Source organism: Vitreimonas flagellata, from assembly GCF_004634425.1.
Lineage (GTDB): Bacteria > Pseudomonadota > Alphaproteobacteria > Caulobacterales > Aquidulcibacteraceae > Vitreimonas > Vitreimonas flagellata.
Genome location: NZ_SBJL01000002.1, coordinates 904,155 through 959,338, shown reverse-complemented (window position 1 = coordinate 959,338; position 55,184 = coordinate 904,155). Strand labels below are relative to the sequence as shown.

At 63.2% G+C, this 55,184-nt stretch carries 58 protein-coding genes and 2 pseudogenes (2 of these 60 cut by a window edge); 35 read left to right on the top strand and 25 right to left on the bottom strand.

Annotated elements, in window-relative coordinates:
• On the bottom strand, positions 1–472 hold the beginning of the coding sequence (locus tag EPJ54_RS12620; RefSeq protein ID WP_167755708.1) for a serine hydrolase domain-containing protein. Its footprint begins 833 nt before the window's first position; the window shows 472 of its 1,305 coding nt (coding positions 1–472); it begins with the start codon at positions 470–472; the stop codon falls past the left edge of the window.
• Between the two features lie 134 nt (positions 473–606).
• Between EPJ54_RS12620 and EPJ54_RS12615 the strand changes: the two genes are divergently transcribed.
• The 3 genes from EPJ54_RS12615 (at position 607) to EPJ54_RS12605 (ending at position 1,488) form a co-directional block, all read left to right on the top strand.
• Positions 607–789, top strand: coding sequence for a hypothetical protein (locus EPJ54_RS12615; protein WP_135212058.1), 183 nt, complete (start codon positions 607–609; stop codon positions 787–789).
• A gap of 69 nt (positions 790–858) precedes the next feature.
• Complete coding sequence (locus EPJ54_RS12610) at positions 859–1,224, top strand: PRC-barrel domain-containing protein (protein ID WP_135212057.1); 366 nt, start codon at positions 859–861, stop codon at positions 1,222–1,224.
• Between the two features lie 66 nt (positions 1,225–1,290).
• Positions 1,291–1,488, top strand: a complete 198-nt coding sequence (locus EPJ54_RS12605) for a KTSC domain-containing protein (RefSeq protein WP_135212056.1) — start codon at positions 1,291–1,293, stop codon at positions 1,486–1,488.
• Here the strand turns inward: EPJ54_RS12605 and EPJ54_RS12600 are convergent, their stop codons facing one another.
• The 5 genes from EPJ54_RS12600 to EPJ54_RS12580 form a co-directional block, all read right to left on the bottom strand.
• The gene (locus EPJ54_RS12600) at positions 1,489–1,797 is read right to left on the bottom strand and encodes a hypothetical protein (protein WP_135212055.1); all 309 of its coding nucleotides are present in this window, start codon (positions 1,795–1,797) and stop codon (positions 1,489–1,491) included.
• Positions 1,798–1,802: 5 nt separating this feature from the next.
• The gene (locus tag EPJ54_RS12595) at positions 1,803–3,050 is read right to left on the bottom strand and encodes an argininosuccinate synthase (RefSeq protein ID WP_135212054.1); all 1,248 of its coding nucleotides are present in this window, start codon (positions 3,048–3,050) and stop codon (positions 1,803–1,805) included.
• A 51-nt stretch (positions 3,051–3,101) separates the two neighbouring features.
• Complete coding sequence (locus tag EPJ54_RS12590) at positions 3,102–4,046, bottom strand: 2OG-Fe(II) oxygenase (RefSeq protein WP_135212053.1); 945 nt, start codon at positions 4,044–4,046, stop codon at positions 3,102–3,104.
• A 140-nt stretch (positions 4,047–4,186) separates the two neighbouring features.
• On the bottom strand, positions 4,187–6,190 hold the full coding sequence (locus EPJ54_RS12585) for a potassium transporter Kup (protein WP_135212052.1): 2,004 nt from the start codon (positions 6,188–6,190) through the stop codon (positions 4,187–4,189).
• 149 nt (positions 6,191–6,339) lie between these two features.
• Positions 6,340–6,540 carry a DUF1674 domain-containing protein gene (locus EPJ54_RS12580; RefSeq protein ID WP_239590906.1) on the bottom strand — a complete coding sequence of 67 codons (201 nt, stop codon included), beginning with the start codon at positions 6,538–6,540 and terminating at the stop codon, positions 6,340–6,342.
• Between the two features lie 53 nt (positions 6,541–6,593).
• On the opposite strand from EPJ54_RS12580, the gene htpX reads away from it, so the two are divergent.
• From htpX to EPJ54_RS12510, 15 genes and pseudogenes are all read left to right on the top strand, one after another.
• Entirely contained in the window at positions 6,594–7,520 is a 927-nt protein-coding gene (gene htpX / locus EPJ54_RS12575; protein ID WP_135212051.1) for a zinc metalloprotease HtpX, read from the top strand.
• Positions 7,521–7,655: 135 nt separating this feature from the next.
• Positions 7,656–9,419 carry an autotransporter assembly complex protein TamA gene (locus tag EPJ54_RS12570; protein WP_167755707.1) on the top strand — a complete coding sequence of 588 codons (1,764 nt, stop codon included), beginning with the start codon at positions 7,656–7,658 and terminating at the stop codon, positions 9,417–9,419.
• Positions 9,419–13,504: a translocation/assembly module TamB domain-containing protein gene (locus EPJ54_RS12565; RefSeq protein ID WP_135212049.1), complete on the top strand. Its 4,086-nt coding sequence runs from the start codon at positions 9,419–9,421 to the stop codon at positions 13,502–13,504. Before EPJ54_RS12570 ends, EPJ54_RS12565 begins: the two co-directional genes overlap by 1 nt.
• A 32-nt stretch (positions 13,505–13,536) precedes the next feature.
• Positions 13,537–14,586, top strand: a complete 1,050-nt coding sequence (obgE, locus tag EPJ54_RS12560; RefSeq protein WP_135212048.1) for a GTPase ObgE — start codon at positions 13,537–13,539, stop codon at positions 14,584–14,586.
• Entirely contained in the window at positions 14,574–15,701 is a 1,128-nt protein-coding gene (proB, locus tag EPJ54_RS12555; protein ID WP_135212047.1) for a glutamate 5-kinase, read from the top strand. Before obgE ends, proB begins: the two co-directional genes overlap by 13 nt.
• Positions 15,698–16,966 (top strand): glutamate-5-semialdehyde dehydrogenase, encoded by a 1,269-nt coding sequence (locus tag EPJ54_RS12550; RefSeq protein WP_167755706.1) that lies wholly within the window; start codon positions 15,698–15,700, stop codon positions 16,964–16,966. Before proB ends, EPJ54_RS12550 begins: the two co-directional genes overlap by 4 nt.
• Complete coding sequence (locus EPJ54_RS12545) at positions 16,963–17,514, top strand: nicotinate-nucleotide adenylyltransferase (protein WP_239590903.1); 552 nt, start codon at positions 16,963–16,965, stop codon at positions 17,512–17,514. The genes EPJ54_RS12550 and EPJ54_RS12545 overlap by 4 nt, the downstream gene beginning before the upstream one ends.
• 55 nt (positions 17,515–17,569) lie before the next feature.
• Positions 17,570–17,980 carry a ribosome silencing factor gene (gene rsfS, locus EPJ54_RS12540; RefSeq protein WP_135212046.1) on the top strand — a complete coding sequence of 137 codons (411 nt, stop codon included), beginning with the start codon at positions 17,570–17,572 and terminating at the stop codon, positions 17,978–17,980.
• Positions 17,981–17,983: 3 nt separating this feature from the next.
• A complete protein-coding gene (rlmH, locus tag EPJ54_RS12535) occupies positions 17,984–18,454 on the top strand; it encodes a 23S rRNA (pseudouridine(1915)-N(3))-methyltransferase RlmH (protein ID WP_135212045.1) in 471 nt (156 codons plus the stop codon).
• A gap of 29 nt (positions 18,455–18,483) precedes the next feature.
• Positions 18,484–19,632, top strand: a complete 1,149-nt coding sequence (locus EPJ54_RS12530) for a murein hydrolase activator EnvC family protein (RefSeq protein WP_135212044.1) — start codon at positions 18,484–18,486, stop codon at positions 19,630–19,632.
• A gap of 38 nt (positions 19,633–19,670) precedes the next feature.
• The gene (locus tag EPJ54_RS12525; protein ID WP_135212043.1) at positions 19,671–20,990 is read left to right on the top strand and encodes a S41 family peptidase; all 1,320 of its coding nucleotides are present in this window, start codon (positions 19,671–19,673) and stop codon (positions 20,988–20,990) included.
• 80 nt (positions 20,991–21,070) lie between these two features.
• On the top strand, positions 21,071–22,279 hold the full coding sequence (locus tag EPJ54_RS12520) for a divergent polysaccharide deacetylase family protein (protein ID WP_135212042.1): 1,209 nt from the start codon (positions 21,071–21,073) through the stop codon (positions 22,277–22,279).
• Entirely contained in the window at positions 22,276–22,776 is a 501-nt protein-coding gene (locus EPJ54_RS12515; RefSeq protein ID WP_135212041.1) for an RNA pyrophosphohydrolase, read from the top strand. Before EPJ54_RS12520 ends, EPJ54_RS12515 begins: the two co-directional genes overlap by 4 nt.
• Before the next feature lie 37 nt (positions 22,777–22,813).
• Positions 22,814–22,919 (top strand): annotated as a pseudogene (locus tag EPJ54_RS20425) (alpha/beta hydrolase); the annotation flags it as partial.
• Positions 22,898–23,662 (top strand): annotated as a pseudogene (locus tag EPJ54_RS12510) (alpha/beta hydrolase); the annotation flags it as partial. The pseudogenes EPJ54_RS20425 and EPJ54_RS12510, both read left to right, overlap by 22 nt.
• Here EPJ54_RS12510 and EPJ54_RS12505 read toward each other — a convergent pair.
• From EPJ54_RS12505 to EPJ54_RS12470, 8 genes are read right to left on the bottom strand one after another with little or no spacing between them, the layout of a single operon-like run.
• A complete protein-coding gene (locus EPJ54_RS12505) occupies positions 23,659–24,684 on the bottom strand; it encodes a metallophosphoesterase (RefSeq protein WP_135212039.1) in 1,026 nt (341 codons plus the stop codon). The pseudogene EPJ54_RS12510 and the gene EPJ54_RS12505 sit on opposite strands and share 4 nt — an antisense overlap.
• A 19-nt stretch (positions 24,685–24,703) precedes the next feature.
• Positions 24,704–25,105 carry a F0F1 ATP synthase subunit epsilon gene (locus EPJ54_RS12500; RefSeq protein ID WP_135212038.1) on the bottom strand — a complete coding sequence of 134 codons (402 nt, stop codon included), beginning with the start codon at positions 25,103–25,105 and terminating at the stop codon, positions 24,704–24,706.
• 3 nt (positions 25,106–25,108) lie between these two features.
• Positions 25,109–25,357, bottom strand: a complete 249-nt coding sequence (locus EPJ54_RS12495; RefSeq protein WP_135212037.1) for a hypothetical protein — start codon at positions 25,355–25,357, stop codon at positions 25,109–25,111.
• A gap of 23 nt (positions 25,358–25,380) precedes the next feature.
• Positions 25,381–26,805 carry a F0F1 ATP synthase subunit beta gene (gene atpD, locus EPJ54_RS12490; protein ID WP_135212036.1) on the bottom strand — a complete coding sequence of 475 codons (1,425 nt, stop codon included), beginning with the start codon at positions 26,803–26,805 and terminating at the stop codon, positions 25,381–25,383.
• Positions 26,806–26,856: 51 nt separating this feature from the next.
• The gene (locus EPJ54_RS12485; protein ID WP_135212035.1) at positions 26,857–27,276 is read right to left on the bottom strand and encodes an organic hydroperoxide resistance protein; all 420 of its coding nucleotides are present in this window, start codon (positions 27,274–27,276) and stop codon (positions 26,857–26,859) included.
• A 10-nt stretch (positions 27,277–27,286) separates the two neighbouring features.
• Positions 27,287–28,165: a F0F1 ATP synthase subunit gamma gene (locus EPJ54_RS12480; RefSeq protein WP_135212034.1), complete on the bottom strand. Its 879-nt coding sequence runs from the start codon at positions 28,163–28,165 to the stop codon at positions 27,287–27,289.
• 9 nt (positions 28,166–28,174) lie between these two features.
• Complete coding sequence (gene atpA / locus EPJ54_RS12475; RefSeq protein WP_135212033.1) at positions 28,175–29,710, bottom strand: F0F1 ATP synthase subunit alpha; 1,536 nt, start codon at positions 29,708–29,710, stop codon at positions 28,175–28,177.
• 12 nt (positions 29,711–29,722) lie between these two features.
• The gene (locus tag EPJ54_RS12470) at positions 29,723–30,283 is read right to left on the bottom strand and encodes a F0F1 ATP synthase subunit delta (protein ID WP_167755705.1); all 561 of its coding nucleotides are present in this window, start codon (positions 30,281–30,283) and stop codon (positions 29,723–29,725) included.
• Between the two features lie 250 nt (positions 30,284–30,533).
• Here EPJ54_RS12470 and EPJ54_RS12465 point away from each other — a divergent pair, with 250 nt between their 5' ends.
• On the top strand, positions 30,534–32,243 hold the full coding sequence (locus EPJ54_RS12465; RefSeq protein ID WP_135212031.1) for an MFS transporter: 1,710 nt from the start codon (positions 30,534–30,536) through the stop codon (positions 32,241–32,243).
• 79 nt (positions 32,244–32,322) lie between these two features.
• A complete protein-coding gene (locus tag EPJ54_RS12460) occupies positions 32,323–32,556 on the top strand; it encodes a hypothetical protein (RefSeq protein WP_135212030.1) in 234 nt (77 codons plus the stop codon).
• 3 nt (positions 32,557–32,559) lie between these two features.
• On the opposite strand, the gene EPJ54_RS12455 is transcribed toward EPJ54_RS12460, so the two are convergent.
• A complete protein-coding gene (locus EPJ54_RS12455) occupies positions 32,560–33,024 on the bottom strand; it encodes an SAM-dependent methyltransferase (RefSeq protein ID WP_135212029.1) in 465 nt (154 codons plus the stop codon).
• An 84-nt stretch (positions 33,025–33,108) separates the two neighbouring features.
• Between EPJ54_RS12455 and EPJ54_RS12450 the strand changes: the two genes are divergently transcribed.
• The 3 genes from EPJ54_RS12450 to EPJ54_RS12440 are packed head-to-tail and all read left to right on the top strand — an operon-like array spanning position 33,109 to position 34,766.
• A complete protein-coding gene (locus EPJ54_RS12450; RefSeq protein WP_135212028.1) occupies positions 33,109–33,918 on the top strand; it encodes a TerC family protein in 810 nt (269 codons plus the stop codon).
• A gap of 11 nt (positions 33,919–33,929) precedes the next feature.
• Positions 33,930–34,472 (top strand): hypothetical protein, encoded by a 543-nt coding sequence (locus EPJ54_RS12445; protein ID WP_135212027.1) that lies wholly within the window; start codon positions 33,930–33,932, stop codon positions 34,470–34,472.
• Positions 34,473–34,475: 3 nt separating this feature from the next.
• Positions 34,476–34,766, top strand: coding sequence for a DUF1330 domain-containing protein (locus EPJ54_RS12440; protein ID WP_135212026.1), 291 nt, complete (start codon positions 34,476–34,478; stop codon positions 34,764–34,766).
• A gap of 5 nt (positions 34,767–34,771) precedes the next feature.
• Here EPJ54_RS12440 and EPJ54_RS12435 read toward each other — a convergent pair whose 3' ends face one another.
• On the bottom strand, positions 34,772–35,341 hold the full coding sequence (locus EPJ54_RS12435; protein ID WP_135212025.1) for a hypothetical protein: 570 nt from the start codon (positions 35,339–35,341) through the stop codon (positions 34,772–34,774).
• Positions 35,342–35,386: 45 nt separating this feature from the next.
• On the opposite strand from EPJ54_RS12435, the gene EPJ54_RS12430 reads away from it, so the two are divergent.
• Positions 35,387–35,698, top strand: a complete 312-nt coding sequence (locus EPJ54_RS12430; RefSeq protein ID WP_239590902.1) for a helix-turn-helix domain-containing protein — start codon at positions 35,387–35,389, stop codon at positions 35,696–35,698.
• On the opposite strand, the gene EPJ54_RS12425 is transcribed toward EPJ54_RS12430, so the two are convergent.
• Together EPJ54_RS12425 and EPJ54_RS12420 are read right to left on the bottom strand one after the other, a co-directional pair.
• Positions 35,695–36,477: an SDR family NAD(P)-dependent oxidoreductase gene (locus EPJ54_RS12425; RefSeq protein ID WP_135212024.1), complete on the bottom strand. Its 783-nt coding sequence runs from the start codon at positions 36,475–36,477 to the stop codon at positions 35,695–35,697. The two genes, EPJ54_RS12430 and EPJ54_RS12425, sit on opposite strands and share 4 nt — an antisense overlap.
• Positions 36,478–36,487: 10 nt before the next feature.
• Positions 36,488–38,767 carry a primosomal protein N' gene (locus EPJ54_RS12420; RefSeq protein ID WP_239590901.1) on the bottom strand — a complete coding sequence of 760 codons (2,280 nt, stop codon included), beginning with the start codon at positions 38,765–38,767 and terminating at the stop codon, positions 36,488–36,490.
• 148 nt (positions 38,768–38,915) lie between these two features.
• On the opposite strand from EPJ54_RS12420, the gene EPJ54_RS12415 reads away from it, so the two are divergent.
• The 3 genes from EPJ54_RS12415 to EPJ54_RS20070 all read left to right on the top strand — a co-directional run bounded on the left by EPJ54_RS12415 (position 38,916) and on the right by EPJ54_RS20070 (position 41,245).
• Positions 38,916–39,821, top strand: a complete 906-nt coding sequence (locus EPJ54_RS12415) for a hypothetical protein (RefSeq protein WP_135212023.1) — start codon at positions 38,916–38,918, stop codon at positions 39,819–39,821.
• 35 nt (positions 39,822–39,856) lie between these two features.
• Positions 39,857–40,768: a tyrosine recombinase XerC gene (locus tag EPJ54_RS12410; protein ID WP_135212022.1), complete on the top strand. Its 912-nt coding sequence runs from the start codon at positions 39,857–39,859 to the stop codon at positions 40,766–40,768.
• A 219-nt stretch (positions 40,769–40,987) separates the two neighbouring features.
• Complete coding sequence (locus EPJ54_RS20070; protein WP_239590900.1) at positions 40,988–41,245, top strand: hypothetical protein; 258 nt, start codon at positions 40,988–40,990, stop codon at positions 41,243–41,245.
• 227 nt (positions 41,246–41,472) lie between these two features.
• On the opposite strand, the gene EPJ54_RS12400 is transcribed toward EPJ54_RS20070, so the two are convergent.
• Positions 41,473–42,249 (bottom strand): hypothetical protein, encoded by a 777-nt coding sequence (locus EPJ54_RS12400; RefSeq protein WP_167755704.1) that lies wholly within the window; start codon positions 42,247–42,249, stop codon positions 41,473–41,475.
• 96 nt (positions 42,250–42,345) lie between these two features.
• On the opposite strand from EPJ54_RS12400, the gene EPJ54_RS12395 reads away from it, so the two are divergent.
• Genes EPJ54_RS12395 through EPJ54_RS12385 form a run of 3 tightly spaced genes read left to right on the top strand, consistent with a single transcriptional unit; the run spans position 42,346 to position 43,711 of the window.
• Positions 42,346–42,966, top strand: coding sequence for a hypothetical protein (locus EPJ54_RS12395; RefSeq protein WP_135212020.1), 621 nt, complete (start codon positions 42,346–42,348; stop codon positions 42,964–42,966).
• A gap of 6 nt (positions 42,967–42,972) precedes the next feature.
• On the top strand, positions 42,973–43,275 hold the full coding sequence (locus EPJ54_RS12390) for a winged helix-turn-helix domain-containing protein (RefSeq protein ID WP_135212019.1): 303 nt from the start codon (positions 42,973–42,975) through the stop codon (positions 43,273–43,275).
• Between the two features lie 4 nt (positions 43,276–43,279).
• Entirely contained in the window at positions 43,280–43,711 is a 432-nt protein-coding gene (locus EPJ54_RS12385) for a hypothetical protein (protein ID WP_135212018.1), read from the top strand.
• Here EPJ54_RS12385 and EPJ54_RS12380 read toward each other — a convergent pair.
• The 3 genes from EPJ54_RS12380 to EPJ54_RS12370 all read right to left on the bottom strand — a co-directional run bounded on the left by EPJ54_RS12380 (position 43,708) and on the right by EPJ54_RS12370 (position 46,374).
• Positions 43,708–44,235, bottom strand: coding sequence for a GNAT family N-acetyltransferase (locus EPJ54_RS12380; RefSeq protein WP_135212017.1), 528 nt, complete (start codon positions 44,233–44,235; stop codon positions 43,708–43,710). The two genes, EPJ54_RS12385 and EPJ54_RS12380, sit on opposite strands and share 4 nt — an antisense overlap.
• 105 nt (positions 44,236–44,340) lie before the next feature.
• A complete protein-coding gene (gene lpdA / locus EPJ54_RS12375; protein WP_135212016.1) occupies positions 44,341–45,738 on the bottom strand; it encodes a dihydrolipoyl dehydrogenase in 1,398 nt (465 codons plus the stop codon).
• 114 nt (positions 45,739–45,852) lie between these two features.
• Complete coding sequence (locus EPJ54_RS12370; RefSeq protein WP_135212015.1) at positions 45,853–46,374, bottom strand: hypothetical protein; 522 nt, start codon at positions 46,372–46,374, stop codon at positions 45,853–45,855.
• A 151-nt stretch (positions 46,375–46,525) separates the two neighbouring features.
• Between EPJ54_RS12370 and EPJ54_RS12365 the strand changes: the two genes are divergently transcribed.
• Complete coding sequence (locus EPJ54_RS12365; protein WP_135212014.1) at positions 46,526–46,876, top strand: hypothetical protein; 351 nt, start codon at positions 46,526–46,528, stop codon at positions 46,874–46,876.
• A gap of 86 nt (positions 46,877–46,962) precedes the next feature.
• A complete protein-coding gene (locus tag EPJ54_RS12360) occupies positions 46,963–47,187 on the top strand; it encodes a hypothetical protein (protein ID WP_135212013.1) in 225 nt (74 codons plus the stop codon).
• Positions 47,188–47,190: 3 nt separating this feature from the next.
• Here the strand turns inward: EPJ54_RS12360 and odhB are convergent, their stop codons facing one another.
• The 3 genes from odhB to sucD all read right to left on the bottom strand — a co-directional run bounded on the left by odhB (position 47,191) and on the right by sucD (position 52,444).
• Entirely contained in the window at positions 47,191–48,399 is a 1,209-nt protein-coding gene (gene odhB / locus EPJ54_RS12355; protein WP_135212012.1) for a 2-oxoglutarate dehydrogenase complex dihydrolipoyllysine-residue succinyltransferase, read from the bottom strand.
• A 55-nt stretch (positions 48,400–48,454) separates the two neighbouring features.
• Positions 48,455–51,430, bottom strand: a complete 2,976-nt coding sequence (locus EPJ54_RS12350; RefSeq protein ID WP_135212011.1) for a 2-oxoglutarate dehydrogenase E1 component — start codon at positions 51,428–51,430, stop codon at positions 48,455–48,457.
• A gap of 129 nt (positions 51,431–51,559) precedes the next feature.
• Entirely contained in the window at positions 51,560–52,444 is an 885-nt protein-coding gene (gene sucD, locus EPJ54_RS12345; protein WP_135212010.1) for a succinate--CoA ligase subunit alpha, read from the bottom strand.
• A 245-nt stretch (positions 52,445–52,689) separates the two neighbouring features.
• Here sucD and EPJ54_RS12340 point away from each other — a divergent pair, with 245 nt between their 5' ends.
• The 3 genes in view from EPJ54_RS12340 to EPJ54_RS12330 are tightly spaced (each overlapping or abutting the next) and all read left to right on the top strand, a layout consistent with a single transcriptional unit that may run on beyond the window.
• The gene (locus EPJ54_RS12340; RefSeq protein WP_135212009.1) at positions 52,690–53,388 is read left to right on the top strand and encodes a hypothetical protein; all 699 of its coding nucleotides are present in this window, start codon (positions 52,690–52,692) and stop codon (positions 53,386–53,388) included.
• On the top strand, positions 53,385–54,677 hold the full coding sequence (locus tag EPJ54_RS12335; RefSeq protein WP_135212008.1) for a M48 family metalloprotease: 1,293 nt from the start codon (positions 53,385–53,387) through the stop codon (positions 54,675–54,677). The genes EPJ54_RS12340 and EPJ54_RS12335 overlap by 4 nt, the downstream gene beginning before the upstream one ends.
• On the top strand, positions 54,674–55,184 hold the 5' portion of the coding sequence (locus EPJ54_RS12330) for a hypothetical protein (protein WP_135212007.1). It continues 86 nt past the right edge of the window; 511 of the gene's 597 nt are visible here — the first part of the coding sequence; it begins with the start codon at positions 54,674–54,676; its stop codon lies off the right edge, out of view. The genes EPJ54_RS12335 and EPJ54_RS12330 overlap by 4 nt, the downstream gene beginning before the upstream one ends.

Genomic DNA, 55,184 nt, shown 5'->3' with positions numbered 1-55,184 from the left:
ATTTGGTGGCCGAGAACAAGACATGCGGATCAGCCGGCTGCATGCCATCGATGTAACGCTCATGCACAACGCGGCCGTTGACCAGAATGATGATCGCATCGGTGTGCGTGGCCGCCTCAAACTGCGACCAGCTGATTTCACCTTCGGCCGTACGCAAGCGCACGCGCTCCATGTCCATCGGCGCGTTACGGAAAGTGAGCGAGCGGGCAGCCAATTGGGTGGCGTCGCGCGAGCTGAAAATCTCGCGCATGTGCCGCACCGACCATTTGGCCTGTGGCCAAGTCTGCCAATTGGCGACATCAATGCGTGTGTCCGGCGCGGGCGGAAACCCGTGCATGAAATTGGCGGCGGAATGGTTGCCCGTGTCGGGCTGCGCGGTAACCGAGATCGCCTGCGCCTGTGCATTGTTCGCACTCGACAGCGTCACCGCCGCCGCCACGCCCGCGCCGGCCACGATCGCACGCCGTGTCATGCTCGTCTCGTCCATCTCGCTCCCTCCGCGCCCTCTTTGTTACGGCTTGCCGGCAGAATAGCGCCGACGCGGGCGCCCGCCTTCCCTAAGGCGTCAGTTTTCGGCCCGTTCGTTTTTCTGCTAGGTTCCATCTCATGAGCGGATGGCGGGATACGGGCGGGCGCACAGCGCGTGAGCGGCGCGCGCGGGACGATCAAGCTGCGCGCGCACGCTTCATCGAGACAGCCAAGACCCGGCCTCTGAGCTTGGTGAAGCCAGCGCTCAGCGCGCTCTTCGTGTTGGTGCTGATCATGGCGCTCTTGCTCGCCTTCACCTAACGCACGGAACGAACGCGGCCATCGGCTGTTGTTCAAGCTCCACTTACATTCGAAGAGGAGCGAGTCCCCATGCCTACCCCCACCGGCCACACGACCGCCATCCGCGCCAAGAAAGTTATAGGCACATCCGTGAAGGACACGAGCGGCGAGAAGATCGGCACCATTGAAGACATCGTGCTCGACAAACAATCCAACTCGATCCTGTTCGCCGTCGTCGGCTTTGGCGGCGTGCTGAAGATGGGCGAAAAATTCCATCCACTACCGTGGGCGGCGCTGAACTACGACGAGGACGAAGATTCCTACGTCGTGCCCTACACCAAGGACGAGCTGAAGGCCGCGCCAGCGGACACGATCAGCGAACTGACCAAGAACGACGGCATCGCCTATCGCGATCAGAGCCACGCCTTTTACAAGGTAGATCAATATTGGAGCTAACCGCCTAAGCGCTTAGATGTAGCGCGCCTGCCAGCGATGGCAGGCGCGTTTGCATTGGGAAGCGCCATGAGCTCGTCCTCGGCCATTACGCGCGTGTTGTACGACGCCTCCAAGCGCACGCTCGCCGTGACCTTCACGAGCGGCAAGAAATATATCTACGAAGACGTGCCGCCCGATGTGGCTACAGAGTTTCAAACCGCGCCCTCGCAGGGTGCGTATTTCAACTGGCGCATTCGCGACCAATACACATACCGAGAACTTTGATTAGCCGCCGATCCGCGCACGTAGCTCGCGCACCCACCCGAGCGGAATGACCTCGGGCTCGTTTGGCTTCGTCGCCTCAATGAAAGCACGCGGCCGCATGAAGAGGCCTGCGGCGCACGCGCCCGCGCCCATGAAGAACAGCACCGACAGCGCAGTCACCGGAACAATCAGCAGCAACACGACGAGAAGATTTTCGCGCGCTTGGTAAAGGCCGAACGGAAGGCCCACGGCCAGACCAGCGAGAACAAGCATGCCCACGAACAACATCAACACCCAAAGGGCGCGCTTGATGAATTCGATTGTGCCCATCGCCCCTACTCGTTTTTGCCGCGCTTCTTATCCCGCTCGGCCATGATCCGAAGCCTGAGGGCGTTGAGCTTGATGAAGCCTTCCGCGTCAGCTTGGTTGTAACCGCCTGCCTCATCAAAGCCGACGATCTTCTTCGAGTAAAGTGAATAGGGGCTGGCGCGGCCGACAGTACGGACGCCCCCTTTGTAGAGCTTCAGCTTCACATCGCCGGTAACGCTCTCTTGGCTGGCGTCGATCGCGGCTTGCAGCATCAAACGCTCTGGCGTCCACCAGAAGCCGTTATAGATGAGCGTCGCGTATTTCGGCATCAGCTCGTCTTTGAGATGCATGGCGCCGCGATCGAGCGTGATGCTCTCGATAGCGCGGTGGCCGTACCAAAGGATCGTGCCGCCCGGCGTCTCGTAATAGCCGCGCGATTTCATGCCGACATAACGGTTCTCGACCAGATCAAGACCGCCGATGCCGTGCTTGGCGCCTAGGCGATTAAGTTCGGCCAAAAGCTCGTGCGCCTTCATCGGCTTGCCGTTGATGGCGACAAGGTCGCCACGCTCGAAATTGAGCGTGACCAATTCGGCCTGATCCGGCGCCTCTTCCGGCGTAATGGTGCGGCGATCGCCGCGCTTAGAGACGATGTCCGGCACTTCGACGTCCGGGTCTTCGAGCACGAGCCCTTCGGACGACGTGTGCAGCAGGTTGGCATCGATCGAGAACGGCGCGTCCTGTTCTTTGTTCTTGGCGATCTCGATGCCGTGATTGCGCGCGTAGTCGAGCAGCGCTGGACGGCCTTCGAATTCCCACTCGCGCCATGGTGCGATCACCTTCACGTCCGGCTTCAGCGCGTAATAGCTGACCTCGAAGCGGACTTGGTCATTGCCCTTGCCGGTAGCGCCATGGCTCACGGCGTCGGCGCCGACGAGGTTGGCAATTTCGATTTGGCGCTTGGCGATCAGCGGGCGCGCGATCGAGGTGCCGAGCAGATATTGGCCTTCATAGAGCGTGTTGGCGCGGAACATCGGGAAGACGAAATCGCGGACGAATTCCTCACGCAGATCGTCGATGAAGATGTTCTCTGGCTTCACGCCGGCCTTGATCGCCTTGGCGCGCGCGGGCTCCAGCTCCTCGCCCTGGCCCAGGTCAGCGGTAAAGGTGACGACCTCGCAGCCATAGGTCTCCTGCAGCCATTTCAGGATGATGGAGGTGTCGAGGCCGCCCGAATAGGCGAGCACAACCTTGTTGACCTTGGACTGAGACATGGCGCGCGTTCCCGCATTGAAAAGCGGGGCTTTCCTTTCACAAGCGCGCGCTCAAATCAACGGATGCTGCCGCTCGCGAACCCATTGTGTCAGCACCCATTTCTCGCCCGCCGTCACAGGCGCGCCCGCGTGAAGCGAGTCTCGCTCGAGCTCGCCGGCTTGCGAGACGTTCCAGAAAATGAGCGCGTCGCCCGCTTTGCCCTTGAACGCCAGATTGAGGCGCGGGAATACGGTTTCACCGCCCTCATATCCATCGTTCAGATAAATGAGCACGGTCACCGCGCGCTGCCCCATTTCAGCGAGCTCGGCTGCGTAGCCCTGCGCTTCGGGCTCCCACGGTCGGATGAAGTCGTAGTGCGGCTTGTATTCCTGACCTGGCTCGTAGCGGAGCACATTCATGCGTTCTTGATTGACGAGGGGCAGGCCGGTGGCGATCGCCATGCGTCGACACACCAATTGTTGGATGAGATCACCGTCGATTAGATGAAAGCCTGCGGCGGAATTTGTGCGCGCGGGATCGCGTATGCTGCCGCCATCAGGATTGAACACCATGCATGGCTGAAGCTTGGACGATGCGGCTTCGATGATCCAATCGCACACAGACTTCGGGATGAATTTTTCAACGCTGAAAACCCGGGGCGCATCCGCCATCGGCTTGACTTCAATAGGCTTGAACCAGGGCGCACGATCGAACTCGTGCAGGCCAAGAATGGTAAGCTGGCGTTGCGCGTGGCTGTGCCCAAGCGCCGCCGCCTGTTTCACGAGCCCATATGCTGCATCGAGGTCCATCTCGCAGCCAATGCCTCGCGCAGCGAGCGCCGCACGCAACAACATCGCATTCGCACTGCCTTGCGCGCACGCGGCTTGCACTTGCTCGAACGCTTGCGGCACTGAGCGCGCAACGCCGTTTCCGGTGAGAAGCTGATAAGCGAACTGAACACGGGCTTGCGCGTCCCCTTGCGCCGCCCGCTCCCGAATCGAAGTCGGGTCACCCATCTACGCTCCCCCAATGAGCGCAGCCGTCACGGGCCTATCGAAATCGATGGGCCGTCGCCGTTGAGTTCCACGCTAGCGCAGCCGCCGGATGCGCCGCCACGGGGCGCCGTTACGGCCGCAGCTTTTTAGCGAAAGCGGTATTACACCATCACCTGATTGCCCAATTCCACGGCACGCCCCGAGGGGATGTGGAAGAAGTCTGTGGCGTTCGTGGCGTTACGGGCGAGGAAGATGAACAGGTGATCCTGCCAGAGCGGCATGCCGCTCTTCTCGCTCGGCACGATGGTGCGGCGGGAGAGGAAGAAGCTCGTCTTCATGATGTCGAACTTGAGGCCGTGCTTGCGCGCTTCCGTGAGCGCTTTGACGACGTTCGGTGTTTCCATGAAGCCGAAGGTGAGCTGGACGCGCTTCACGTCCGGCATGAAATCTTCGATCTTCACACGCTCGCTCTCAGGCGCACGGGGCGCGTTGATCGTGCGCACGGTGAGGATAATGATCTGCTCGTGCAGCACCTGATTGTGCTTGAGATTATGCATGAGCGCGGCGGGCGCTACATCGGGATCGCCCGTGAGGAAGATGGCGGCGCCGCGCACGCGATGCGGCGGGTGGTGGGAGAGGGTTTCGAACAGCTTCGCCAGCGGCTCGTCACGGCGCACGGTTTCGGCGAGCAAGCGCGAGCCGCGCACCCACGTCCACATCATGATGATTAGGCCAACCGCCAGCAGAAGCGGAACAAAGCCTCCGGACCACACGCGCTGGAGGTTCGATGACAGGAAGATCAATTCGATGATCAAGAAGGGCGTCACAATCGCCGCCGCGAGCGCAACCGGGCGCTTCCAGAGCTTCCAGATCACGATGAACACCATGATTGTGCTCATCAGCATCTCGCCCGTGATGGAAATGCCGTAAGCGGCGGCGAGGCGCGTGGATGAACCGAAGGCCAGCGTCAGCACGAGCACGCCAGCAAGCAGCAGCCAATTCACCTGCGGCATATAGATTTGACCTGCCTGCGTTTCCGACGTGCGGCGGATTTCCATGCGCGGCAACAGGCCCAGCTGAATAGCTTGCTGAGTTAACGAAAACGCGCCGGAGATCACGGCTTGGCTGGCGATGACTGTGGCCGCCGTAGCCAGGATAACGAGCGGCAGGCGCAACATTTCCGGCGCCATCTCGAAGAATGGGCTGAATTCGAACGCCACAGTATCAGCGCCGACTGCGCGCGCCGCTTCGCGAGCAATGGAATATTCCGCGTTGATCACATCGAGCTGACCCAACACGAACGCGCCTTGACCCAGATAATTGAGCGTCAGCGCCGGCAACACGAGGCCAACCCATGCGACACGGATCGGGCGACGACCGAAATGGCCCATGTCAGCGTAAAGGGCCTCGGCGCCCGTGACGGCGAGAAACACGGAACCGAGCACTACGAACGTCAGAAACCTGTGCTCGATCATGAAGCTGATGGCGTGCAGGGGCGAAAGCGCCGCGAACACGCCGGGGTTCGACATGATCTGGTAGGCGCCCAACGCGCCCATTGTAATGAACCATATCGCGGTGATCGGTCCGAAGTAGCGACCCATGACTCCGGTGCCGCGCGACTGGATCGCAAACAGGCCGACAAGGATGCCGATACCAATCGGTAGGATGAAAGGATCGATAGAATCCTCAAGCGCAGGCACAGCGCGGAGACCTTCAACCGCCGAGAGCACCGAGATCGCCGGCGTAATCAGCGCGTCGCCGTAAAACATCGATGCGCCGGCGACGCCGACGAGAAACAGGAGCGGCGTACGTTTGCCGAGCGCGCGCTGCGCAAGCGCCATCAGGGAGAGCGTGCCGCCCTCGCCCTTGTTATCCATCTGCATGACGATGACGATGTATTTCAGCGTCACGACGATCATCAGCGCCCAGAAGATCAGCGAGATGATGCCAAGCACCTCTTCAGCCTGGGCGACGCCGCGGCCTTCGGTAAGCAGGTGCGCAAAAGATTCCTTGAACGCGTAGAGCGGGCTGGTGCCGATGTCGCCATACACGACGCCGATCGAACCGATTACAAGCGCCCAAAATCCGGCATGCGCGGCGGGGCCATGGCCACCGCTTCCTGCGTTCTTGTCCGGCTTGGGCGCGTCGGCGGACGCCTGCGCCATATCGTGATCCCCTTCGGGCGGACGATGCGGCCCGATCCCGGGGCGCGCGTTTACGCCTTTTCACCTAGAGGGGCAAATGATTGCGACCAGAGAGCTTGTGGTTTGGTTAGCGGCGCGGCGTTCGGCGCCGGCGCCGCGTTAACCATTGGTCAGAAGTCCGAGACGATGCCCTTGCGCTCCCAATCGCCATAGCGCGTCGGCTCCGGGCCGCTGGGGCCACCGTGTTCCTTGGCGAGCTTTTGGGCCTCGCGGCGGCGCTCAGCCGCCTCCGCAAGCGCGCGCTGCGCTTCGGGAGTCAGCACCTTTGGCTCCGCTGCCGGTTCCGCCATATCGCGTTTCGCATCATCCATATTGAACCTCACCTGCGCGCACTCAATATCATTGTCGCTACGTGAGGAGAAAGATGAACCATCTCAAGACCTACATCCTGCTCGCCGCGATGACCGCGCTGTTTGGCGGCGTCGGCTATCTGGTGGGCGGCACGGGCGGCATGCTGATCGCACTGGTCGTCGCGGGCGCGATGAACCTCTTTGCGTATTGGAATGCCGACAAAATGGTGTTGCGCCATTTCAAGGCGCAGCCGCTTGAGCCGGGGCACCCTGATCCGCGCGTGCGCGCCTATTACGAAGATACGATGGCGTTGGCGCAACGCGCCGACCTGCCGCCGCCGAAAGTCTATATTATTGACAACCCGCAGCCGAACGCGTTCGCCACCGGCCGCGATCCGCAAAACGCAGCGGTGGCGGCGACCAGCGGTTTGCTTGGGCTTTTGTCCCGCGATGAAATTCGCGGCGTGATGGCGCACGAACTCGCGCACGTGAAAAACCGCGATACGCTGACGATGACTGTGACCGCGACGATCGCGGGCGCCGTGGCGATGCTGGCCAATTTCGCGCTTTTCTTCGGCGATCGTGACCGCAATCCGCTTGTGGGCTTGGCGATCATGTTCCTGGCGCCGATCGCGGCGTCGCTGGTGCAGATGGCGATCAGCCGCGCCCGCGAATACGAAGCCGATCGCCTCGGCGCAGAGATCGGCGGCGAGCCTGAAGCGCTCGCGCGTGCGCTGGAGAAGATCGAAGCGTACGCACGTCAGCGTGTGAACGTAGATGCAGAGCGCAATCCGGCGATGGCGCACCTCTTCATCATCAACCCGCTCTCGGGCCGCGGCGCAGACAACCTATTCTCGACCCACCCGAATACGCGCAACCGCATCGCTCAACTGAGCGAGATCGCGCGCCGTTTCGGACGACCAACGATGAGCGCCCAGCAAGCCTCCAATACCGGCCCCTGGGGCGCACGCGGCGGTAGGCCGAAAGGGCCTTGGGGTTAAAGCACCACAAGGTGGTGTTTCGCCTTCCTTACGTCTTGATTTTGTGAGTATTTTGGCCCGGCCGCAGAACGCAGGCCGGGCCTTATGGTTAATGATGCGCTAACCGTCGCCGCGCGAGCATTGCTGAAGCTCGCGATGCGTCTTTTTCCTGTCCTTCCAGCCGCCCTGGCCGCGGCGATCGGCTTTGCCGCCGAGGCGCCGTCCGCCTGGGCGGATTCGCCTGTCATCATGGAAGGCGCCGACGAGGAAACGCGCGAAGCCATCCTCGATCTGCTGCCCGATCGCGAAACGCCGACGAGCTTGTTCGAAGCCGAGCGCATTGCGGAGGAAGCCGCGTCGCGCGCGCTCGCGTGGTTGCGCTCAGAAGGATACTACGCGGCGACTGTAACGCCGGAAGCGACGGAAGAGCCAGTGGCCGCGCGTCTCGTCATCGCGCCTGGCCCGCGCTTTCGCTTCGAAGCGCCGCAAATCACCTTCACAGGCGCCGCGCCTGATCAAGCCAGCGCCGATGCAGCGCGCAGCGCGCTTGAGCCCGTACGCGCAGGAGATGCTGCACGGTCCGAAGCCGTGCTGCTCGCGGAGAGCAGCGCGCTCGCGGCGCTGCAGAACGCGGGCTATGCTGATGCGAGCGCGGGCGAACGACGCGTCGTGGTGGATCACGCCACATCGCGCGTCACCACGGATTTTCGCTTCACCACCGGTAGCATCGCGCGCCTCGGCGCCGTGCGCGCCGAGCCGGCGGACGTTTTCCGTCCTGGCTTCATGTCCGATCTGCAGAACTGGGACGATGGCGAAGCTTACACGCCCGAAGCGCTGCAGCGTCTGCGCCGCGATCTGAGTTCAACCGGCGCGGTCTCACGCGTGACGACACGGCTCGACGCACCGAATGCTGAAGGCGTGCGCGACGTCATCGTCGAACTCGAGCCAGCAAAGCGCAACGCCTACGAACTCGGCATCGGTTATTCGACGACCGAAGGCGTCGGCGTGCAGGCGGCCTGGACACGGCGCAATTTCACCGGTCGCGCCGATGCACTCACCGTTGACGCCACGCTCGCCGAGCTCACGCAGGGCGTAAGCGTTGAACTCGCGCGCCCACACGCAGCGGGGCTTGGGCACACCATGACATTTGGCGCATCGGCCGAGCGCGAAGCGCTGGATGCATACACCCGCCAAGGTGTGGCGTTGTACGGCTCCGTCGATGCCTCCGCACGGCTACGGCTTGGTTTGAGCTACGGCCTGCAACTCGCGGCCGATCAATACGACGATCTGCAAGGCAGCATTCGCGACGCTGTCGTTCTCTCGGGCTTCGCGAATATACGCAACGATTCTACCGGCTACACACTTGATCCGCACGACGGCTCGCTGGTTGAGATGCGCATTGAGCCATCGGTTTCGACAGGCGACGAAACACTCGGCTTTTTGCGCGGCACGGCGGAGGGCCGCATTTACGAATCCTTCGGCCGCGAAGACAGCGTCACGCTGGCGGCGCGCATCAAAGCGGGCTGGCTCGAAGCCGTGTCGGGCGATGTGAACGACGTGCCGCCGGATCGCCGCTTCTATGCCGGCGGTGGCGGCTCAGTGCGCGGCTACGAATACAATTCCATCTACCCCGCGGAACGCGATCTGCTCGGGCTAACGCCAGGCGGACAAGGCTTGCTTGAAGGCTCGGTTGAAGTGCGCTGGCGTTTGACGGGACGCTGGGGCGTCGCCGCCTTCGTTGATGGCGGCACAGCTTTCGATGATTGGGGCGAAGCGACCGACCTGAGCTACGGCGCGGGCTTTGGTGTACGCTACGATCTGGGCTTCGCGCCGCTGCGCGCCGATATCGCCTTCCCGCTCGACGCCGATGAATCGAGCGCCGATTTTGCCCTCTATATCAGTCTCGGGCAGGCGTTCTGATGAGCGACTTGCCCGCGCCACCGCCTGAAACGCCGAAGCGACGCCGCCGACGTTGGTGGACGTATGCGGCTGGCGGCGCATTCGTCGGCGCGGGCGCTATCGCCGCCATCGGCCCAGGGGCTGGCTGGATGGTCGAGCATCTCGCCGATGGCCAACGCGTGTGGCGGCTTGGGCGTATTGAGATTAGCGGCGTCAGCGGCGGCTGGCTCGGCGATCTGCGTGCCGCACACATCACGATCGCCGATGAAGACGGAATTTGGATTGAGGCGCGCGACGTCGCATTGCAATGGCGACCGCAAGACATCGCCTTTGGCGCGGTACGGCTCGACGTGGCGCATGCGTCGAGCATCACAATCTTCCGCCAGCCCGCCCTCCTCGAACAACGCCCCTCGAGTGGCGCGAGTTTCGATGTGCGCATCGGCGAGCTCGACGTCGACACGCTTAGTCTTGAAGAGGCGGTGCTTGGTCAGGCAGCGGCGTTCTCCGCCGCCTTCGCGCTCGATTATCGCGACCAATCGATCGACGGCCTTGAGCTTGATCTCCGGCGCACGGATTCTGATTCCGACCACATCGTCGCCACCTATCGTCCTGACATCGACTACGCGCTGAACCTCGACGCACACGGCGCGGCGGGCGGTATTCTTTCACGCGCGCTCGGCGTGCCCAACCACGAGATACGCGCGACAGCACTCGGAAACGGCGACGCGCAGACGGGCGGGGCCACGTTTGCCGCGCAGATCGGTGAAACGTCGTTGCTCTCAGGTGCGGCGCAATGGACGCTCGCAGGATGGTCGACGGATGTGCGCGCCGATCTCGACGCGCTGCCCAACTTTGAAACGATCTCGCGCCGCATCGGCGCCGAGATCAGACTGCAAGCTTCCGGCGCGCGCCTTGGCGATTTCACGGCGCATGCCGAAACCAATTATCTCGCACTCGACTTGGAGGGCGCATTGGATGCGGAACGCCAATTAATTGGCCCGGCCCGCTTTGTGGCGACAGCCAGCCGCCTTTCCGATGTCGCGCGCGAATCTCCATTTGAACTCGGCCCCGCGCGGCTGGAAGGCGAATTGCGCCGCGCGCGCGGCACGACGGCCATTCAGGGCACATTGGACGCCGAGGGCGTCGAAGCGTTTGGCCAAACCACGGCCTTACGCGGGCCGGTGCGCGCCTCACTCTCATCTGAGCGCTTTCAGCTTGAAGGCGATTTGCGCGCGCCGGCGCGGACCGCGCCAATGTTTACGCGCGCGCGGCTACGTACGGAAATGTCGTTCGATCGCAGGCGCGGCCGCTATGAGCTCAGCCGCGCCGATCTCACCAGCGACGCACTCGATCTCCATGCACAAGGCTGGACCAATCGGGGCGACGGCGAATTTGCCGGCGAGTGGCGCGTCAACACGCTGACCGCCTTCTCACGCGAAATGCTCGGCCAAATCGGCGGCCGCTGGCGTGCATTCGCCGAGGATGTGAACAATGCGCGCGGCTGGACTGTCACGATGCAGGGCGCCGGGCAGAATGTCGGTGGCGCGCCTGACATTGTGCCGCAATTGCTGGGATCAACACCACGGCTCGACGCGCGCCTGCGCAGCGAGAATGGCGGCATAACAGTCTCGCACGCACGCATCGATGGCGCAAAGCTGCGCGCAGGTGCGACAGGGCGCATCGTCGACGGGCAAGCCAATCTCGCACTCGAAGCCAGCGCGCGCGGGCCGCTTGATCTCGGCGGCGCGCAGATCGCCGGCGTGGTCGACGCAACTGGTCGCCTCACCGGTCGCATCGCGCAGCCGACGCTGACGGCCAATGCGAGCATGTCGAGCTTCAGCGCCGGCGGTGTCGTGGTTGAGCAGCCGACGCTAACTCTCACTTTGGCGCCGGGCCCCAACGGCTACGCCGGCCGTGCGCAGGTCAACGGCACGACCTCCGGCCAACCGGTCAGCGCCACCTCCAATGTTGCGATCGTGCGCGGGGCCATCGCGCTGGATGACCTCGACGCGCAGATCGCCGCCATGCAAGCGCAGGGCTCGGCCATGTTCGGAGCAGAGGGCGTCAGCGCGGAGCTTGCAGTGAACGGCCTGATAGATGGCCTCGTAACAGGCGTGACCGGACGCATGCTGGGCGATCTTTCGCTGACGCCGGAGACTTTGCTGCTGGATGCGCAAATCGCCGATGCGCGCATGGGCGAGCTGCGCGTGCGCGCGGCGAACTTGCGCGCAGAAGGGCCGTTCAACGCCATCGCGGCGCGGTTCGATATGCGGGGGCGCTTGCGCCAAGCGCCGCTTGAGTTCGCCGGCACGGCAGCTCTTGACCTCGACGGCGCAAGCACGCTGCGCATCGAAGGCCGTGGCACATTGGCGGACGCGGTGATTTTCACACGCGCGCCGATCGAAGCGGCTTGGCAAAATGGACGCATGGGCGCGTCGCTAAATGTAGCGATCGGCGACGGCGTGCTTCAGGCGCAATGGGAAGAGCGCGGACGCGCCCTCTCCGGCACGGCGCAAATCGAGGACGCACCGCTCATGCCGCTGGCGCAGATTTGGGGTGAGCGCGCCGAAGGCCGCATCGATGGCCGCATCACGTTGGCGAACCAAGGCGGCGGGCTGAGCGGCAACGCAGACGTGACGCTCGATGACGCGCGCTTCGCCGGGCGGCAGCGCGGCCGCCTAGATATGCGCATTGTCGCAGATCTTGATCCGACCCGCTTGCAGGCCGTGGTCGATGCGACATCCACAGAAGGCCTAGTCGCACGCTTTCAAGCGGACGCGCCGGTGGAGACAAGCGCCGCGCCTATCCGCATCGCGCTGGCGCCGGAGCGGCGCGGACGCGCGCAATGGTCGGTACGTGGGCCGGCGGAGAGCCTGTGGGCGGCGGCGCGGCTGCCGGATCAATCACTGCAAGGCCAGCTCGACGGCGAAGGCGAGATCGAATTTGGCGCCGGCTATCTTTCAGGTGACGGCCATATCGAGATCGTTGATGGGCGCTTCGAGGACAAGCTGACGGGCATTACTTTGGTCGATCTCGACGCGCGCGTCGCGCTCGATGACCGCGGCGTGACAATCGACAACTTCACCGCATCTGGTCCACGCGGCGGCAGGCTGACCGCGACTGGGGGCAGCGCGAACGAGCGCGAGGGCCGCATCAGTGTGAACGTACAGGACATGCGCGTCGCGGACCGGCCGGATGCGCGCGCAATCGCGAGCGGCGAATTGGAGCTGGTTTGGGAGGGACTGCACTCATCGCTCACGGGCGCACTGAACATCAGCTCGGCTGACATCGACATCGCATCCAACCCGGAATCTGGTATTCCAACGATCGACGTTGTCGAGATCAATCGGCCGGGCGAGCAAGACTATGGCGAGATCGAAACCGCGCCGCGCCGCAATGGCGCGACGACGCTCGATGTCCGGGTGACTGCGCCGGGTCGCGTATTCACGCGCGGACGCGGCGTCGATGCGGAATGGGCGCTTGATCTCAGGCTTACCGGCACGTCGCGCAATCCGCTGGTCTATGGCGAAGCGCGCGCGGTGCGTGGCACGCTCGCCCTCTCCGGCCAGCCGTTCGAGATCGACGACAATTCACGCATCATTTTCAGCGGCGATCCGTTGGATGCGGAAATCAACCTACGCGCCACGCGCGACACGGCTGATCTCACCGCTTACGTGCATCTCACCGGCACGGCGCGCGATCCAGAAGTGTCGTTCACCAGCGACCCCGGCCTGCCGGAAGATGAAATCCTGCCGCAAGTGCTGTTCGGCCGTTCGGTCGAAGATCTCTCCGCGCTGGAAGCCGCGCAGCTCGCCGCAAGCTTGGCCGCGCTCTCGGGTAACGCCTCGCTCGATCTGGTGGACGCGGCGCGCGCCGCAGCGGGGCTTGACCGCTTCAACGTCCGCCAGGACGAAGACGGCGGCTTCCTCGTCGCTGGCGGCGTTTACCTTACACGCGACGTTTACGTCGAAGTGGCGCGCACCGGGCTTGGCGAAGCGCAATCCACCGTCGAATGGACGATCCGCCCGCGCCTGGTGCTGATCACCAGCTTCCTCAGCAGCGGGGACCAGCGCGTTTCGCTGCGTTGGCGGCGCGAAAGCGATTGAGGCAAAAGCCTCTCGCGGCCATATAGAGCGCCATGAAATTCCTGGATCAGACCAAAATCTACGTGCGCTCCGGCAACGGCGGCGCCGGTGCGGTCTCGTTCCGGCGCGAAAAATTCATTGAGTATGGCGGCCCGGACGGCGGCGATGGCGGCCGCGGGGGCGACGTGTGGATCGAAAGCGCCGACGGCCTGAACACACTGATCGACTATCGCTACCAGCAGCACTTCAAAGCAGCGACCGGCGGCCATGGCATGGGCCGAAGCCGGCACGGCGCTGACGGGGAATCGATCACGCTGAAAGTGCCGACGGGCACGCAGGTGCTCGAAGAAGACAAAGAGACGGTGATTGCCGATCTCGACAAGCCGGGCATGCGCATCCTGATCGCCAAGGGCGGCAACGGCGGCTTCGGCAATGAATATTTCAAATCGTCAACCAATCGCGCGCCCTATCACGCCAATCCCGGCCAAGAAGGCGAAGAGCGGACACTTTGGCTGCGCTTGAAGCTGATTGCGGACGCGGGGCTTGTGGGTTTACCGAACGCGGGCAAGTCGACCTTCCTACGCGCGGTGAGTTCGGCGACGCCGAAGGTGGCGGACTATCCGTTCACGACACTGCATCCGCATTTGGGCGTGGTGACGGTGAGCGATAGCACGCGCTTCATCATGGCGGACTTGCCCGGCCTGATCGAAGGCGCGGCGGAAGGCACCGGCCTAGGCACGCGCTTCTTGGGTCACGTCGAACGCTGCGTGGCGCTCGTACATCTCATCGACGCGACAGGCGAGAGCGCAACGGAAGCATATCGCACCGTGCGCCACGAGATCGAAGCGTATGGTGAAGGCCTCGCCGAGAAGCCTGAGATTGTCGCGCTCAACAAGATCGACGCACTCACGCCCGCCGAGGCGAACCGCAAGCGTGCGGCGCTGTCGCGTGCGATCGGCAAGGAAGTGCGGCTGGTTTCGGGCGTCTCTGGCGCGGGCGTACGCGACTTGGTGAACGACATCGCCGCCATGCTGCGCGCGCGCCATGACGAGGAAGTGCAAGCAGAAGATGAAAGCTCTTCGACCGGCGAGTGGACGCCGTGAGCGCGCCGCTCGCCAACGCAAAGCGCATCGTTATCAAGATTGGGTCCGCGCTCTTGGTCGATGGCGCAACGGGGCAACCGGCTCGGGCGTGGCTCGCGGCGCTGGCGGATGACGTCGCCGAAGCGCGCAAGGCTGGGCAGAGCGTGCTGATGGTTTCGTCCGGCGCTATTGCACTCGGGCGGCGCGTGTTGGGCTTGAGCAAGACCGCGCGGCTTGAAGAGAAGCAAGCGGCGGCGGCGGCGGGCCAAGCGCGCTTGATGGGTGCGTATGAGGAAGCCTTCGCACGCCACAACATTCCTGTCGCACAAGCCCTGCTCACGCCGGACGATACGGAGCGTCGGCGGCGCTGGCTCAACGCACGCGCAACGCTGGAGACATTGCTTGATCTAGGCGCCGTGCCGATCGTGAACGAGAACGATACAGTGGCAACGGCGGAGATCCGCTACGGCGACAATGATCGGTTGGCCGCGCGCGCGGCGCAAATGGTGTCCGCTGATGCGCTACTGCTGCTCTCTGACATCGATGGGCTCTACGAGCGCGATCCCCGCAGCGATCCGAACGCGGCGTTCGTGCCGGAGGTGAGGGACATCACGCCCGCGATCGAAGCGATGGCGGGCGGTGTGAACGAAGCGGCGGGTGTCGGCTCGGGCGGCATGCGCACGAAGATCGAAGCGGCGAAGATCGCGACAGCGGCGGGTTGCGCTGTAGCCATCACCAAGGGCGCGGAGTTCAACCCGCTTTCGCGCTTGAAGGCTGGCGCGCGCGCGACGTGGTTCTTGCCACATGCAACACCCCGCGCGGCCTACAAAGCTTGGATTGCCGGAAGGCTTGATCCGCAAGGCACGTTGGTCGTCGATGCGGGCGCTGTTACGGCGCTGCGCGCGGGCAAAAGCTTGTTGCCGGCTGGCGTGACCGAGGTGCGCGGCGCGTTTGAGAAGGGCGATGCCGTGCGGATTGTCGGGCCGGACGGCGCCGAGATCGGGCGCGGGCTAGCGCGCTATGATGCGAGTGACGCGGCGCGGATCAAAGGGCTGAAAAGCGCGGCGATCAGCGAGACCCTCGGCTACGAAGCGGGCGCGGCGCTAGTTCACGCCGACGATCTGGTCGTAAGATGAGCGACATGAGCGCGCTTGAAACCCAGATGCTAGAGCTCGGCCAGCGCGCGCGCGCCGCGCGCCGCGCCGTGCGCGACGCTGATGGCGCGACGCGGACAGCGGCGCTCGAAGCGATGGCGCGGCGCCTGCGCGATACGGCGCCGGAAATTCTGCGCGCCAATGCCGAAGACGTGGCGCGCGCGCGCGCGAACAGCTTGGCCGAGAGCTTCATCGATCGCCTCGCGTTGGATGAGGCGCGGCTTGAAGGCGTGGCCAAGGGCGTCGATGTCGTGGCCGCACTGCCCGACCCGGTTGGCGCGACGCTTTCGGAATGGACGCGTCCGAATGGCTTGCGCATTGCGCGCGTGCGTACGCCGATCGGCGTAATCGGCATGATCTTCGAAAGCCGGCCGAATGTGGCGGCGGACGCGGCGGCGCTGGCGCTGCGCGCGGGCAATACGATCATTTTGCGCGGCGGCTCGGATAGCGCGGCTTCGGTGGCGGCGATCGGCGAAGCATTGCGCGGCGCATTGCGCGAGGTCGGCCTGCCGGAGGATGCAGTGCAGATCGTGCCGAGCGCGGATCGCGCGGCGGTGGGCATGATGCTGGCTGGCCTGGACGGCGCAATTGATGTGATCGTGCCCCGCGGCGGCAAGTCGGTGGTGGCGCGGGTACAGAATGAAGCGCGCGTGCCGGTGTTCGCGCACCTAGAAGGCATTTGCCACACCTACGTACACGCCGCGGCGAAACCCCACGAAGCGATTGCGCTGGTCGTGAACGCCAAGATGCGACGCGTTTCGGTATGCGGTTCAACCGAGACACTGCTGATCGATCGCGAGATCGCGCCAGCGCTGTTACCCAAGATTGCAGCGGCTCTGGTTGAGCGCGGCTGCGAATTGCGCGGCGATGATGAAGCGCGCGCCATCGTTGAGATGAACGCCGCCAGCGAAGAAGATTGGAGCACCGAATATCTGGCGCCGATCCTTTCTGTTCGCCTGATCGGCGGCGTCGATGACGCGATCGCGCATATCGCCAAATACGGTTCGCAGCACACTGAATGCATCGTCACCGAAGATCAGGCGATCGGAGACAAATTCTTGCGCGAGGTCGATAGCGCGATCGTGCTGCACAATGCGTCGACGCAATTCGCCGATGGCGGCGAGTTTGGCTTTGGCGGCGAGATCGGCATCGCCACAGGACGCATGCACGCGCGCGGGCCGGTGGGCGCCGAGCAGCTCACAACCTTCAAATACGTGGTGCGCGGCACGGGGCAAATCCGGCCGTGAAGCATGGCCTCCCCGTCGCTTATCCCGGCATGAAGATCGGGCTCTTCGGCGGCAGCTTTGATCCCGCGCACGAAGGCCATGCGCATGTAGCGGAAACGGCGCTGAAACGGCTCGGCCTTGATCGCGTGTGGTGGCTTGTGTCGCCGCAAAATCCGCTGAAGCCGAAATCGAGCCCGATCGAGCAACGCCTCGCCTCGGCGCATGAACTCGCGCATGGCCGCCAGATGGTCGTCACCGATCTGGAAAGCCGGCTCGGCTGTGCGTTTACCTACCAGACGCTGCGGCGGCTGAAGCGCCTCTATCCCGGCGTGCGCTTTACGCTCGTGATGGGGGCGGACAATCTGGCGAACTTCCGCAAATGGCGAAATTGGCGCGAGGTCGCCCGCGCCGTGCCGATCGCCATAGTCTCCCGCCCTGGCGCCGGGCCGGGGCTGCGCATGTCAGCCCCGAAGGGCTGGAGCTATTTGAATGCGCGGCACAATTTCCAATCTTCCACAGCACTGCGGACGGCGCGCCGTCGGCCTGTGGCGAAGCCGGGCCGGAAGTGATAGCGTTCCCGCTTGTCCTGGGGATGAAGAAGGAACCCACGTTCTGTCGCCTGAAATGAAACGCGAAGCCGCCGCGCCCGAAGCTGGCAAGCCACGCGATCCGAACCGCCCTGCGCCCGGCATCGATGTCGACGCCGCCACGCAAGTCGTTCTCACCTCGCTTGAGGACGACAAGGCTGAGGAAATCGTCTCGATCGATATTCGCGGCAAATCTTCCTTCGCAGACATGCTCGTCGTCGCTTCCGGCCGCTCCGCACGTCATGTCGGCGCGCTGGCCGATCACGTCATGCGCAAACTGAAAGAAGCGGGCGTCAAAGACGTGCGCGTCGAAGGCATGCCGCAGGCCGATTGGGTGCTCGTGGATGCGGGCGACGTTGTCGTGCACCTCTTCCGCCCGGAAGTACGCAGCTTCTACAACATCGAAAAAATCTGGTCCGGCAACCATACGACGGCGCTGCCGAGCTAAGACATGCGCGTGATCATCGCCGCAGTGGGCCGGCTTCGCGATGGGCCGGAAGCGGCGATGACAGCGGACTATGTCGCGCGCGCGAATGCAGCGGCGCGCTCGCTGGGTTTCAAAAGTTTCGAGCTCATCGAAGTTGAAGGCAAACCCGCAGGCGATCAGCGCGCGGAAGCGGCGGCGTTGTTCAAAGCGACGCCTGATACCTCGCGCAAAATTCTGCTCGACGAACGCGGCGCGGAATGGGCGTCGCGACAAATGGCCGAAAAGCTCGCGCGGTGGCGCGATGACGGCGTGCCCGCCTTAACGTTTTGGATAGGCGGCGCCGATGGCGCTTCACAAAGCCTTAAGGACCAAGCGGACGAAAAGCTGGCTTTTGGGCGACAGACTTGGCCGCATCGCTTGGTTCGTGTGATGATTTCCGAGCAAATTTACCGAGCTGTGACGATTTTGAGCGGTAATCCCTACCATCGGGACTGAAAGATCCCGGCTTATTGGTGGTGTGGATTATGGCTCGAGGCGCAGGACGCGCCCGCGCCCTCGTCGCATGTGCGTTTGCCGCGCTCGCGATGTGTCTAGGGAACGCGGACGCCCAAACCCGACGTACGGCCACGCAGGCCGAGCGCGAACGCCGCGCTGAAGTCGCGCGCGCTGAACGCTTGCGCACGGAAGCCAATGCGGCGCGACGCGACGTGCGCCAACTCGATGCGCGCTTGAGCGCCGCCAACCAACGCCGCCAAGAAGCCGAAATCGCCGCCGCCGAAGCGCAAGCGCGTCTCGATGCGCTGCATGCACAGATCAGCACCGACACCGTGCGTCGCCGCCATGCGCAGAGCGCGCTTGAATCCGCGATCATCGCCGCCGCCTTCGCCGAGCGCCGCGTTGAGCCGCGAGCCGTGCGCGCCGGCATTTTCGCACGCGCCGCCGCCCCTGGCTTTGCCCGCGTCGAACGCGCCTCCGCCACTTCGATCGCGGAAGCGCGTCGACTTGAAATCGCCATTGCCGAAGAGCAGGTCACGCTCGCCGCCGCACAAGAAGCGCTAGAAGCCGAGCGCACGCAGATCGCCAGCCTCATCACCCAACGCCGTGCGGCACAAACACAGCTTACGCGCGATGCCAGCGCCGCCGACCGGCGCGCACGCCAACTCGCCGCAGAAGCGCGGAACCTGCGTGAGCTCGCCCAGCGGGTGCAGCGGAGCACCGCGCGCACGGCCGCCGCGACACCCGCCCCCTCCGGCCCCTCTGTTGTTCCGGCCTCTTGGATGGCCCCAGCCGAAGGCCGCATTACGCGAAATTATGGCGCCCGCGACGCCGACGGCCTGGCGTCTCAAGGCGTCTTGGTGCGCACCGCCTCAGGCGCACGGGTCATCGCGCCCGCAAACGCTGAAATTGCCTACGCCGGAGTGTTCAGAAGCTACGGCCAAGTCTTGATCCTGAACGTAGACGGTGGTTACGCTCTGGTTCTCACCGGACTCGAAACCATCCAGGCCCGCGTGGGCGAAACTGTAGTGGCCGGCCAGACAATCGGACAAATGCCCAGTTCGGACACGACGGCGCCGGATTTGTATGTGGAAGTGCGGCGGGGCGGCCAACCGGTCGATCCTGGAAGATGGCTCGGTTCGCGGCTCGCCAGCGGATCGAGCGTTAGAGCTGGTTAACACCTTGCGGGCGATCAATATCGCCTTGGGGGATTGAGATGCGGATAGCGTGGATTGCAGCGCCCGTCGCCGGCATGGCGGCTCTCGTCGGCGCTCTGGCTTGGTCCGCGCCTGAAGAGCCTGGCCGTGGCGACATCTATCGCCAGCTTGAGCTCTTTGCCGATGTGCTGGCGCGCGTCGAGCAGGATTACGTCACCGAGATCAACGAAGAAGAGGCGATGGAAGCGGCCATCCAAGGCATGCTCGCCTCGCTCGATCCGCACTCCTCGTACATGAACGCCGCCGATTACCGCGAAATGCAAACGCAGACGCGCGGCGAATACGGCGGCCTCGGCATTGAAGTCACGTCGGAAGAAGGCGTCGTCCGCGTCGTCTCCCCGATCGACGGCACACCGGCCGCGCGCGCTGGCATTCAAGCGGGCGATTATCTCACTGCCATCGACGGCGAAAGCATTGTGGGCCTCACGCTGAACGACGCTGTGCGCCGCATGCGCGGCGAAGCCGGCTCATCGATCGTCGTCACGGTAGCACGCGAAGGCACCGATCCGTTCGACGTCACGCTACAACGTGAAATCATCAATGTGCGCGCTGTCACGGCGCGCGTTGAAGGCGGCGATGTCGGCGTGATCCGCATCTCGACCTTCAACGAACGCACCGGCGACATGCTGCAGGACGCGATCCGCACCGTGCGCCGCGACACCGGCGGACGCCTGCGCGGCGTCGTGGTCGATCTGCGCAACAATCCCGGCGGCCTGCTCGATCAAGCGATCGAAGTTTCGGACGCTTTCCTGGATGGCGGCGAAGTGGTCTCCACGCGTGGCCGTCAGCCAGAAGACGTGCAGCGCTACAATGCGCGCCGCGGCGACGACATGGCCGGCGTGCCGATCGTTGTGCTGATCAACGGCGCCAGCGCCTCCGCGGCGGAAATCGTTGCGGGCGCCCTGCAGGACCGCAACCGTGCGCTGATCGTCGGTACGGATTCGTTTGGCAAAGGCTCGGTGCAGACGGTGATCCCGCTGCAAGGCGGCCGCGACGGCGCGCTGCGCCTCACCACGGCGCGCTATTACACGCCGGCGGGTCGCTCGATCCAAGGCGCCGGCATCACGCCAGACATGGAAGTCGCGGCGCGTCGTATCGACGCCGAACAGATCGCGCGGCTGCAACGCCTCGGCGTTTCGGAAGCGGATTTGCCTAACGCGCTCGACAACGATTCGGGCGCGCAACGTCGCGCCGTGCACGTGCCGGAAGACATGCCGCCGGAAAACTGGGACGCCGACGAAGATTACCAGCTGAAGCGCGCGATGGATTTCCTGCGCCAAGGCACGGTCGCGGAACGTCTGCGCCAACGCGCCGGCTAAAAGTTAACACTTAAGACTCAAGCGTTTCTGGCCGTTCGACCTAGTGACGCGCGCGGCGAATTCATGGATGTTTCGGACCCATGATTCGCCCGCGAACGAGCGCTCCTGGCCTTGCGCGGAAACCCGCGCCAAAGGCCAAACCCGGCGCACCGCAAGTCAATCACCGCTTTCTCGCGATCGGCGTGGCTGCGCTGCTCGCGCTCAGCGCGTTTGGCGCGATTCAAATATTCGGCGATCCAAATGCAGCTGGCCCGCGCCGCGTCGTGGCGCTCGCGCCAAGCGACGCCGCCGCGAACGCGCCGACGGTGAGCTTCTCGGATGCGGCGATCGATGAGAATGGCCAAGACTACGAGTTGTTCGATCTGAGCGAGCTGCCCGACGCGAGCGTTGGCGCTGAGATCGGCGAGATCGGGTCCGACGGGCAATTGCGCGTTTCTGTTGTTGAATCTTCGGAAGCGCCGCATCGCCCCGCCGCATCGCCGCTGCCGCGCGCACCGATCGCGGGCATGACCGAGCCTGGCCCGAATGGCGTGTTGCCGATTATCGCATCGAACGGGCGCACGCCTGCGCAAGCCTATGCGCGGCCGTTCACGCCTGTGCAGGGCCGACCGATGATTGCGGTCGTGATCGGCGGCTTGGGCTTCAACGCGCGCGCCACCACGCAAGCGATCGATGAATTGCCAGCGGAAATCACACTCTCCTTCGTGCCGTACGCCAACGACCTGCAAGGCTGGATCGATCGCGCGCGTGCACGCGGCCACGAAGTGCTGATCGAACTGCCGATGGAGCCATTCGATCCGGACGCGGACGACACTGGTCCGCAAACATTGCTCGCGGGCGCATCCGCGCAACAGAACACGCAACGGCTCGAACAATTGCTCTCGCGCGCGTCCGGCTATTTCGGCGTAACGAATTACCAAGGCGCGCGCTTTGCGACATCAGCGCAGGCCTCTGCGCCGGTTGTACAACAATTGCGCCGCCGCGGGCTTGTGTTTCTCTCCAGCGGCATCGGCCAACGCACGGCGTTGAGCGTCGAGGCGCAGCGCGCAGGCCTGCCGAGCACAGCGGCGGACCGCATCATTGACGCGCGGCGCGAGGCCGATGCGATCGATGATCAATTGCTCAATTTGGAGGCGTTGGCGCTGCAAAATCAGAGCGCGGTCGGCGCCGGTTTTGCCTATCCTGTGACCATGGAACAGGTCGGTCGCTGGGCGCGTGACGTCGAAACACGCGGATACGAATTGGCGCCAGCATCGGCCGTGCTCAATGCACGCGCCGCGCGCCGATGACAGAAGCTCGCGACCCCAAAAAATTCCGCCCCAATGTTGGCCTTGCGCTGTTTCATCGCGACGGGCTTGTGTTCTTGGGCAAACGCGCTGGCGCCGAAGGCCCCTATCAGTGGCAGATGCCGCAAGGCGGCGTGGATCGCGGTGAGACCACGCTTGAAGCGGCGTATCGCGAACTTGAAGAAGAGATTGGCGTAACGGCAGCGCACGTCGATCTGCTCGAAGAAACGGCAGATTGGTATTATTACGAATTCCCCATCGACGTGCGCACAAAAATGAGGCCACGCGGTCGTTACCTCGGTCAACGGCAGAAGTGGTTCGCGTTCCGCTTCAAAGGCCGCGACGCAGACATTAAACTCGACACACACACGCCGGAATTCAGCGATTGGCGTTGGGCTGCGCTAGAGACGGCGCCCGGCTTAGTGATACCGTTTAAGCGCCCCACGTACGAGATCGTGGCGCAGCGGTTCAAGAAGTACAGCGTGGGGGATTCCAAATGATGTTTTGCCCGATGGGCGCCGCTTGGGCCGCCCGCGCATGAAGACCAATTCTGTCGTGACGCCCGTCGTGTTTGTGCACGGCGCGTTCTGCGGCGGCTGGGCGTTTGACGCGTTTCGCGAGCCGTTCGAAGCGGCGGGATTCGAAACGCACGCACCCAACCTTCCGCATCACGAGCGCGGCGCCGATCTCGAGCAACTCGCGCAAGCGGGGCTGAAAGAATATTCGAAGTCGATCGTGCATTATCTGCATGGCTTGCGCGCGCCGCCGGTGTTGGTTGGCCACTCACTGGGTGGCCTCGTCTCGCAAATGGCGGCGATGCATGCACCCGTCGCTGGTCTCGTGTTGCTTGCGCCAAGCGCGCCCTGGGGCGTGATGCCGACCACTCTGGAAGAGCACGGTAGCCAGTTTGGTTTGTCATTGTTGGGAGATTATTGGCGCAGGCCGATCCCGCCGGATTATCGCGTGGCGCGCAACGCAACGCTCGATCGTTTGGAGCGCGACGATGCGCGCCGCGTATTCGCGCGCTTTGTGCCGGAGAGCGGACGCGCCATCCGCGAAGCCGTGCAATGGTGGTCCGATCATTCGATGGCGGCGCAAGCGCCGGTCTATCGGATCGCAGCGCCTGTGCTCGGGTTGGCCGGCGGGCGCGATCGCGTGAACCCATCAAGCACGGTGCGTCGCTTGATCTCGCGCTTCCCTGGATCGCAAGCGCACTTCCACGAATTCCCCGAGATGAGCCATTGGCTCGTCGGCGAACCCGAAGCGCCCGAAGTCGCCGCCATGACGCTGCAATGGCTGACCGCGCGCGGCATTGGGCCAAAGCCGGTGAAAGCCAAGCGCAAGCAACTTTCTCTGTTCGGATTTGGCGACGGCGCGGGCGCTTAGCTACGTTGAACAAGCGGCGGCTCAGTACCAGACGCACCGCTTCGTATCGTGATCATCACAATCTCTGGCGGCGTCAGGAAGCGCACGGGCAGCGTGCTCGTGCCGATGCCGCCCGTCGTGTAGAGCCTGCGGCCATTTTCTTCGACCAGATGACATTCATACGCGCGATTGCGCACAACGCTGGCGGGACGACCAATGAACGGGATCGTCACCTGCCCGCAATGCGAATGGCCGGCCAGCATCAGTGCGGGGCCGTCCGGCATGTCGGCGAAGCTATCCGGGTTGTGACCAATGATGATCGTGTCGATGTTTGCCGGCGCGCCATCGAGTGCAGCAGCGAAATCAGGATCACCAGTCCACGCATCGGCAATGCCCGCGACAACAATCGCGCCGCCGCTGCGACGAATGACGATGTGCCTGTTCCAGAGCGCCGCGACGCCAGCATCCTGCAACGCGGTCGTGACCGCGCCACGGCCATACCAGGAATCGTGATTGCCGATCGCGGCAACCGCACCGTAACGCGCATTGAGCGCGCCGAACGTGGCGATACCGCCCAGGATTTCTTGGTTCTCAGCGGGCGTGCGCTCCGCTTCCGGCGCGTGCCCGTTCACAAAATCGCCGAGCATGACGACGAGCTCCGGCCGCAGCTCATTCAGACGCTGCACGATGCGCCCCATGCGCGCTGCGTCCACATGCGGGCCGCCGACATGCACGTCACTGATCGCGGCAATCGTCAGCGGCGCGCCGCGCCAATCATCGCTGACGATCTCGACATGGCGCACGACCAGCGTGTTCGGCTCAATGAACCACGCATAGATGTTGACCCAATACCCGATCTCGACAACAGCGATCGCGGCGAAGGCGAGCCAGCGCGTGCGCGGCGAGAGCGTGCGCCAACGGCGCACGAGCCAGATCGTCGTCCAGGCGATGAACGCAAAGCCAAGCACCGCGCCAATCAGCGCAGGCATGAGTTGAGGATGCAGCATCGCTGCAAACTTGGCGCGGCCGGCGCGTACCGGCAAGCGCAGCTTTGATGCAGTTTTAGTGCAGCGCGGCCTTCAGCGCTTCGAGACGGGCCACGGCGCGCTCGGCCGCTTCGCGCTTGGAATCGCTCCCGAGCGAGTCACGCAAATCGTCGTGCGCGTTCTTGAGCTGTTGCTCGACTTCAGCGCTATCGACGTCGTCGAGATCAATCGCCTCCTCGGCCAAAACGGTGAGGCCGTCTGGCGTCACGTCGGCGAAGCCGCCGTTGACGAAGATACGACGCTCCGACCCGCCATCCATCACCCGCAGCGCGCCCGGCTTGATCACGCTCATCACCGGCGCGTGGTTCGGCAGCACGCCAAACTCGCCTTCCGAGCCCGGCACCACGACTTGATCGACATCGCCGTGAAAAAGCTCACGCTCCGGCGAGACGAGGGCGAAGTTCAGCTTCTCAGCCATAGCTTAGAACCAACCTTTTTTCTTCTTCTCCGGCTCCGGCGCAGGTGTTGGCGGAGCGGGCTGTTGCGCGACCGCTTGCGGCGCGGGCGCGGCGTGTTGCGCCGGAGCCTGCCGTGCAAGTGGTTGCGCTTGTTTGGGCGTCAGCGAGGTCAACTCTTTGCCATCCGGCCCAGTGATCTGGAACGTGTTGGCGGGTGAGCTCTGCACGCCCGGCGGCAACGGTCCGAGCCAGTTCGCAAAGAAATTCTGCACTGAACCAACTCCTCGCTCTGCCGTTAGGCCGCTTCAGCCGCCAGGCGTTGCGCTTTCGCGATCGCTTCCTCGATCGAGCCGACCATGTAGAAGGCCGGTTCTGGGAGGTGATCGTAATCGCCGTTCACCAGACCCTTGAAGCCACGGATCGTGTCCTTCAGATCGCAGAGCACGCCCGGCGAGCCGGTGAAGGCTTCGGCGACGTGGAACGGCTGCGACAGGAAGCGCTCGATCTTACGCGCGCGGGCGACGACGAGTTTGTCGTCCTCCGAGAGTTCATCCATGCCGAGAATGGCGATGATGTCCTGCAGCGACTTATACTTCTGCAGCGTCTCTTGGACCTGACGCGCCACTTGGTAATGCTCTTCACCGACGACGTTCGGATCGAGAATACGCGACGTGGAGTCGAGCGGGTCGACGGCCGGATAGATGCCCTTCGCGGCGATGTCGCGCGAGAGAACGGTGGTGGCGTCCAAGTGAGCGAACGATGCGGCAGGCGCCGGGTCGGTCAAGTCGTCGGCCGGAACGTAGATGGCTTGCACCGAGGTGATCGAACCCTTCGTGGTCGACGTGATGCGCTCTTGCATGGCGCCCATTTCGGTCGCCAGCGTCGGCTGATAGCCGACCGCCGAAGGAATACGGCCGAGCAACGCCGACACTTCCGAGCCGGCTTGCGTGAAGCGGAACACGTTGTCGACGAAGAACAGAATATCCTTGCCCTGATCGCGGAAGTGCTCAGCGATCGTCAGACCCGAAAGCGCAACGCGGGCGCGCGCACCCGGCGGTTCGTTCATCTGGCCGAACACGAGCGCGCAACGCGAGCCTTGACCGCCGCCGTGCTTGTTCACGCCGGACTCGATCATCTCGTGATAGAGGTCGTTGCCTTCGCGCGTGCGCTCGCCGACGCCGGCGAACACTGAATAGCCGCCGTAGGCCTTCGCGATGTTGTTGATCAGCTCTTGGATGAGCACGGTCTTGCCGACGCCCGCGCCGCCGAACAGACCGATCTTGCCGCCCTTCGAATACGGGCAGAGCAAATCGACGACCTTGATGCCGGTGACGAGGATTTCCGGCAGCGGCTTTTGATCGACGAATTCCGGCGCCGGTTGGTGGATCGCGCGCGTCGCGGTGTTGTTGACCGGGCCCGCTTCGTCGATCGGCTCGCCGATGACGTTGAGAATGCGGCCCAGCGTTTCTTCACCGACCGGCACCGAGATCGGCGCACCGGTATCCGTCACGGCTTGGCCGCGCACGAGGCCGTCCGTCGCGTCCATCGCGATGGTGCGGACAGTGTTTTCGCCGAGATGGGTCGCCACTTCGAGCACGAGGCGATTGCCGTTATTCGTGGTTTCGAGCGCGTTGTAGATGTTCGGGAGCGCGCCATCGAATTCGACGTCGACAACGGCGCCGATCACCTGGACTACGCGACCTTTTCCTTGCTGTGCCATTTCTCTTCCTCGGTCAGTTCGTGTGCGGCGGCGTACGCCGCGAAATCTGGGTTAGCCCTCGACGATCAACTCGACGGGGATGTTGTTCCGGGTGGCCTTCGAATACGGGCAAACTTGGTGCGCCGCTTCGATGAGTTCCTGCACTTGCGCGCGATCCATATCGGGGATCGCCAGCGTGAGCTTTGCGGAGAGGCCCAAACCGCCTTCTTCGCGGCCGATGCCGACTTCGCATTTCACGACGGCCTTCGAGGCGTCGATCTTCTTTTGCGTCGCGACAAACAGCACGGCGCTGTTGAAGCAATTCGACCAGCCGAGCGCGAAAAGCTGCTCCGGGTTCGTGCCCTCGCCCGAACCACCGAGGCCCTTGGAATGCTCGGTGTGAATCCAGAGGCCGCCCTCTGCGAGCGCAATCTTGCCGCCTGCGCGACCGCCCTTGGAAATCGCTGTCGTCGTGAAGAGTGCGTCTGCCATGGTCGCCTCCTTACAAAGCTTCGGCGCCGGAGATGATTTCGATCAGCTCCTTGGTGATGTTGGCTTGGCGCTGGCGGTTGTAGCGCAGCGACAACTTCTTGATCATGTCGCCGGCGTTGCGCGTGGCGTTGTCCATCGCGCTCATCTGCGCGCCGAAGAAGCCAGCTTGGTTTTCCAACAGCGCCTGCAGGATTTGGCCGTTCATGTAGCGCGGCAGCAGAGCTTCGAGGATTTCGCCTTCGCCCGGCTCGTACTCGTACGCGGCGCCCTTCAGGTCCGGCGGGTTCACGCCTTCCGGCGCTTTCGCCGGGATCAGTTGCAGCGCCGTCGGCACTTGGCTGATCACGGACTTGAAGCGCGAGAAGAAGATGGTCGCGACGTCGAACTCGCCAGCGGCATAGAGTTCGTTGATCTTGTCGCCAACGATCTGCGCGGCGTCGCTCGAAATGTTGCGGAAGCCCGAGAGATCGATGTAGCCAATGATCTTATCGCCATAGAGACGGCGCAGCTGATCACGGCCCTTCTTGCCGACGGCGAGGATCTTCACAGTCTTGCCCGACGCGATCAGCTCGCTAATGCGTTCGCGCGCAGCGCGGACGATTTGCGTGTTGAAGCCGCCGCACAGGCCACGCTCGCTCGTCATCACGACAACGAGTTGCACTTGATCCTTGCCGGTGCCGCGCAACAGCGCCGGAGCGTCATCGCCCTTCACCGCTGCAGCGAGGTTGGCGATCACGCGCGCCATGCGGTCAGCGTACGGACGCGCGGCTTCCGCCGACGCTTGCGCGCGCTTCAGCTTGGCGGCCGCCACCATCTGCATCGCCTTCGTGATCTTCTGCGTGGATTTCACGCTGGCGATCCGATTGCGGAACTCTTTTAAGCTCGGCATTGCGATCCCTTAGGCGAACGAAGCCGTGAATTCTTCGAGGCCGGCCTTGAGCTTGTCCTCAATGCCGTCCTTGCCGATGTCCTTCTTATCGACGATCGCTTTGAGCACGTCGGCCTTCTTGGCGCGGAACCAAGACACCAATTCTTGCTCGTAACGGCCGACATCGCTGACCGCGACCTTGTCGAGATAACCGCGCGTGCCGGCGTAGATCAGCAGGATTTGCTCTTCAACCGGCACCGGCGAGAATTGCGGTTGCTTCAGCAATTCCGTCAGGCGCGCGCCGCGGTTCAGCAAGCGTTGCGTGGCGGCGTCGAGGTCCGAACCGAACTTCGCGAACGCGGCCATTTCACGATATTGCGCGAGCTCGCCCTTCAGCGGGCCGGCGACTTGCTTCATCGCCTTGATCTGGGCGTTGCCGCCGACGCGCGACACCGAGATACCGACGTTGAGCGCCGGACGGATGCCTTGGAAGAAAAGATCGGTTTCCAAGAAGATCTGGCCGTCCGTAATCGAGATCACGTTGGTCGGAATGTAAGCCGAGACGTCGTTGGCTTGCGTTTCGATGATCGGCAGCGCCGTCAGCGAACCCGACTTGTTGTCTTCGTTCAGCTTCGCCGCGCGCTCGAGCAAACGGGAGTGCAGATAGAAGACGTCGCCCGGATAGGCTTCGCGGCCCGGCGGGCGGCGCAGCAGCAGCGACATTTGACGATACGCGACGGCCTGCTTCGACAAGTCATCATAGATGATGAGCGCGTGCATGCCATTGTCGCGGAAATATTCGCCCATCGCGCAGCCGGCCATCGGCGCAAGATATTGCAGCGGCGCCGGCTCCGACGCAGTCGCGGCGACAACGATCGAATACTTCAGCGCGCCCTTGTCTTCGAGCGTCTTCACGAGCTGCGCCACCGTCGAGCGCTTTTGACCGATGACGACGTAGATGCAGTAGAGCTTTTCGCTCTCCGGCGCGTTCCGGTCGTGCGCTTCGCGTTGATAGAGGATGGTGTCGAGCGCCACGGCGGTCTTGCCGGTTTGGCGGTCGCCGATGATCAATTCGCGTTGGCCCCGGCCGATCGGGATCAGCGCGTCGATCGCCTTGATACCCGTCTGCATCGGCTCATGCACCGACTTACGCGGAATGATGCCCGGCGCCTTCACGTCGACCGTGCGGCGCTCGGTGGCGACGATCGGGCCCTTGCCATCGATCGGTTCGCCCAAGGGGTTCACGACACGACCGAGCAAACCTTTGCCCACAGGCACGTCGACGATTTCGCCGAGGCGCTTAACAGTGTCGCCTTCCTTCAGGCTGCGGTCTTCGCCGAAGATAACGACGCCTACATTGTCGCGCTCAAGGTTGAGCGCCATGCCTTTGATGCCACCCGGGAATTCGACCATTTCGCCGGCCTGAACGCTTTCGAGGCCATAGACACGGGCGATACCGTCGCCGACCGAAAGCACGCGACCGACTTCAGCCACCTGCGCTTCGGAGCCGAAGCCCTTGATCTGTTCCTTGAGGATTGCGGAAATTTCTGCGGCGCGGACGTCCATCTATGTAACCCCTCAGGCGGATTTCAGTGCGAGACGCAGCGCGTCCAGCTTGGATTTTACGGAAGCATCGAACTGGCGGGAGCCGGCGCGAACGACAAAGCCGCCGATGAGGCTTTCGTCTACGGACGTTTCGGCTTCCACCTTGGCGCCCAGCTTCTTGCTGAGCGCGTCAACGATGGCGGTCTTCTCCGCGTCAGCCAGGGGCTTGGCGGAAATGATTTCGATTTGGCGGGCGCCGCGCTCACGGGTGACCAGCTTGCGGTAGGTCGCGGCGATGGCCGGCAGCTCGGCGGCGCGACGATTCTTGGCGATCGTGCCGACGGCTTTTTGGCCGAGATCGGAGAGGCCGAGCTTGGCGGCCACGGCGACCAACGCCTTGGCCTTTGCATCGGGATCGATCAGAGGCGAACGAGCGGTCGCGCGCAGATCCGCACTCTCAGCCCAAGCCGCTGAAAACTTAGCAAAATCCTGTTCCACAGCTTCGAGCGCCTTGGCCTCCTTCGCCAAGTCGAACACGGCTTGCGCATAGCGCCCTGCCGCCTCGGAAGCTACGCCGTCGAACCCTTCGGCCACGTCTGTCTCGCTGGTTCCGCCGCTGGCTCCTCGCACCGCTGCGCTTCGTGCGCGGCGATCGCGAAAATCCGGCGGCTTGGATGACGCCACTGGGGAAAAATCCCCAAACGCACATAGCCCGCAACGCAACGCGCGCGGCTCCATGTGACGCGCGCGCGACGTACCACGCTCCGTTCGGGCTTGACAACGGGGCCCAAGCCCCCCCGATCAGCGACAAAAGAGCCGCATGGCTCCAGGGGGAAACGCACACATGACCGACGCGCCGGCAGCAACGCCCAGTACCGAAGAAGTCTCGCCCGCCAAGCTGCGCCAGGTGGTCGCGGCGTCCGCCGCAGGCACCGTGTTCGAGTGGTACGACTTCTTTGTCTATGGCGCGCTCGCCTCGGTGATGAGCACGCACTTCTTTGCGGGCCTGCCGGATGCTCAAGCCTTTGTTTTCACGCTGCTGACGTTCGCAGTCGGCTTCATCGTGCGCCCGATTGGGGCGCTGGTGTTCGGCAAGATCGGGGACTCGACGGGCCGCAAAGGCGCGTTCCTCATCACTATTACTATTATGGGCCTCGCCACGTTCGCGATCGGCCTCCTGCCCACGGCCGAGACGATCGGCATTTGGGCGCCGATCCTGTTGGTGACCTGCCGGGTCGCGCAAGGATTCGCGCTGGGCGGCGAATATGGCGGCGCCGCGATCTACGTCGCCGAGCACGCGCCGAACGGCCGTCGCGGCGGCGCCACGGGTTGGATTCAGACGTCAGCGTCGGTCGGCCTGATTGGCGCGCTCGCTGTCGTTCTCATTGTCCGCGCCATCATGGGCGAAGAGGCCTTCCGCGAATGGGGTTGGCGTATCCCCTTCCTGATCTCGATCGGTTTGCTGGCGATTTCGGTTTGGATTCGCATGCAGCTCGAAGAGAGCCCGGCGTTTCAAAAGCTGAAGGACGAAGGCGCGATTTCGAAGCGCGCGTACGCCGAAAGCTTCTTCGAATGGCGCAATCTCAAGATCGTGATCATCGCGCTATTCGGCGTGATGATGGCGCAAGGCGTCGTCTGGTACACGGCGCACTTCTATTCGCAATTCTACCTTGAGCGCATCCTCCGCATCGACAGCCAGACCGTGAACCTGATCATGATCTCGGTCGTGATCGTGTCGGCGCCGCTCTACATGCTGTTCGCGCGCCTCTCGGATAAGGTCGGGCGCAAGCCGGTGATGCTATTCGGCATGTTGCTGATGCTGGCGCTTTACTTCCCCGGCTTCCATTTCATCACGCAAGCGGGCAATCCCGCGCTCGACGCCGCGTCGCGCAATACGCCCGTCGTTGTGATCGCTGACCCGGCCGATTGCACATTCCAGCTCGATCTTACCGGCGGCGCGCAGCAATTCTCCACTTCGTGCGACATCGCCAAAGGCGCGTTGGCGAGCGCCGGTGTCAGCTACACGACACAGGACGGCCCTCCAGGGGAGCTCGCGCGCATCCGCATCGGCGATGCGATCGAAGTAGAGAGCGTAAGTGCGGCGGGCCAATCCTTGTCGGAAATCCGCGCCACGCGCACGGCCTTCAGTGAGCAATTGCGCGGCGTGCTGAGCGAAGCCGGTTATCCAGCAGCCGCCGCCGGCCCGATGCAGAATTGGAGCGTGGCCGAGATTGTCCGCGTGTTCACCGAGAAATGGGGTGTCATCGCCGTGATGATCCTCTTCATCGTCGCCGCAACCGCGCTTTACGGCCCGCAAGCAGCAGCGCTCGTCGAACTCTTCCCCACCCGCATTCGCTACACGGCGATGAGTTTCCCCTATCACGTGGGCACGGGCTGGTTCGGCGGCTTGCTGCCGGCGATCGTGTTCGCGATCAACACGGCGACAGGCTCGATCTATTCGGGCTTATGGTTTCCAGCCATCGCCACGGCGATTGCGGCGCTGGTGACATTCTTCTTCTGGCCAGAGACGAAGGATCGCGACATCCATGCGTAAATGCGCGCGCTGCATGGTTTTCACGCATTCACCAGACTTCTGAACAGAAGCTTAAACCTGCTCGTGTAGGCTTCCCTACATGACGGCGATCCCCCACGCCGCCGTGGCCCTCACCAGCGCCCTTGGTCGCTTCGATGCCGCTGCTTCCCGCGCGGTCGAAGCGGCCACTGGCGCTGATGATGTCGCTATGGGCGAAGCTCTGGTCGAGATGACCGAAGCGAAGACGCAAGCGAAAGCCGGCGTTGCTATCATCCGCTTTGCCGATGAAATGTGGGACGCCCTGCTCTCGATTGGCCGCGAGCCGCCGCGCTAAGCGCTAGTCCTTGAAATAGTCGCGCATCAATTCGCTCGCCCAGGCGGGTTGCCGCGTTGCGCCGATCGGCGCGAACTCATCCATCCAGGGTTTGATGTCGAGCACCGGCGTACCGTCGATCGCATCGAGACCGCGGACACGCAGCACGCGGCCCTCAACCGCGACGATCATTGCGCGCGTCAGCCCAATTCGGTTGGGCCGCGCCTTACCACGCTGGCCGAAGATGCCCACCAAAGGCCAATCGGCACGCTCACGCGGATGCCGCGCGCCGGTCTCGACCTTGGCGGCGTCCACGCGATGCATAAGGAACAAAATCTCCACGTGGCTGAAATCGCCGAGCCCAAAAAGCGCCTCTGGTCCAAAGGCTTCATCCAAAACGATCTCGGCTTCGACGGCGCCCCAAAAATCATCAGACAGGTCTTTGCGGGGCGAACGGACAATGCCGATTGCGGAAACGTCAGCTTGCATGAGCAGTCCTCCCGCGCTCTTCAAACGCCCTTCCCGCCGCACAGGCAATCCCCTACATCAATGCGCCGGAGAGGGATTCACTGCATGGATTGGAATATCGCCCCGCTTTTGTCGGACCCGGCCGCTTGGGCGGCGCTCATCACATTGATCGTGATGGAGGTCGTGCTCGGCATCGACAACCTGATCTTCATTTCCATCCTGACCAACAAGCTACCTGAGCATCAGCGCCAACGCGCCCGCCGCATCGGTATCGGCTTGGCGCTCGGCATGCGTCTGGTGCTGCTGTCGACCATCGCGTTCATCGTCGGTCTTACGGCGCCGTTGTTTGACCTTGGCCTCGTCGGTTCGCTCGACGACCACGGCAATCCAAGCTTCGAGACCGCGTTCTCCTGGCGCGACCTCATCCTGATCGCGGGCGGCCTGTTCCTCGTCTGGAAGGCGACGAAGGAAATCCACCACACGGTGGACCCGACGCCGACCGGCGATGTGCTGGATAAGAAGGCGCCGATCGCAATGAATTTCGGTTCGGCGATCTTCCAGATCATTTTGCTCGACCTCGTCTTCTCGATCGACTCGATCCTCACCGCCGTCGGCATGACCGATCACGTGCCGATCATGGTCGTCGCCGTTGTCGTCGCCGTGACCGTAATGATGCTCGCCGCCGACCCGGTCGCGAACTTCATTCACGCCAACCCAACCGTCGTGATGCTCGCGCTCGGCTTCCTGCTGATGATCGGTATGGTGCTGATCGCCGAAGGCTTCGGCGTGCACGTGCCGAAGGGCTACATCTACGCAGCGATGGCGTTCTCCGCGATGGTCGAGGGCCTCAACATGCTCTCGCGCAACGCGCAGAAGAAGAAGGCGGCGCAAGGCGCGCCACCCGCGGCGCACTAAGGGAGCACGATATGCGGTTCATCCATCTTGCGGCCGGCGCGGCGCTAGCGCTGAGCGCGTGCGTTGCGCCGTCCGCGCCAGTGACCAGCCGGACACTTGTCTCAGCGGACGCGGCGACGTCGTTGGCTGTCGGCGAAAGCGTGGTGGAGGAAACGTCCACGCAAGAAGCTGGCGAAGGCATGGACCCGGTCGTCAGTCTCGCGTTGCGCCATGCGGATGGCCGACGCCTCGCCTTCCAGCAAGGAAACCACACAAACAACGATCTGCTGGCGCAAAGCCCTGGCGGCGCGCTGGCGCAGATCATGGGCTTGCCGGGCGAAGAATCCGCCACGCTCTATCATGCCGTGAGCGGCGAAGACGCATCCGAAGGTGCGTTCTTCTGCGGCCCGCAAGGGCCGGCCGCGATCGGCACATATGCGGCGGCGGACGGCACGCTTTTCGTTGTTGGCTTGCGCCAAGCGATAGAGTTCGAAACGCGTGTGGACGGCGAAACCTATGCGCTGCCCTACTCGCCCGACCAGGTCTGCGCACGCTTGCGTTTCCGTCAGGGCTGACCAATGGCCGTTTACGCGCTCGCGCAATTGAACATCCACGACCGGGAGCGCTACGGCCGCTATATGAGCCGCTTCATGCCGGTGCTTGAAAAGTACAACGGCAAGCTGCTCGCCGCTGACGACGCGCCACGCGTGCTCGAAGGCCAATGGTGGGATCGCAACAAAGTCGTGCTGATGGAATTTGCCGATAAAGACGCGTTCCGCGCCTGGGCGAGTTCACCCGAATACAATGAGATCGCCGAGGATCGGAAAGCCAGCGCAGACGTCGTCGTGCTGCTGATCGAGGGCGCTTAGCTCAATTACGGCGCACGGCACGTCCGCGCTATTGGCGCCGAGCGATAATCCGGGCGAACGCTCAACAGAAACGTCACCTCGCATGAGCGCATCACCGCCGCCCCCTCGCGCGTACAACTAACAATACGCTGCAACGAGAGAGACGACCCGTCGATTGTGTAGAGCTCGCGATCCTCGTCCGGCGTCCGATCAAGCACCACCCCGCCCTCTCGCAACCCGCGCACCACAGCATCTGCGTCCGCGGGCATGGGCGCCATGCCGTCGGCCATGCGCAGCGCCAGCAGCTCCGGTCCGCGCGACGAGCCGCACGCCGCGACGCCCGCTTGCCGCCCCGCCACGGAAATCCATCCGCTGCGCCGGATGACACGCGTCCCACGATCATCCGGCGGGGCCAAATGCCAGCGCACGGTCTGCGGCATCGCCACGCGCAATTCGTCCCATGATCGGTATGGCGCCGCATTCATGGCGACGCGGATGATACGCACGACCTCCCCATCGAGGGAAATCACCTGATCCGCGGACGCGGGGCTCGCCAAAAGCGCGAACGCGGCGAGCATTTTGAGCAAGCGTCGCATTTGTGTGTCACTATATTCATACAGCAGAAGCTGTCGATCACGACGATGGAGGCCGAATTGGAGTTCACCGCCGCCCTATGCCGCGCAGCACGCGCTTTGGTGCAATGGCCGCGCGAGCAGCTGGCCGAGGCGTCGGGCGTCTCCAAGAAAACAATCCGCGACTTTGAGACGGGCGGCGCTGCACTCGATCGCAAATCGGCCAAGGCGCTCCGTCTCGCGCTCGAAGCAGCCGGCGCAGTCTTTCTCGACGAGGACGACATGGGCGCCGGCGTGCGGTTGCGCTTCACGCGCCGCGATGTGAAGCAGCTCAATCGGCTTGAAGGCGAAGGCGGCGTGGTCGGCGACGACGACGTCTAGAACTTGCCGTAACCGCCATCGATGATGATGGAATCGCCGGAATGGAAGCTTGAGGCGTCGCTGGTCAGATAAACCGCGATGCCGCCAAATTCTTCCGGCTTGCCCCAACGCCGCGCCGGCACACGCGCGATCACGTTGTTGGTGAACGAGTCACTCCCTTGCGCGACGCTCGTCATATCCGTTTCGATCCAGCCCGGCAGGATCGCGTTGGCGCGCACGCCATAGCGCGCGAATTCGACAGCGATGCTGTTGGTCACGCCGATGATCGCGGCCTTCGACGCGATATAGTCCTGATTGCGCGCGGCGCCAAAGAGCGCGCCCATGCTGGCCACGGACACAACCATACCGCCTGGATCACCCGCTTCCGCCCGCGCCTTCATGTGCCGACACGCCTCGCGCATCGTGAACATCATGCCGTCGACATTGATCGACATCAGCTTGCGATAATCGGCGCCGCCAATGTCGAGGAACGACTTCCAGCGGTTCGACATCCCGGCATTGGCGAAGCACGCATCAATGCGGCCGTGCTCCGCAAGCGTCGCCTCGAAACCGGCGACGATGTTTTCTTCCTTCGACACATCGACGATACGCGCCGTCGCTTTTCCACCATGCGCTTTGAGTTGCGCGAGCGCTTTCGCGTTCTTCTCGGGGCTGGTGCCCCAGATTTCCACGCTGGCGCCAGCCTGCGCGATGGCGTCCGCCATGCCCAAACCAATGCCGCCATTGCCGCCAGTGACAAGCGCGACCTTACCGGTCAGATCGAAGGGTTTGTACGCCATCGCGGCCTCCTCAAAGGAATGAGTATGGGTCCACGTCGATTTGCACGCGGACCGCGCTGTGCAGTTTTACACGGCTTGCCCAAGCGGCAAGGAAGGCCGAAACGTCCACGCCGCGATTGGCGCGGATGAGAAAGCGACGCCGATGCATGCCGCGGATCACCGAAAGCGGCGCAGGCGCCGGCCCCCAGAGGTCGAGCCCCTCCACGATCGGCGCCTTCTCACCCATCGTCTTGGACGCTTCGTTGGCGAGCTGCTCGTTCGGCGCGGAGACGATCACCGCCGCCAAGCGGCCATAGGGCGGCATGCCGGCGGCTTCGCGCTCGGCGATCTCCGCGGCGAAGAAGGCGTCGCGATCTTGCGCGGCGAGCGCCTGCATCACCGGCTCGTGCGGCGCGTAAGTTTGAATGAGCGCGCGGCCCTTCTTTTCGTGGCGACCGGCGCGGCCCGCGACTTGGCTAACAAGCTGGAACGTGCGTTCGCCCGCACGCAGATCGCCGCCCTTCAAGCCGAGATCAGCATCGACGACGCCCACAAACGTCAGGTTCGGGAAGTTGTGCCCCTTCGCGACAATCTGCGTGCCGATCAGAATGTCGATCTCATTATTCTCCATGCGCGCCACCAAATCGCGCACGGCGTCCCCATTGGGCGTGGTGTCAGAGGAGAAGATTTCGATGCGCGCTTCCGGGAAATGCTCACGCACTTCTTCTTCGATGCGCTCAACACCGGGGCCGATCGAGGTGAAGCTATCAGGCGTCAAACATTCCGGGCACGCCTTCGGCTTCGGCATCGAGAAGCCGGTGAGATGGCAAACCAAGCGACCTGAATATTTGTGCTCGACCAGCCAGCTCTCGGTCTCCGGCGATTTCATCCGGTGACCACACGCGCGGCAAAGCGTAAGTGGCGCGTAGCCGCGACGGTTCATATAGAAAAGCGATTGCTCGCCACGCAGCAGCGCTTCTGCAGCGCCGCGCACCAATTTCGGAGACAGCCACTTGCCCTTCTCCGGCGGGGCCTCTTTCAGATCAACCAACTCAACATCGGGCAATTCCGCAACGCCGTGACGCGCCGCGAGCTTCACATGCGCGTAGCGGCCGAGCTGTGCGTTGACGAGCGTTTCAAGCGATGGCGTGGCGCTCGCGAGGATCACCATGCACTCGCCGAGCTTCGCGCGGGCCACCGCGAGATCGCGCGCCTGATAGATAACGCCTTCCTCCTGCTTGTAAGAGGAATCGTGTTCTTCATCGATGACGATGAGCTTGAGATTCTTGTACGGCAGGAAGAGCGCTGAGCGCGCGCCGACGATCAGACGCGCCCGGCCCGCCGTGATTTCACGCCATGCGCGGCGACGCGCCTTTTGCGGAATGGCGGAGTGCCATTCGACGGGCGTCACACCGAAACGCGCCTTGAAGCGCCCCATCGCCGCTTGCGTCAGCGCAATTTCCGGCAACAGCACCAGCACTTGTGCGTCGGGCTCAAGCTTCAAGGCTTCGGCGACAGCTTCGAGATAGACTTCCGTTTTGCCAGAGCCGGTAACGCCATCGAGCAGCGCCACATGAAAGCCGCCCGCACGCACGCTGGCGCACACTTCTTCGGCGGCGGCAAGTTGAATGTCAGAGAGATCCTTACCGGTGCGGCTGAGGTCCGGCGCAGGGTATGGCGGGTCTTCGCTGATCTCGAGTTTCACAAGCGCGCCGCAATCGACCAGGCCCTTCACAACAGCCGACGATGTTTCCGCACGACGCGAAAGCTCAGCGGCGTTGACTTGTTCCTTCGCCGCTTCCTCCAACACACGCGTGCGTGCTTCGGTGAGCTTTGGCGGCGTCTCGCCCGTTGGCGCGAGCACGGTGTACGTCGGCGGCGGAAACAGCGCCTCCGGTGAGCGCACGACCATGCGGATCAAATCGCCCGGCGGCCGCACCAGGTACTTCGCCGCCCAATCCACGAAGATGCGCGAAATTTCCGGCACTGGCGGGCCGGGCAACACTTCTTCGATCGCCTTCAGATTCGCAGCGGCAGGATTGTTGCGCTGAACATCCCAGACCACGCCGCGCACCAGCCGCGACCCGATCGGCGCGATCACATGCATGCCAGGCTCGATGCCAAGCGAGGTCGCGGCGCGGTAGTCGAACGGCTCCGGCAACGGCAGCGGAAAAAGCACCGACACCTTGTCCAAAGTGTCGTGCTCGAATTCCGCGTCATCTTCCTCCACCGCGAACAACGGCCCGGCCGGCGCGGGCGCGCGCTGGCGCTTCAGCGCATCCATGGCGCGGCGGCGGGCTGTGGAATTCATAGGGTGAATCTAGTGGCTCGAAGGATTCGGCGAAAGCGCCAGATGTTGCGCCGCTGTTACTGAACGGACCTTAACTCTGGTAACTTATTGGTTGTTAGGCACGGACGCGCAGTTTTGACGCGCTGTGTTGGCGAAATTGATCTCTCGCATGATGGGGTCGCCGGCGTCCCACGCCGACCACGACCACCTGTTTACGACCTACGCGCCCGAGGGCGCGCCGGCGCGCGTGCTGTGCAGCCTCTACGAGCAATATGCCGGCGCATATCCGGACGAACCCGTCCCGCCGCAACACCAGCACTATCGCGCGCTCGTCGATACGATTGTCGCCAACGGCAATCTGCGCTCGCTGCGCGATCTCGATCTGCGACGCGTGAACTCTGCTTACGTGACCTGCTTTGAGAAGGTCGAAGCCTTCGAGTTTCAGCTCTCACTGTGGCGCGACGACCCCGACTTCCGCGAGCATCTGCTGCAGACACGCGCAGCCGTGGCGACCGAATTGACGGCGCAGGCGGAAGCCGAGGCGGCCCGCATCGACCATTACAAGCGTTGGAACGAATGCCTCGCCACACCGCTCGACATCAGCGGCTATAGCCGGCTCAGCCTCATCGCGCAGATGGCCCCTGACGATTGGCACGAGATCGCATTGAGCTGGCATTGGCGTAACGGTACTGCCGAGCTGGAATGGATCACGGCGCAACGCGTCTGCGACCGCGCGACGGCCCTTTATATAATGTGCAAGGGCGCGCCGGGTGACGTCGCGACCCATGCGCATGAACCCACCGCCCGCGACGCCTTCATCCGTACGCTCGCTGGGCGCCTCGAGGATGGCTTCTACCCGGCGGCGGACTTTGGTCTGCCCATCTCAATGCGGACGCGCGTGGCCTTCGCCGAGCAGATGGCGATCGCGCGACGCACGCGGGTGAGCCCTTGGGTGCTGCCGAGCGATCTGCTCCACCACGAGGGGCGTCGGCATCAACCCAAATACGCGCTCACCGACGGGCGCCTGCACTATCACTATGAGTACTGGCTCGCGCACCTCGCGCCGAGACGTTGACGAGATATTGACGCGGGCGCCGTTCAATCACGCCCATGCACGCCGCCACTCTCCTCCAAACCTGGATCGCGCATCTGCGCGATGAGCGGCGCTTCGCAGCGAATTCAGTTGAAGCGTACGAGCGCGACGTCGCAGCGTTTCTGGGCTTTTTGCAAGGCCATTTGGGCGGTGAGCCATCCGCCCAAGATCTCGCGCAATTAGAGCCGCGCGATCTGCGCGCCTATCTCGCGCATCGCCGTCAGGGGCCTGACGCGCTCGCCGATCGCTCGATTTCGCGCGCGCTCGCCGCGATCCGCAGCTTCTATCGTTATCTCGAACGCCGTCATGGTGTGGCCAATGCGCGGCTTGCTTTGGTGCGTGGGCCAAAGCTTAAGCGGCCCTTGCCGCGCCCCGTCTCCGAAGGCGCTGCGCGTGATCTGATCGTCGAAGCCAGCGACACGGCAAGCCAAGAATGGGTAGGCGCGCGCGATGCGGCTTTGATCACTCTGCTCTACGCCGCTGGCCTTCGCATTAGCGAAGCACTGGCGCTCACGGGCGGTGATCTGCCCTTGCCAGAGATGCTGCGCGTACTCGGCAAAGGCGGCAAAGAGCGTATCGTCCCGCTGCTTCCCGCCGCACGTCAGGCCGTCGAACGCTATACGGAGCTATGCCCTTATGCGCTGACCGAAGACGCCCCACTCTTCCGCGCGATACGCGGCGGCGCGCTCTCTCCGCGCATGGCGCAAGACCTGATGCAGCGCCTGCGCGGGCGTTTGGGATTGCCTTCGAGCGCCACGCCACACGCGCTTCGGCATGCCTTCGCAACACATTTGCTCGCGAACGGCGGCGATCTGCGCGCCATCCAAGACCTGCTCGGACACGAATCGCTATCGACGACTCAGACGTATGCGAGCGTCGAAGCGAAAAAAATTTTGCAGCTGTATCGTCGCGCACATCCGCGCGCGTGACGTTTTTTGCGTGGCGCAACAACGCTCATCGCCTTTGTTTTCAAGGCGCGCAGAGAAATCATCGAGTGTTCGCGCAATCAAAAAATCGCTTGACAGAAAAAATCGCGCGAGTGCTTGCGGAAACTACTTGCAAACCAAATTGCGTCAGAAAAATCCCCGGAGAGTCAAACAACTCCCATCCAACCCAGTACCAACACTAGTAAAGATGAGGAAATGAAAATGGCTAAGAAGGTAAAGAAGGCCGCTGCTAAGAAGCCGGCGAAGAAGGTCGTTCGTAAGGCCGCCAAGAAGACGGTTCGCAAGACTGCGAAGAAGACCGTCCGCAAGGCTGCCAAGAAGTCGGCGAAGAAGGTCGTGCGCAAGGCTGCGAAGAAGCCGGCCCGCAAGACGGTTCGCAAGGCTGCGAAGAAGACCGCCCGCAAGACGACCCGCAAGGTCGCTCGCAAGCCGATGAAGGCTGCTGCGGCTGCCGTCTAATAGACGCAAAGGCAGGGGGGCGCTGACGAGCGCCCCCTTCGCCGTTTAGGATCATCGATCACACAAAGGATCACATGCGTTCTCCGGTGATACGTTCCCCTCGCTCCCGCTTCGAACGCCGTCGCCTTTGCCGCTATTGCCGAAAACGCTGATTTGACGCTGCAAACGCAGCTCTCCCCTTCCCCGCTGACGCTTCCGAAGATCCGCACGCTGACCGCGTTGCGGATTTATTCATTTTCGGGACAGTCTCTCCAATGCGCGAGACGAACTTCGCGCCATTCATCGGCCGCATCGCGCGTGACGCTCTGCAATACCAAGCGAAAATCGCGATACTCGAGGTGATTGGGCTCGTTGAAGCGAGCCTCGACGACGTGGCCGCTGCGCGCATCAAGCCAAAGATCACCATTCAGACCACCGCTGACCGCATAGTTCACAGCACTGACGCCCGCGTGCTCCTCCACTCCAACGAAACGCGCGTTGACGAGGCCGAGATCACGCAGCGGATTCTCCGCGCCCTCCTCCGGCCAGATCAGCACGACGTTGAACACGAAGTCCGCGCGTGGCGCTGGGCGACCCGCGTTAAGCGCCGTTAACTCGGAGAGATCGAAATCATAGATGCGCCAGGGCTCGTGTTGGATGGTGATATCCGCATTGAGTTGCGCCGAAGGTATCCGCGCCGCGAGCGAGCGCGTTTGCCGATCGTAGTCCAGCCAAGCAAACGGCTCCTGCGAACCATCCCGTGCAAGCCGCCCGCCAACAAGCGCACGCGGCTGATTGCGCGCGAGATCGAGATCACTCGTCACATACGCGGCGCGGCGACAGCGCTGCACGATCTTGACCACCTCCACGCGCGTGTCGTTCGGGCGATAAACCCAGATCTGCTCCGGCAGCGAGCCATCGCTGTTCGTGCGCACATAATGGAAGAGCTGGGCGGCGGGCGGCGGCGCGTGGGTGCACGCGGCGAGAGCCAAGGCGGACGTAAGTCGGGCGAGAAGTGCTTTCATGGGCATTTAGATGCGCCCTCCCCCGGCATTGGATGCCGCTTGACGAACGGCCAACCCCATCATACTTTGTTTTTCAAAGTTCTCTGGATGCAGCCAATGACCCGTGAAGAATTGATCTCCGACATCGCCTACGCCCGCGCCCTCGCTGAAGAAGGTCGGCAAGCGCCTTTGCTGGGCGGCTCTTATCTGACGTTCTGGGGCATCCTGAACGCGATCGCGTACATCGCCCACTGGGCCGCTTTGACCGAGCGCTTGCCTGTGTTGAACGGCCTGACCTTCGCGCTGATTTGGGCTGTGTACGGAATGGCCGCCGGCATAGGCATGTTTGCGCTGCACCAGCGTGTTCGCGAAAAACCAGGATGTTCGACGATTGGCGTGCGCGCCGAGCGCGCCATCTGGAGCGGCGCGACTGTCGCGATCTTCGTCATTGTGGCGGGATCGCTTGCGCGGATGATCATCACCAACGATTCGACAGCGCCAAACGCTATCTTCGGCGCTGCGTTCGCGATCTTCGGCGCGGCCATGTTCGCCGTTGCGACACTTTCGCTGCAAGTTTGGATGCGTCGGTTCGCGTGGCTTTCGGCGAGTATTGCGCTGGCGCTCTGCCTCTTCGCCAATGAGAATTGGGCCTATCTCTACGCGGCGATTGGCAGCCTGCTCGCACTGGCGTGGCCGGGCATTCTCCTGCTCAAGCGCGAACCCTCCGCGATCGTGTGAACGCCCGTGTCCTTGTTCGATCACACCGAGATTGACGACGTGATCCACGGTCGCTTGCGGCTGGGGATCATGGCGTATCTCTCCACCGTCTCCCCCGCTCCGTTCGTGGAACTGAAGGCCAAGGTCAATGCAACGGACGGCAACCTCTCCACGCATCTCTCGAAGCTGGAGGAAGCCAAGTACGTGCGCATCGAGAAAAAGTTCGAGAATAAGAAGCCGCTGACTTTGGTGCATCTCACCAAGCAAGGCCGCAACGCCTGGATCGCCTATCTCAACCGCATCCAATCGCTCTTAGGCGCGGCGGAGTGACCGCTTGCGGGAACACGCGCGGGCCGCCACCTTGCTCACCATGAGAGTTCTGACTGCCCTCGCCGCACTAGCTTTGCTGAGCGCCTGTGACGTCCCCAGCAATCTGGAAGAAGCCAAGCAACAGGCCGCCGATATTGGCGGCCAAGTGATGGACACCGCGCGCGGCGCAGTCGACACGCGCACGGCCTGCGTGTTGGCGGGGCAATCCGAAGCGTTCTGCGGCTGCGTGCAAGAACGCCTCGGCTCTGAGATCACGGAAGAGCACGTCACCGCTATAACAACCGTCGCGCGCGAAACGCTTGAAGGCCGCAGCGTCGAAGCCGCCGCCGAGAGCGCGTCAAACATCGATGCGACAACGCGTGACGCATTGGTGCAATGCGCCACGCATGCGGCCATTCAAGGGGCGATCGGCGGCGAAGGTGAAGCCGCGAACTAAGCCGCGGCGCTAAGCGCCCAACGCGCAACACCCGGATAAGGCTGCTCGCGCGTATCCGCGAAGCCAACGCGCGCCAAGGTATGCGCCGCGCCGGAATCTTCGGCGTCCAGATGCGCAATCACGCGGCGCGCGCCGTTGGCGAAAGCCCAAGTCGCAAGCGCGCCCACAGTTTCACCGCCATAGCCACGGCCGCGGAATTCCGGCAGCAGGCCGAACGCAAGTTCGACATCGCCATCATCATCAGGACGGCCAATCAAAGCGGCGATGCCAACCAAGCGCGGCGGCGCGCGTTCGCCTTCGTTCGCGAGCAAAGCCCAGCCGTACCAGCCCTGCCCTTCGGGATCGTGCGCGAGGTGGCTTGCAGCCCATTCGAGCGCGCCCGGTTCAAATGGCGCCGGCGGCCACACTGGCTCGTGCGTCACCGCGATCGCATTGAAGAACGCCGTGCGGCTGCCGGCTTGCAACGCCGCCAATTCGTGATCCAACGCCAAGAGCGCCAAGCGCCCCGTGCTCAAAATCAGCAAGACCCGTTCTCCCCTCGCTCGCTACGGGGATCAGGAAAACGCAGGAAGTGCTCACGGCAAAGTGAGCATTCTGCAATATCCACAGGGCGATGTTCTGGTGGCGGATCAGGCCTGCATCACCCAGCCATCGACGCCCTTCGCCGCTTCGCGGACGGCTTCGCTCATGGTCGGGTGCGCGTGGCAGGTGCGGGCGATGTCTTCGGCGGCGGCGCCGAATTCCATCGCAACGCAGACTTCGCCGATCATCTCGCCCACGCCCGCGCCAATCATGTGCACGCCGACGACGCGCTTGCTGGCGACGTCTTCCAGCACTTTGACCATGCCGTCGGTCTCGTGGTTCGTGCGTGCGCGCGAATTGGCCATCATCGGGAATTTGCCGACCTTGTACTCAACGCCTGCGGACTTCAGCTCTTCCTCGGTTTTGCCGACGCTGGCGACTTCGGGATCGGTGTAGATCACGCTCGGGATGATATCGGCGTTCACGTGGCCCCAAAGGCCTGCGATGATTTGGGCGACGGCGATGCCCTCCTCTTCCGCTTTGTGCGCCAACATCGGCCCATGCGTGCAATCGCCGATGGCGTAAATGCCGGCGACATTGGTTTTGAAGTGATCGGTTTCGATGAAGCCGCGTTTGTCGGCCGCAACGCCGACAGTTTCGAGACCCAGACCATCCGTGAACGGCTTGCGACCAATGGCGACGAGCACGACGTCGGCTTCCAAAGTGCGCGCGGCGCCACCTTGCGCCGGTTCGATCGACACGAGCAGACCGCCACCTGTTTTCTCAGCGCCCGTGACCTTATGGCCGAGCTCGAACTTCATGCCCTGCTTCTTGAGGATCTTCAGGAACGCCGTGGAGATTTCGTTGTCCATCGTTGGCGTGATCTTATCGAGGAATTCGACCACGGTGACTTCCGCGCCGAGGCGGCGCCACACCGAGCCAAGCTCCAGCCCGATCACGCCTGCGCCGATCACGATCATCTTGCCCGGCACACGCTGCAACGAAAGCGCGCCCGTTGATGTGACAACGCTCTCCTCGTCGATCGTTACGCCCGGCAAGCCCATCGGCTCCGACCCCGTCGCAATGACGATGTTCTTCGTCTCCAGCGTTTGCGTCGCGCCATCAGCGCCCTTCACCTCAACGCGGCCCGCGCCAGTGATGCGGCCAAAGCCTTTGACGTAATCGACCTTGTGCTTGCGCATCAGGAACTCGACGCCCTTTGTGAGGCCTTCGACCGCGTCTTCCTTTTGCTTCAGCATTTGCGGCAGATCGAGCGATACGCCGCTCACCTTGATGCCCATCGACGGGAACGTCTTCGCCGCGGCTTCGAAATACTCGCTGGCGTGCAGCAGCGCTTTCGACGGGATGCAGCCCACGTTGAGGCAGGTTCCACCGAGCTTGCCGCGGCTCTCGATAATCGCGGTCTTCAGCCCCAATTGGCCTGCGCGGATAGCGCAATTGTATCCGCCGGGGCCGCCCCCGATGATGACGAGATCATACGACATGAAAGCTCCAATGGAGGCGAGGCGCAGCATTCGGCGCGCGTGAAATTATTGCCGGAACATATGGATGTGCCCCAGCGTGATCAATCCGCGAAAATGGACGGGCGTCCTCCTAGATCAGGCGCCTTGCTTATCCCAGTACGCGCGATCGGCCGCGTCCACGATGAACACGAACAGACCGACGATCAGGATGATCGCGAGCAGCGCGATCTGCGATTCCGGCGAGCCGATATCGGCGATCACCGCCTGCGGCTGCGTGTAGGCGCTGACATCGATGCCCTGCACCGTCGCGACGAGCCCACCGCTTTGCTGCTGCTGCCAAGCCCAGCGACCGCCAAACAGGGCAAAGCCGAGCAGCCAAACCCAGAAGCCTTGCGTCCGGCGCATGAGGCGCACGGCTGCGACCAGGAAGAAAAGTCCCGCGCCGGCCAAAAGCCCGACATCGAGCCAGCTCGCGCCGGCCGCCGATTGCGCCGCCGCGGCCTGCGCCTCGACGACCTGACCATCGACTTGCGACACGCCGCTTGCCGGCGCCTGGAAATCCGCAATCACGCCCGCAGCGCCCAGCGCGCCCGCGAAGCACAGCAGCACCAAAGCCAAGAGCACCAGAATGGCTGGCCAGCGCAGAATGAACGTCATGACGTTCCCCTATCCCCTCGCTCCCCCGAGCGCGGGCGCAATCTATACGCGGCGGCGCGCATGCGCCAATGGAGTCCGAGAAAGCCTTTCGAGTCAGGCTCTTCTAATGGGCGAGTGGCGCGCTTAGCCTGCGCCGGTGGAGGGAAACGGCATGATGTGGATGGGCAAGACGAGCGGGATCGCGGCGCTGGCGATGGGTGTCCTGCTGATCGGCGTCGCCGTTTTGGGCTTCGAGCTGGAGATCGGCATCTTCGCCATGATCTTGATCGGGGCACTGTTGCTGCTCGCTGGTTTCCGCACGCTGCGCAAAATGTCGGGCGGCTTGCGCTTGCTATCGGGCGCATGGGGCTTGTCAGCCGGCTATTCGCTGGTGCCACTCGCGCAAGCCGGAAACCTCGAGAGCTTCTTCGATGATTTCGGCCCCCTCGCCTATGCGATGCTGGCGATCACGCTCATCGCCGCCGCGTGCCTAGCGCTCACGGTCCTGCACAAGGAGAAATAGTTACCCCCAATGATCCGCGTGCGAAACGCGCAACCCAGCGCGTGACTAAAAGTTATAGATGCGGGCGGGTGATCTGGAGATTGCCCATGCAAGTGACGAAACTGCGCGCACGCAGCGAGACCAACGGCCTCGTTCCTATGGGCCAATACTTCGCACGCATCGCCGCCGCGCTTGAAGAAGCCCACGCGCGCGAAGCCAAGCTGCAAGCAAAGCTCGACGCAGAAGATGCCCGCCTCGAAGCCCGCTATCGCCGCGCCTCAGCTGCACGCGCCAACACATACGCGCGCAACGAAGCGCAGCTTGCGATGTGATGCTCAGAGATCGAGCAGCATGCGCTCGGGATCTTCCAAACCTTCCTTCACGCGCACGAGAAACGTGACGGCCTCCTTGCCGTCGACGATGCGGTGATCATAGCTCAGCGCCAGATACATCATCGGGCGGATCACGATCTGCTTGTCGACGACGACCGGGCGATCCTGGATCTTGTGCATGCCGAGAATGCCCGATTGCGGCGCATTCAAAATCGGCGTGGACATGAGCGAGCCATAAACGCCGCCATTCGAGATCGTGAACGTCGCGCCCTGCAGATCTTCCAGCTTCAGATGGCCGTCACGCGCCTTGACGCCGAGCTCGCCGATCTCCTGTTCGATCTCGGCCATCGATTTGCGATCAGCTTCCCGGATCACCGGCACGACCAGGCCGCGGTCGGTGCCGACGGCGATGCCGATATCGTAGAAATTCTTGTAGATGATGCTGTCGCCGTCGATCTCGGCGTTGACGTTCGGGATTTCCTTCAGCGCCGCGACGCACGCCTTCACGAAGAAGCTCATGAAGCCGAGCTTCACGCCGTGCTTACGCTCGAAATTATCCTTGTACTTGTTGCGCGCCGCCATGATCGCCGACATATCGGCCTCGTTGAACGTCGTCAGCATCGCCGCCGCGTTCTGCGCTTCCTTCAGGCGACGGGCGATGGTCTGACGCAGACGCGTCATCTTCACGCGCTCTTCGCGCTCACCGACCGGACGCGCAACCAAAGTTTGCTGCGGCGCTGCGGGCTGCGCGGAGCCCGCACGATTCTCGATGATCGAGAGCGCGTCGGACTTGGTGAGACGACCACCCTTTCCGCTGCCGCTCAGGCCGGAAACGTCGACGCCAGCTTCCGACGCAATGCGCTGCACCGACGGCGGCGCTTGCTTGACGCCAGCGCTTGCTGCGGGTTGTGCGGGCGTTGGCGCTGCAGCCGGCTTCGGCGCTTCATCTTTCGGCGCGGCGGCGGCCGGTTGCGCGCCAGCAGCGCCCATGCGGCCGAGCAACGCGCCAATGCCAACCGTGTCGCCTTCATTGGCGACGATCTCGCCCAGAACGCCGGCTTCTGGCGCAGAAACTTCAACCGAGACCTTATCGGTTTCGAGTTCGACCAGCGTCTCGTCCTTCTTCACGCTGTCGCCGGCTTTCTTCAACCACTTGGCGACGGTCGCTTCGCTCACGCTCTCGCCCAAGGTCGGCACAACGATATCGGTCATCGAAACTCTCTAGCTCCTCGCTTCAGCGCTCACTTAGAGCGCGACGCGCCAAAAATCACCCCAACGCCGCTTCAAGCAGCGCTTCCAATTCCTTCAAATGCTTGGACATCAGGCCCGCGGCCGTCGATGCGCTGGCCGGACGGCCGGCGTAACGCGCGCGCTTGGCGGCGACGTCGAGCTTTTCGAGCGTGAGCTCGATCCACGGATCGACGAAGGTCCAGCCGCCCATGTTTTTAGGCTCCTCCTGGCACCAGACGAGCTCAGCGTTCGGGAAGCGTTGCAGCTCCGTCATCACCGACTTCATCGGCCAAGGATAAAATTGTTCGAGGCGCAGGATGTAAACGTCATCCAGGCCGCGCTTCTCGCGCTCGTCGAGCAGATCATAATAGACCTTGCCCGAGCACATGACGACCCGGCGGATTTCGCTATCGCCCTTCAGCTGAATTGTGGTCGCGCCATTGTGCAGTTGCGCGTCATCCCACAGCACACGGTGAAACGACGTGCCTTCCGCCATCTCAGAGAGCGACGAGATCGCCTTCTTGTGACGCAGCAGCGATTTCGGCGTGAACACAATCAGCGGCTTGCGGAATTCGCGATGCAGCTGACGACGCAGCACATGGAAATAATTCGCCGGCGTCGTGCAATTGACGACCTGCATGTTGTCTTCCGCGCATTGCTGCAGGAAGCGTTCGATGCGCGCGGAACTGTGCTCCGGCCCCTGCCCTTCATAGCCGTGCGGCAAGAGCATCACGAGACCGGACATACGCAGCCATTTGCGTTCGCCCGAGCTGATGAATTGGTCGATCACGACCTGCGCGCCGTTCACGAAATCGCCGAATTGCGCCTCCCAGAGCGTCAGCGTCTTCGGATCGGCCAGCGTGTAGCCGTACTCGAAACCAAGCACCGCCTCTTCCGACAGCAGCGAGTCGATGACTTCGTAATGCGCTTGGCCGGGACGGATATTATTGAGCGGCGTGTAGCGCTCTTCCGTCGTTTGATCGATGAAGTGCGAGTGACGTTGGCTAAACGTGCCGCGGCAGGAATCCTGGCCGCTCAAGCGAACATTGAAGCCTTCGTCGAGCAGCGTCGCAAACGCGAGGTGCTCGGCCAGCGCCCAATCAACGCCGTGACCGTCATCGATCGCTTTGCGGCGTGTTTCGACAACGCGTTGCACCGTCTTGTGCATGTCGAAATCGCGCGGAATTTTTGTGATCGCGCGGCCCAGCTCGCGGAGGCGATCGGTGCGCGCATCCGTAGCGCCACGACGATCATCATCCTTCGGTGTGGAGAAACCAGCCCAATCGCCATCGAGCCAATCAGCCTTGTTGACCTTGAAAGCCTTGCCCGCGTCGAACTCAACGTCGAGGAATGAATTGAACTCGTTGTTCCAAGCGTCGACCTCTTCTTGGCTCACGACGCCTTCGCTCACCAGACGGCTTGTATAGATCTCAAGCGTCGTCTTCTGGTCGCGCACCTTCCGATACATGATCGGCTGCGTCATCGTCGGATCGTCGCCCTCGTTGTGGCCGAAGCGGCGATAGCAGAACATGTCGATGACGACGTCCTTGCCGAAGATCTGGCGATACTCGGTCGCCACCTTCGCCGCGAACACGACGGCTTCCGGATCGTCGCCATTCACGTGGAAGATCGGCGCCTGCACCATCAGCGCAACGTCAGACGGATACGGCGACGAGCGCGAATAGTGCGGCGCTGTCGTGAAGCCAATCTGGTTGTTGATGATGAAGTGCATCGTGCCGCCGGTGCGATACCCGCGCAAACCGGAGAGCGCGAAGCACTCGGCCACAACGCCCTGCCCCGCGAACGCTGCATCGCCGTGAATGAGCAACGGCATTACGCGCGAGCGCAATTTGTGCAGCGCCTCGGCGTCTTCAGTCCATGTCGCGCGCTTGGCTTGCTTTGCGCGCGCTTTGCCGAGCACGACCGGATTGACGATCTCAAGGTGCGACGGGTTCGCCGTCAGCGAGAGGTGCACATTGTTGCCGTCGAAGCTGCGATCGCTTGAGGCGCCGAGGTGATACTTCACGTCGCCCGAGCCCAACACATCATCCGGTGTGGCCGAGCCGCCTTGGAATTCGTGGAAGATGGCCTGGTACGGCTTGCCCATCACAGCGGCGAGCACGTTCAAGCGGCCGCGGTGCGCCATGCCGAGGATGATCTCTTCGACACCCATGGCGCCGCCGCGTTTGATAATCTGCTCCAGCGCCGGGATCATCGCCTCGCCGCCATCGAGGCCGAAGCGCTTGGTGCCAGGATGGCGCTTGTGCACGAACTTTTCGAAGCTCTCGCCTTCGATCAGCTTCTTCAGGATCGCGCGCTTACCTTCAGCAGTGAACGCGATCTGCTTGTCCGGTCCTTCGATGCGCTCCTGCAGCCAGGCCTTCTCTGCCGGGTCCGAAATGTGCATGAACTCGACGCCGACGGTCGAGCAATAGGTACGCTTCAGGATCGCCAGCATCTCATTGACGGTGGCGGTCTGCAGACCGAGCACGCCGTCGATGAAGATCGGCCGATCCAAATCGTTCGGGCCGAAGCCGTGATTGGCCGGATCGAGCTCTGGCGTCGGCGGGCGCACTTCGATGCCGAGCGGATCAAGCGTCGCGGCCAAGTGACCACGCGTGCGATAGGCGCGGATCATCATCAGCGCACGCACGGAATCGCGCGCAGCTTTTTGCACGTCTTGTTGCGAAGCGCCGGCCGGCAAACGCGCGGCGACTTTCTGTTCAAGCTTAGCGGCGAGGCCCGCCCAATTGCCGTCGAGCAGCGCCGTCGTTTCCGTCGTCTGCGGCTGCGCTAATTCAGGGCGATACCAAGCCGGACCAGACACGGCTTTGCGAATGGAATTCGGATCGTCGCGCAGTTGCGAGAAGAAATTGCGCCAAGATTGATCGACCGAATTCGGGTCGTTCAAATATTTCTCGTACATGCGCTCCACGAACGTGGCGTTGGCCGCATCGAGGAAACTCGTCTCGAGCATGGCTGTGTTCGGCAAGCTACGGGCGTCGTCCGCCATGGGTGCGCTGGACCTCTCGGAATTTCGCGAAACGCAGCAAGGATATAGGCGCGCGTTCGCAAGCGCGCCTCTTCTAAAGTGCGTCGCTGGAGGATTGAAGGCCTGCGCTGGTGGAACGCTTGCCGCAGCCTAGCCTTTGAGCAGTTCCGTCATGGTGCGGCCAAGCGCTGCCGGGTGCGGCGCGACCTTGATACCGGCGGCTTCCATCGCCGCGATCTTGGATTCTGCATCGCCCTTGCCGCCCGAAATGATCGCGCCGGCATGGCCCATGCGGCGGCCTGGAGGCGCCGTGCGGCCCGCGATGAAGCCAACGGTCGGCTTCCAGCGGCCCTTCTTCTTTTCGTCGGCCAAGAATTGCGCGGCGTCTTCTTCGGCTGAACCGCCAATTTCACCGATCATAATGATCGACGTCGTTTCCGGGTCGGCCAGGAAAAGTTCCAGCATATCAATGAACTCGGTGCCCTTCACCGGGTCGCCGCCGATGCCGACGGCCGTGGTCTGGCCCAAGCCCTCGTTCGTCGTCTGGAACACCGCCTCGTAGGTCAAAGTGCCGGAGCGCGAGAGCACGCCCACCTTGCCCTTTGAGAAAATCGAACCCGGCATAATGCCGATCTTGCACTCGTTCGGGGTCAAAACGCCGGGGCAGTTCGGGCCGATCAGGCGCGACTTCGACTTTTCCAGCTTCGCCTTCACCCGCACCATGTCGAGCACCGGGATGCCTTCGGTGATGCAGATGATGAGCGGAATTTCCGCGTCGATCGCTTCCTCGATTGCGGCGGCCGCGCCTGGCGGCGGCACATAGATCACCGTGGCGTCGGCGCCCGCTTTTTCCTTGGCTTCAGCGACACTTGCGAACACCGGCAAGCCCAGATGCGTCGTCCCCGCTTTGCCCGGCGACACGCCGCCCGTCATCTTGGTGCCGTAGGCGATGGCCTGTTCCGAGTGGAACGTGCCGTTCTTGCCGGTAAAGCCCTGGCAGATGACGCGCGTGGCGGCGTTGATCAGAATGGACATGAGCTAAGCGGCCCCCGTGGCGCTGGAAAAATCGAGAATGCGGCCAGCGGCATAACGCAGCCGCGAAATCTTGCAAACCCTGCCCGAACGTCGCCCCTGCTCCATTTTCAGCCAGAAACGCGACCGCGCGCATCACCACAAAAGCGGCGCTCCGAGATTCTCGTTTCGCGGCTAGACTCACTTTGGGAACAATCTACGGTCCCCATGGGTGCGGTGGCGCAGATCGCCGCCGGCGGGAGGGGAAAATGCTGAAACAGGTCCGCGCGCTCGCCGCGCTTGCGATGCTCGTCGCCGTCACGGCATGCGCGACATCCGCGCCGCGCACATTCGAAGGGGAGTTCCAGCGCCCGGCCGACAATTCCCGTATCCTCGTGATGACGCCCGACGTGCAGCTTTCAGTCCTGACAGCGGCCGGCCTGCAGGAGCCTCGCGAGGATTGGTCCGTCTCCGGGCGCGACAATCTCACGACCGCCGTCGCCACTCTCATCCAAGCGCAAAGCCACACCACGTCCTCGCTTGATCCAACGACGGCGATGGAAGGCCGCGTCGGCCAAGTTATCCGCCTGCACGACGCGGTCGGCACCTCGATCCTCGCCATCAATTACGGCTTCTACAGCGTGCCGACACGCGACGACGATTTCACCTGGACGCTCGGCGAAGGCGTCCAAGAACTCGCAACGACATACAACGCCGACTACGCCCTCTTCGTGACGGCGCGCGGGTCATACGCCAGCGCAGGCCGCGTCGCCGCGATGGTCGGCTTGGCCATTCTTGGCGTCGGCGTGCCGCTTGGCGGGCAACAGGCCTTCGCGTCGCTCGTCGATCTGCGCACCGGCAACGTGATTTGGTTCAACGTTGTCACCGCGTCGCCGAACCAAGACATGCGCGAAATCGAAGGCGCGGCGTCATTGGCCGAAACATTGATGCGGGACGCGCCGCTATGAAACGCCTCGCGCTCGCCAGCACATTTCTGATGGCGGCGGCGACTCTCGCGTTTGCGCAAGAAACGCCACCGCTCGTTGAAGCGCAACCAACCGCAGCGACGGTCGAAACGGCCCCCGCCCCACCGCCACCGTCGCGCACGCGACCGGACTCCTCGACGGATGAAGGCGGATTGTGGGGCGTCTCCGATCGCGCCGAGCTGCAAGCACGCGCGTCTGGTCAACTTGAGACTGACGCCGCCTTGAACGCCTATGTGCGCGACGTCGCCTGCCGGGTCGCCGCCGAATATTGTGGCGATATCCGGCTCTACATCATGAACCGGCCGTTCTTTAACGCGTCGATGGCCCCGAACGGCTACATGGAAGTGTGGTCGGGGCTCTTGCTGCGCGCTGAAGACGAGGCGCAGCTCGCGTTCGTGCTTGGCCACGAAACCGCGCATTATGGCGAGCGGCATTCGCTCGAAGCACTACGTGCAACGCGCGCACGCGCCAATGGCGCCATGATCGCGAGCGTGGTGATTGCGGCGGCCGGTACAGCGGCGGCTGTCAACTCGCCCAACTCGGCGTCGTCCATTTCAGACGTCACACGCGTCGCAGTCGACGCCGTCTATCTCGGCACCATCGCTTCGCTCTTCGGCTTTTCCCGTGAGAATGAAGCCGAGGCCGACAATGTCGGCTTCAACCACGCGGTCGCCGCCAATTACGATCCCACCGCCGGCGAACGCATCTGGACCTATCTGATCGGCGAAACCGCAGCCTCAGATAATCCCGACACGCGTCGCCGCGAAACGCGCGGCAGCATCTTCAGCACCCACCCCCTCTCCTCGGATCGTGTGGAGGCGCTCACGGAACGCGCGGCAGCGCACAGCGGCTCGGGTGAAACGCATCGCGAACGCTATCGTGCGATCATTCGCCCCTTTCTTGACGACTGGCTGCGCGCCGACCTCCGTCGCCGCGATTACGGCCAGACCAAGCACCTGCTCGATCACCTCGCACAGCATGGCGAAGACCTTGGCGTGATCGAATATTATCGCGGCGAGATTTGCCGTCTGCGCCGCGCCGAAGGCGATCGCGCCACCGCGCTCCAGCATTATGCGAACGCGATCACGCATCCAGACGCGCCCGCGGCCGCTTGGCGGGAGCTTGGCGAATTCGCTGCGCGCGATGGCCGCCAAGCCGAGGCTGTCGCGCACTTCACAACGTATCTAGAGCGCGCGCCCAACGCGGAAGACCGCGCTTTGGTCGAAGCGCGGCTCACGCAGATCAATGCTCAGACGGGAGAGGTTCAATGAGCTTCACACTTACGCGGCGCGCGGCACTTTGGGGCGTGGCCGCCGGCGGCGCGGCACTCAGCAGCTGCGCGACCTCCGTGCTCGTGCCGCAAGGCGCATACACGGCCAACGACGCGTTCAGCGTGACGCTGCAACGGCCGTGGTCCGATCTCACCAATTACATGATGCCGCGCCCGCCGGGCGTTCGCTTGCTCTCCATCGATGGGCCGATGCTCAATCGTCTCTATCTGGCGACGATCGAGCCTGGCGGCTCGCTCGTGCGTCCAGCCGATCGCGACACGCCCCGCCCCACCTATCGCGCGGACATGGGCGATACGGAGATCGTGGAATTCATCACCGATTGCGTCGCGGTCGAATTCCAAGCGCCGGAAGCAAGCGCGCTGCGGCCGCAGAATTTCGGCGCGCTGCCGGGCGTACGTTTCGACCTTTCAACGCGTACGCAAGCCGGTCTCGACATAGGCGGTGCGGCGCTCGCCGCGCGCAGGTCGGACGATAAGCTCAATTTGA

Excerpts from the sequence above, each read along its gene's own strand:
- rsfS (WP_135212046.1), top strand. The coding sequence starts at position 17,570 with ATGAAACGCGAAGCCGCCGCGCCCGAAGCTGGCAAGCCACGCGATCCG.
- EPJ54_RS12515 (WP_135212041.1), top strand. The coding sequence starts at position 22,276 with ATGACAGAAGCTCGCGACCCCAAAAAATTCCGCCCCAATGTTGGCCTT.
- EPJ54_RS12500 (WP_135212038.1), bottom strand. The coding sequence starts at position 25,105 with ATGGCTGAGAAGCTGAACTTCGCCCTCGTCTCGCCGGAGCGTGAGCTT.
- EPJ54_RS20070 (WP_239590900.1), top strand. The coding sequence starts at position 40,988 with ATGGCTAAGAAGGTAAAGAAGGCCGCTGCTAAGAAGCCGGCGAAGAAG.
- EPJ54_RS12435 (WP_135212025.1), bottom strand. The coding sequence starts at position 35,341 with ATGCGACGCTTGCTCAAAATGCTCGCCGCGTTCGCGCTTTTGGCGAGC.
- EPJ54_RS12530 (WP_135212044.1), top strand. The coding sequence starts at position 18,484 with ATGGCTCGAGGCGCAGGACGCGCCCGCGCCCTCGTCGCATGTGCGTTT.
- EPJ54_RS12595 (WP_135212054.1), bottom strand. The coding sequence starts at position 3,050 with ATGTCTCAGTCCAAGGTCAACAAGGTTGTGCTCGCCTATTCGGGCGGC.
- EPJ54_RS12445 (WP_135212027.1), top strand. The coding sequence starts at position 33,930 with ATGCGGTTCATCCATCTTGCGGCCGGCGCGGCGCTAGCGCTGAGCGCG.
- EPJ54_RS12520 (WP_135212042.1), top strand. The coding sequence starts at position 21,071 with ATGATTCGCCCGCGAACGAGCGCTCCTGGCCTTGCGCGGAAACCCGCG.
- EPJ54_RS12425 (WP_135212024.1), bottom strand. The coding sequence starts at position 36,477 with ATGGCGTACAAACCCTTCGATCTGACCGGTAAGGTCGCGCTTGTCACT.
- EPJ54_RS12450 (WP_135212028.1), top strand. The coding sequence starts at position 33,109 with ATGGATTGGAATATCGCCCCGCTTTTGTCGGACCCGGCCGCTTGGGCG.
- EPJ54_RS12610 (WP_135212057.1), top strand. The coding sequence starts at position 859 with ATGCCTACCCCCACCGGCCACACGACCGCCATCCGCGCCAAGAAAGTT.
- EPJ54_RS12335 (WP_135212008.1), top strand. The coding sequence starts at position 53,385 with ATGAAACGCCTCGCGCTCGCCAGCACATTTCTGATGGCGGCGGCGACT.
- EPJ54_RS12455 (WP_135212029.1), bottom strand. The coding sequence starts at position 33,024 with ATGCAAGCTGACGTTTCCGCAATCGGCATTGTCCGTTCGCCCCGCAAA.
- EPJ54_RS12585 (WP_135212052.1), bottom strand. The coding sequence starts at position 6,190 with ATGGCGCAGGCGTCCGCCGACGCGCCCAAGCCGGACAAGAACGCAGGA.
- obgE (WP_135212048.1), top strand. The coding sequence starts at position 13,537 with ATGAAATTCCTGGATCAGACCAAAATCTACGTGCGCTCCGGCAACGGC.
- EPJ54_RS12605 (WP_135212056.1), top strand. The coding sequence starts at position 1,291 with ATGAGCTCGTCCTCGGCCATTACGCGCGTGTTGTACGACGCCTCCAAG.
- atpA (WP_135212033.1), bottom strand. The coding sequence starts at position 29,710 with ATGGACGTCCGCGCCGCAGAAATTTCCGCAATCCTCAAGGAACAGATC.
- EPJ54_RS12550 (WP_167755706.1), top strand. The coding sequence starts at position 15,698 with ATGAGCGACATGAGCGCGCTTGAAACCCAGATGCTAGAGCTCGGCCAG.
- EPJ54_RS12465 (WP_135212031.1), top strand. The coding sequence starts at position 30,534 with ATGACCGACGCGCCGGCAGCAACGCCCAGTACCGAAGAAGTCTCGCCC.
- EPJ54_RS12430 (WP_239590902.1), top strand. The coding sequence starts at position 35,387 with ATGGAGGCCGAATTGGAGTTCACCGCCGCCCTATGCCGCGCAGCACGC.
- EPJ54_RS12400 (WP_167755704.1), bottom strand. The coding sequence starts at position 42,249 with ATGAAAGCACTTCTCGCCCGACTTACGTCCGCCTTGGCTCTCGCCGCG.
- EPJ54_RS12570 (WP_167755707.1), top strand. The coding sequence starts at position 7,656 with ATGCGTCTTTTTCCTGTCCTTCCAGCCGCCCTGGCCGCGGCGATCGGC.
- EPJ54_RS12360 (WP_135212013.1), top strand. The coding sequence starts at position 46,963 with ATGCAAGTGACGAAACTGCGCGCACGCAGCGAGACCAACGGCCTCGTT.
- atpD (WP_135212036.1), bottom strand. The coding sequence starts at position 26,805 with ATGGCACAGCAAGGAAAAGGTCGCGTAGTCCAGGTGATCGGCGCCGTT.
- sucD (WP_135212010.1), bottom strand. The coding sequence starts at position 52,444 with ATGTCCATTCTGATCAACGCCGCCACGCGCGTCATCTGCCAGGGCTTT.
- EPJ54_RS12460 (WP_135212030.1), top strand. The coding sequence starts at position 32,323 with ATGACGGCGATCCCCCACGCCGCCGTGGCCCTCACCAGCGCCCTTGGT.
- EPJ54_RS12410 (WP_135212022.1), top strand. The coding sequence starts at position 39,857 with ATGCACGCCGCCACTCTCCTCCAAACCTGGATCGCGCATCTGCGCGAT.
- EPJ54_RS12350 (WP_135212011.1), bottom strand. The coding sequence starts at position 51,430 with ATGGCGGACGACGCCCGTAGCTTGCCGAACACAGCCATGCTCGAGACG.
- rlmH (WP_135212045.1), top strand. The coding sequence starts at position 17,984 with ATGCGCGTGATCATCGCCGCAGTGGGCCGGCTTCGCGATGGGCCGGAA.
- EPJ54_RS12600 (WP_135212055.1), bottom strand. The coding sequence starts at position 1,797 with ATGGGCACAATCGAATTCATCAAGCGCGCCCTTTGGGTGTTGATGTTG.
- EPJ54_RS12580 (WP_239590906.1), bottom strand. The coding sequence starts at position 6,540 with ATGGATGATGCGAAACGCGATATGGCGGAACCGGCAGCGGAGCCAAAG.
- EPJ54_RS12525 (WP_135212043.1), top strand. The coding sequence starts at position 19,671 with ATGCGGATAGCGTGGATTGCAGCGCCCGTCGCCGGCATGGCGGCTCTC.
- EPJ54_RS12420 (WP_239590901.1), bottom strand. The coding sequence starts at position 38,767 with ATGAATTCCACAGCCCGCCGCCGCGCCATGGATGCGCTGAAGCGCCAG.
- EPJ54_RS12365 (WP_135212014.1), top strand. The coding sequence starts at position 46,526 with ATGATGTGGATGGGCAAGACGAGCGGGATCGCGGCGCTGGCGATGGGT.
- EPJ54_RS12370 (WP_135212015.1), bottom strand. The coding sequence starts at position 46,374 with ATGACGTTCATTCTGCGCTGGCCAGCCATTCTGGTGCTCTTGGCTTTG.
- EPJ54_RS12590 (WP_135212053.1), bottom strand. The coding sequence starts at position 4,046 with ATGGGTGACCCGACTTCGATTCGGGAGCGGGCGGCGCAAGGGGACGCG.
- EPJ54_RS12565 (WP_135212049.1), top strand. The coding sequence starts at position 9,419 with ATGAGCGACTTGCCCGCGCCACCGCCTGAAACGCCGAAGCGACGCCGC.
- EPJ54_RS12440 (WP_135212026.1), top strand. The coding sequence starts at position 34,476 with ATGGCCGTTTACGCGCTCGCGCAATTGAACATCCACGACCGGGAGCGC.
- odhB (WP_135212012.1), bottom strand. The coding sequence starts at position 48,399 with ATGACCGATATCGTTGTGCCGACCTTGGGCGAGAGCGTGAGCGAAGCG.
- EPJ54_RS12395 (WP_135212020.1), top strand. The coding sequence starts at position 42,346 with ATGACCCGTGAAGAATTGATCTCCGACATCGCCTACGCCCGCGCCCTC.
- EPJ54_RS12480 (WP_135212034.1), bottom strand. The coding sequence starts at position 28,165 with ATGCCGAGCTTAAAAGAGTTCCGCAATCGGATCGCCAGCGTGAAATCC.
- EPJ54_RS12340 (WP_135212009.1), top strand. The coding sequence starts at position 52,690 with ATGCTGAAACAGGTCCGCGCGCTCGCCGCGCTTGCGATGCTCGTCGCC.
- lpdA (WP_135212016.1), bottom strand. The coding sequence starts at position 45,738 with ATGTCGTATGATCTCGTCATCATCGGGGGCGGCCCCGGCGGATACAAT.
- EPJ54_RS12615 (WP_135212058.1), top strand. The coding sequence starts at position 607 with ATGAGCGGATGGCGGGATACGGGCGGGCGCACAGCGCGTGAGCGGCGC.
- EPJ54_RS12485 (WP_135212035.1), bottom strand. The coding sequence starts at position 27,276 with ATGGCAGACGCACTCTTCACGACGACAGCGATTTCCAAGGGCGGTCGC.
- htpX (WP_135212051.1), top strand. The coding sequence starts at position 6,594 with ATGAACCATCTCAAGACCTACATCCTGCTCGCCGCGATGACCGCGCTG.
- EPJ54_RS12415 (WP_135212023.1), top strand. The coding sequence starts at position 38,916 with ATGATGGGGTCGCCGGCGTCCCACGCCGACCACGACCACCTGTTTACG.